The 57671-nt window shown below is 41.2% G+C and carries 51 protein-coding genes and 1 tRNA gene (2 of these 52 running past the window's edge); 31 read left to right on the top strand and 21 right to left on the bottom strand.

Annotated elements, in window-relative coordinates; translation table 11 throughout:
- The 7 genes from gltB to D0T51_RS00680 form a co-directional block, all read right to left on the bottom strand.
- Positions 1–1141 carry the start of a glutamate synthase large subunit gene (gltB, locus tag D0T51_RS00710; RefSeq protein WP_163723897.1) on the bottom strand. It extends 3425 nt beyond the left edge of the window, so only the first 1141 of its 4566 coding nucleotides appear in the window; it begins with the start codon at positions 1139–1141; its stop codon lies off the left edge, out of view.
- A 40-nt stretch (positions 1142–1181) separates the two neighbouring features.
- Positions 1182–3371 carry a glutamine synthetase III gene (locus D0T51_RS00705; protein WP_163723895.1) on the bottom strand — a complete coding sequence of 730 codons (2190 nt, stop codon included), beginning with the start codon at positions 3369–3371 and terminating at the stop codon, positions 1182–1184.
- 104 nt (positions 3372–3475) lie between these two features.
- Positions 3476–4510, bottom strand: a complete 1035-nt coding sequence (gene asnA, locus D0T51_RS00700; RefSeq protein ID WP_163723893.1) for an aspartate--ammonia ligase — start codon at positions 4508–4510, stop codon at positions 3476–3478.
- A gap of 157 nt (positions 4511–4667) precedes the next feature.
- Complete coding sequence (gene amt, locus D0T51_RS00695) at positions 4668–6032, bottom strand: ammonium transporter (protein WP_163723891.1); 1365 nt, start codon at positions 6030–6032, stop codon at positions 4668–4670.
- Between the two features lie 32 nt (positions 6033–6064).
- Positions 6065–6421: a P-II family nitrogen regulator gene (locus D0T51_RS00690; protein WP_163723889.1), complete on the bottom strand. Its 357-nt coding sequence runs from the start codon at positions 6419–6421 to the stop codon at positions 6065–6067.
- Positions 6422–6445: 24 nt separating this feature from the next.
- Entirely contained in the window at positions 6446–7150 is a 705-nt protein-coding gene (locus D0T51_RS00685) for a TorF family putative porin (RefSeq protein ID WP_203583288.1), read from the bottom strand.
- 764 nt (positions 7151–7914) lie between these two features.
- A complete protein-coding gene (locus D0T51_RS00680; protein ID WP_163724605.1) occupies positions 7915–9852 on the bottom strand; it encodes an ABC-F family ATP-binding cassette domain-containing protein in 1938 nt (645 codons plus the stop codon).
- Positions 9853–9994: 142 nt separating this feature from the next.
- Between D0T51_RS00680 and D0T51_RS00675 the strand changes: the two genes are divergently transcribed.
- Positions 9995–11641, top strand: a complete 1647-nt coding sequence (locus D0T51_RS00675; protein WP_163723887.1) for a diphosphate--fructose-6-phosphate 1-phosphotransferase — start codon at positions 9995–9997, stop codon at positions 11639–11641.
- A gap of 79 nt (positions 11642–11720) precedes the next feature.
- Here D0T51_RS00675 and D0T51_RS00670 read toward each other — a convergent pair whose 3' ends face one another.
- Positions 11721–12374 (bottom strand): DUF1080 domain-containing protein, encoded by a 654-nt coding sequence (locus D0T51_RS00670; RefSeq protein ID WP_163723885.1) that lies wholly within the window; start codon positions 12372–12374, stop codon positions 11721–11723.
- A gap of 14 nt (positions 12375–12388) precedes the next feature.
- Positions 12389–14074, bottom strand: coding sequence for an energy-dependent translational throttle protein EttA (ettA, locus tag D0T51_RS00665; protein WP_163723883.1), 1686 nt, complete (start codon positions 14072–14074; stop codon positions 12389–12391).
- 282 nt (positions 14075–14356) lie between these two features.
- On the opposite strand from ettA, the gene D0T51_RS00660 reads away from it, so the two are divergent.
- Positions 14357–14429: transfer RNA gene (locus tag D0T51_RS00660), tRNA-Lys, on the top strand.
- Between the two features lie 154 nt (positions 14430–14583).
- Positions 14584–15354, top strand: coding sequence for an acetylglutamate kinase (argB, locus tag D0T51_RS00655; RefSeq protein ID WP_163723881.1), 771 nt, complete (start codon positions 14584–14586; stop codon positions 15352–15354).
- 50 nt (positions 15355–15404) lie between these two features.
- Here argB and D0T51_RS00650 read toward each other — a convergent pair whose 3' ends face one another.
- Positions 15405–16139, bottom strand: a complete 735-nt coding sequence (locus tag D0T51_RS00650) for a 1-acyl-sn-glycerol-3-phosphate acyltransferase (RefSeq protein ID WP_163723879.1) — start codon at positions 16137–16139, stop codon at positions 15405–15407.
- Between the two features lie 157 nt (positions 16140–16296).
- On the opposite strand from D0T51_RS00650, the gene dnaB reads away from it, so the two are divergent.
- Both dnaB and D0T51_RS12395 read left to right on the top strand, forming a co-directional pair.
- The gene (gene dnaB, locus D0T51_RS00645) at positions 16297–17814 is read left to right on the top strand and encodes a replicative DNA helicase (RefSeq protein ID WP_163724601.1); all 1518 of its coding nucleotides are present in this window, start codon (positions 16297–16299) and stop codon (positions 17812–17814) included.
- 11 nt (positions 17815–17825) lie between these two features.
- Positions 17826–18761, top strand: coding sequence for a DMT family transporter (locus D0T51_RS12395; protein ID WP_280778443.1), 936 nt, complete (start codon positions 17826–17828; stop codon positions 18759–18761).
- A gap of 327 nt (positions 18762–19088) precedes the next feature.
- Here the strand turns inward: D0T51_RS12395 and D0T51_RS00635 are convergent, their stop codons facing one another.
- Complete coding sequence (locus D0T51_RS00635) at positions 19089–20342, bottom strand: DUF5103 domain-containing protein (RefSeq protein ID WP_163723877.1); 1254 nt, start codon at positions 20340–20342, stop codon at positions 19089–19091.
- 133 nt (positions 20343–20475) lie between these two features.
- Between D0T51_RS00635 and D0T51_RS00630 the strand changes: the two genes are divergently transcribed.
- From D0T51_RS00630 to D0T51_RS00600, 7 genes are all read left to right on the top strand, one after another.
- Entirely contained in the window at positions 20476–21834 is a 1359-nt protein-coding gene (locus D0T51_RS00630; RefSeq protein WP_163723875.1) for a Na(+)-translocating NADH-quinone reductase subunit A, read from the top strand.
- A gap of 21 nt (positions 21835–21855) precedes the next feature.
- Positions 21856–23058, top strand: a complete 1203-nt coding sequence (locus tag D0T51_RS00625; protein ID WP_163723873.1) for an NADH:ubiquinone reductase (Na(+)-transporting) subunit B — start codon at positions 21856–21858, stop codon at positions 23056–23058.
- Positions 23059–23076: 18 nt separating this feature from the next.
- Positions 23077–23760, top strand: a complete 684-nt coding sequence (nqrC, locus tag D0T51_RS00620; RefSeq protein ID WP_163723871.1) for an NADH:ubiquinone reductase (Na(+)-transporting) subunit C — start codon at positions 23077–23079, stop codon at positions 23758–23760.
- Between the two features lie 4 nt (positions 23761–23764).
- Entirely contained in the window at positions 23765–24394 is a 630-nt protein-coding gene (locus D0T51_RS00615; protein WP_163723870.1) for an NADH:ubiquinone reductase (Na(+)-transporting) subunit D, read from the top strand.
- 26 nt (positions 24395–24420) lie between these two features.
- The gene (gene nqrE / locus D0T51_RS00610; protein WP_163723868.1) at positions 24421–25038 is read left to right on the top strand and encodes an NADH:ubiquinone reductase (Na(+)-transporting) subunit E; all 618 of its coding nucleotides are present in this window, start codon (positions 24421–24423) and stop codon (positions 25036–25038) included.
- 28 nt (positions 25039–25066) lie between these two features.
- Positions 25067–26326 carry an NADH:ubiquinone reductase (Na(+)-transporting) subunit F gene (nqrF, locus tag D0T51_RS00605; protein WP_163723866.1) on the top strand — a complete coding sequence of 420 codons (1260 nt, stop codon included), beginning with the start codon at positions 25067–25069 and terminating at the stop codon, positions 26324–26326.
- A gap of 218 nt (positions 26327–26544) precedes the next feature.
- Positions 26545–26742, top strand: coding sequence for a hypothetical protein (locus D0T51_RS00600; RefSeq protein ID WP_163723864.1), 198 nt, complete (start codon positions 26545–26547; stop codon positions 26740–26742).
- Positions 26743–26800: 58 nt separating this feature from the next.
- On the opposite strand, the gene D0T51_RS00595 is transcribed toward D0T51_RS00600, so the two are convergent.
- Complete coding sequence (locus tag D0T51_RS00595; RefSeq protein WP_163723862.1) at positions 26801–27256, bottom strand: type I restriction enzyme HsdR N-terminal domain-containing protein; 456 nt, start codon at positions 27254–27256, stop codon at positions 26801–26803.
- An 80-nt stretch (positions 27257–27336) separates the two neighbouring features.
- Here D0T51_RS00595 and D0T51_RS00590 point away from each other — a divergent pair, with 80 nt between their 5' ends.
- The 5 genes from D0T51_RS00590 to D0T51_RS00570 all read left to right on the top strand — a co-directional run bounded on the left by D0T51_RS00590 (position 27337) and on the right by D0T51_RS00570 (position 32179).
- Positions 27337–28113 (top strand): AMP nucleosidase, encoded by a 777-nt coding sequence (locus D0T51_RS00590; protein WP_163723860.1) that lies wholly within the window; start codon positions 27337–27339, stop codon positions 28111–28113.
- Between the two features lie 21 nt (positions 28114–28134).
- Complete coding sequence (holA, locus tag D0T51_RS00585) at positions 28135–29157, top strand: DNA polymerase III subunit delta (protein WP_163723857.1); 1023 nt, start codon at positions 28135–28137, stop codon at positions 29155–29157.
- Positions 29158–29991: 834 nt separating this feature from the next.
- Positions 29992–30444 carry a helix-turn-helix transcriptional regulator gene (locus D0T51_RS00580; RefSeq protein WP_163723855.1) on the top strand — a complete coding sequence of 151 codons (453 nt, stop codon included), beginning with the start codon at positions 29992–29994 and terminating at the stop codon, positions 30442–30444.
- Positions 30445–30494: 50 nt separating this feature from the next.
- A complete protein-coding gene (locus tag D0T51_RS00575) occupies positions 30495–31280 on the top strand; it encodes a dihydroorotate dehydrogenase electron transfer subunit (protein ID WP_163723853.1) in 786 nt (261 codons plus the stop codon).
- Positions 31268–32179: a dihydroorotate dehydrogenase gene (locus D0T51_RS00570; protein ID WP_163723851.1), complete on the top strand. Its 912-nt coding sequence runs from the start codon at positions 31268–31270 to the stop codon at positions 32177–32179. The genes D0T51_RS00575 and D0T51_RS00570 overlap by 13 nt, the downstream gene beginning before the upstream one ends.
- A 17-nt stretch (positions 32180–32196) precedes the next feature.
- Here D0T51_RS00570 and D0T51_RS00565 read toward each other — a convergent pair whose 3' ends face one another.
- Positions 32197–32961 (bottom strand): exodeoxyribonuclease III, encoded by a 765-nt coding sequence (locus D0T51_RS00565; protein ID WP_163724595.1) that lies wholly within the window; start codon positions 32959–32961, stop codon positions 32197–32199.
- A gap of 243 nt (positions 32962–33204) precedes the next feature.
- Here D0T51_RS00565 and D0T51_RS00560 point away from each other — a divergent pair, with 243 nt between their 5' ends.
- Positions 33205–33909 carry an MgtC/SapB family protein gene (locus D0T51_RS00560; RefSeq protein ID WP_163723849.1) on the top strand — a complete coding sequence of 235 codons (705 nt, stop codon included), beginning with the start codon at positions 33205–33207 and terminating at the stop codon, positions 33907–33909.
- Positions 33910–33912: 3 nt separating this feature from the next.
- Here the strand turns inward: D0T51_RS00560 and D0T51_RS00555 are convergent, their stop codons facing one another.
- Genes D0T51_RS00555 through serB form a run of 3 tightly spaced genes read right to left on the bottom strand, consistent with a single transcriptional unit; the run spans position 33913 to position 35942 of the window.
- Positions 33913–34383, bottom strand: coding sequence for a C-GCAxxG-C-C family protein (locus tag D0T51_RS00555; RefSeq protein ID WP_163723847.1), 471 nt, complete (start codon positions 34381–34383; stop codon positions 33913–33915).
- Positions 34384–34388: 5 nt separating this feature from the next.
- Positions 34389–34691, bottom strand: a complete 303-nt coding sequence (locus D0T51_RS00550; protein WP_163723845.1) for a Dabb family protein — start codon at positions 34689–34691, stop codon at positions 34389–34391.
- A gap of 18 nt (positions 34692–34709) precedes the next feature.
- Complete coding sequence (serB, locus tag D0T51_RS00545; RefSeq protein ID WP_163723842.1) at positions 34710–35942, bottom strand: phosphoserine phosphatase SerB; 1233 nt, start codon at positions 35940–35942, stop codon at positions 34710–34712.
- A gap of 149 nt (positions 35943–36091) precedes the next feature.
- Between serB and D0T51_RS00540 the strand changes: the two genes are divergently transcribed.
- Both D0T51_RS00540 and D0T51_RS00535 read left to right on the top strand, forming a co-directional pair.
- Complete coding sequence (locus tag D0T51_RS00540; protein WP_163723840.1) at positions 36092–36616, top strand: hypothetical protein; 525 nt, start codon at positions 36092–36094, stop codon at positions 36614–36616.
- 303 nt (positions 36617–36919) lie between these two features.
- On the top strand, positions 36920–37423 hold the full coding sequence (locus tag D0T51_RS00535) for a thioredoxin-like domain-containing protein (protein ID WP_163723838.1): 504 nt from the start codon (positions 36920–36922) through the stop codon (positions 37421–37423).
- Positions 37424–37987: 564 nt separating this feature from the next.
- Here the strand turns inward: D0T51_RS00535 and D0T51_RS00530 are convergent.
- From D0T51_RS00530 to rlmD, 4 genes are all read right to left on the bottom strand, one after another.
- Positions 37988–39145, bottom strand: a complete 1158-nt coding sequence (locus D0T51_RS00530; protein ID WP_163723836.1) for a T9SS type A sorting domain-containing protein — start codon at positions 39143–39145, stop codon at positions 37988–37990.
- Between the two features lie 466 nt (positions 39146–39611).
- The gene (locus D0T51_RS00525) at positions 39612–40985 is read right to left on the bottom strand and encodes an aminopeptidase P family protein (RefSeq protein WP_163723834.1); all 1374 of its coding nucleotides are present in this window, start codon (positions 40983–40985) and stop codon (positions 39612–39614) included.
- A 115-nt stretch (positions 40986–41100) separates the two neighbouring features.
- The gene (locus D0T51_RS00520) at positions 41101–42486 is read right to left on the bottom strand and encodes a transglycosylase SLT domain-containing protein (protein WP_163723832.1); all 1386 of its coding nucleotides are present in this window, start codon (positions 42484–42486) and stop codon (positions 41101–41103) included.
- A 7-nt stretch (positions 42487–42493) separates the two neighbouring features.
- Positions 42494–43909, bottom strand: a complete 1416-nt coding sequence (gene rlmD, locus D0T51_RS00515; RefSeq protein ID WP_163723830.1) for a 23S rRNA (uracil(1939)-C(5))-methyltransferase RlmD — start codon at positions 43907–43909, stop codon at positions 42494–42496.
- Between the two features lie 197 nt (positions 43910–44106).
- Here rlmD and ppdK point away from each other — a divergent pair, with 197 nt between their 5' ends.
- From ppdK to D0T51_RS00465, 10 genes are all read left to right on the top strand, one after another.
- Entirely contained in the window at positions 44107–46827 is a 2721-nt protein-coding gene (gene ppdK, locus D0T51_RS00510) for a pyruvate, phosphate dikinase (RefSeq protein WP_163723828.1), read from the top strand.
- Positions 46828–47097: 270 nt separating this feature from the next.
- Positions 47098–47481 (top strand): LytTR family DNA-binding domain-containing protein, encoded by a 384-nt coding sequence (locus tag D0T51_RS00505; protein ID WP_163723826.1) that lies wholly within the window; start codon positions 47098–47100, stop codon positions 47479–47481.
- A 2-nt stretch (positions 47482–47483) separates the two neighbouring features.
- Complete coding sequence (locus tag D0T51_RS00500; RefSeq protein ID WP_163723824.1) at positions 47484–48134, top strand: FHA domain-containing protein; 651 nt, start codon at positions 47484–47486, stop codon at positions 48132–48134.
- A 130-nt stretch (positions 48135–48264) separates the two neighbouring features.
- Complete coding sequence (locus tag D0T51_RS00495; protein ID WP_163723822.1) at positions 48265–48513, top strand: hypothetical protein; 249 nt, start codon at positions 48265–48267, stop codon at positions 48511–48513.
- Complete coding sequence (locus D0T51_RS00490; protein ID WP_163723821.1) at positions 48510–49025, top strand: FHA domain-containing protein; 516 nt, start codon at positions 48510–48512, stop codon at positions 49023–49025. The genes D0T51_RS00495 and D0T51_RS00490 overlap by 4 nt, the downstream gene beginning before the upstream one ends.
- A gap of 15 nt (positions 49026–49040) precedes the next feature.
- Complete coding sequence (locus D0T51_RS00485; protein ID WP_163723819.1) at positions 49041–49844, top strand: PP2C family serine/threonine-protein phosphatase; 804 nt, start codon at positions 49041–49043, stop codon at positions 49842–49844.
- A gap of 41 nt (positions 49845–49885) precedes the next feature.
- Positions 49886–51730 carry a serine/threonine-protein kinase gene (locus D0T51_RS00480; protein ID WP_163723817.1) on the top strand — a complete coding sequence of 615 codons (1845 nt, stop codon included), beginning with the start codon at positions 49886–49888 and terminating at the stop codon, positions 51728–51730.
- A 46-nt stretch (positions 51731–51776) separates the two neighbouring features.
- Positions 51777–52700: a hypothetical protein gene (locus tag D0T51_RS00475; RefSeq protein ID WP_163723815.1), complete on the top strand. Its 924-nt coding sequence runs from the start codon at positions 51777–51779 to the stop codon at positions 52698–52700.
- Between the two features lie 12 nt (positions 52701–52712).
- The gene (locus tag D0T51_RS00470; RefSeq protein ID WP_163723813.1) at positions 52713–54911 is read left to right on the top strand and encodes a kelch repeat-containing protein; all 2199 of its coding nucleotides are present in this window, start codon (positions 52713–52715) and stop codon (positions 54909–54911) included.
- Between the two features lie 5 nt (positions 54912–54916).
- Positions 54917–55813 (top strand): serine O-acetyltransferase, encoded by an 897-nt coding sequence (locus tag D0T51_RS00465; RefSeq protein WP_163723811.1) that lies wholly within the window; start codon positions 54917–54919, stop codon positions 55811–55813.
- On the opposite strand, the gene dinB is transcribed toward D0T51_RS00465, so the two are convergent.
- Entirely contained in the window at positions 55803–56879 is a 1077-nt protein-coding gene (dinB, locus tag D0T51_RS00460) for a DNA polymerase IV (protein WP_163724592.1), read from the bottom strand. The two genes, D0T51_RS00465 and dinB, sit on opposite strands and share 11 nt — an antisense overlap.
- Positions 56880–57096: 217 nt before the next feature.
- Between dinB and D0T51_RS00455 the strand changes: the two genes are divergently transcribed.
- Positions 57097–57671: the beginning of a phosphoethanolamine transferase gene (locus D0T51_RS00455; RefSeq protein ID WP_163723809.1), read on the top strand. 1144 nt of this gene lie beyond the right edge of the window; 575 of the gene's 1719 nt are visible here — the first part of the coding sequence; it begins with the start codon at positions 57097–57099; its stop codon lies beyond the right edge, outside the window.

The following is a 57671-nucleotide window of genomic DNA, read 5'->3' as shown; positions in this document are numbered from 1 at the left end:
CGAGCATACCACCGGCATACCGTCCGTCGGTAAACAACAGCGTAGCCGGACCATCCCATGGCTCCATGATGATACTATGGTATTCATAAAACGCTTTGAGTTCGGGTGAAATCGGATTCTTATCGTTCCAGCTTTCGGGCACCAGCATAGCCAGAGCGTGCGGAAGTGTTTTGCCCGACATCATCAGAAACTCCAACACATTATCCAACGAAGCACTGTCGCTCATGCCCGATTGGACAATCGGGCATGAGAATTGAAAGTTGAAAGTTGAAAGTTGAAAATTAGAAGTTGAATCTTTTTCTTTTTCATTTTCAACTTTCCATTTCCCATTTTCCATTCGAAAGTCTCCCAGGAGACTTTCGCGCGCCTCCATCCAATACCGGTTACCGCGAATAGTATTGATTTCACCGTTATGTCCTAATAGGCGGAAGGGCTGTGCCAAATCCCAGGTCGGAAAGGTATTCGTGCTGAAACGTGAATGTACCAATGCCAATCCGCTCGTGAAATAGGGATTGCTCAGATCCGGGAAATACTCACGCAACTGAGTCGATGTGAGCATACCTTTGTACACAATCCGACTGGTAGAGAGGCTGACGATATAGAAACTCCGTTTGTCCTGTAAGGCAGATTGCAGAATGTTTTTCTCAATCTTTTTACGGGCGACATACAGCCTTTGCTCCAAATGATCGCCCGAAAGATCCTGATCGACCACAAAGATCTGCCTGATCAGTGGCTCGTTTGCACGGGATATCTCGCCCAGAATATCACTATTGACAGGCAGATCACGTACAGCCAGTAAATCCAAACCTTCCTGCGTCAATACATTCTTCAGCGTATCCATGCAGAGCTTGGCTTGTTCTTCATCCTGAGGAAGAAAAACCAAACCGGTTCCGTATTTTCCTCTCTCGGGAACAGGTATCCCCTGCAATAGAATAAACTCGTGCGGAATCTGAAGCATAATGCCTGCCCCATCGCCCGTCTTATTGTCTGCACTCTCAGCTCCACGATGGAGCATATTTTCCAGTACTTGCAAACTCTTTTCAACTATATCATGCGATTTATTTCCGTGTATATCAATTACCAGTCCGACACCGCAGGCATCGTGTTCGAACTCGGGATTGTATAAGTTGTTTTGTTTCATTTTCTATAAAATAAATTGAGCGACATTTTTATTTCTATTGTCATCGAATGAACAATAACTCCCTGTATTTCGGTAAGGTCCACATTTCATTGTCTACCGTCAGTTCGAGTTTATCGATATGATAGCGGATTTCATCAAAGTAAGGCGCTATTTTCTCGCAATAGACCAAGGCCTTTTCGCGTTCGTCTTCTATCTTATTGGCTTGCTTACGGGCTTCCACCATCTCATCGACCTTCTTCTTAATAAAGTTCAGGTGATCGGCAATATCTTCGATAATCAATAAATCTTGCGAAGCAATCTTTGCCGCCTTCTCCTTATCATATAAAGCAAATATCTTGGAAACATTATCCAAGAGCAGACCTTGGTAGCGGGTGGCAACGGGAATGATGTGGTTCAGTGCCAAATCACCCAGTACACGGGCTTCGATCTGAATCTTTTTGGTATATTGCTCCCACTTCACTTCGTTACGGGCATGTAATTCCCGCTCATTCAAGACGCCTGTCTTGGTGAAAAGGTCGATCGTTTGCGAGGTAGTATAGGCATCGTAAATAACAGGCACCCGTGTTTCGCAGTCTAATCCGCGCTTTGCCGCTTCGACTTTCCATTCGTCACTGTATCCATTGCCATCGAAACGAATCGCTTTCGAGTCCCGGATATACATCCGAATCATCTGGAAGACGGCTTCTTCTTCTGATTTACCGGAAGCGATCAAGGCATCGGTTTCCGCTTTGAACTGTTTCAACTGTCCGGCAACAGCCGTATTTAATGCAAGCATGGCAGCGGCACAGTTGGCTGATGAACCCACGGCACGGAACTCGAAACGGTTGCCGGTAAAGGCAAACGGCGAAGTACGGTTACGGTCGGTATTATCGACCATAATCTCCGGAATATAATTCAATGACAAACGCTTACCTGTCTTTTCGCTGAGTTCAATATCTTTGATGCCCTTGCTCGATTCTATTTCGTCGAGTAAAGCCGAGATCTGTGAACCCATAAAGACGGAGATGATAGCAGGCGGTGCCTCGTTAGCTCCCAGACGGTGCGCATTGGTAGCCGATGAGATGCTGGCTTTCAATAAAGCATTATTCTTATAAACTGCCATTAATACATTGGCAACAAAGGTGATAAATTGCAGGTTCTCCTTCGCGTTTTTACCTGCTCCCAAGAGGTTAATGCCCGTATCGGTACCCAATGACCAGTTGTTGTGCTTGCCCGAACCGTTTATCCCCTTAAACGGTTTTTCGTGGAGAAGCACCTTGAAGTTGTGGCGTTCGGCAACGATATCCATGGTAGACATCAATAAGAGGTTGTGATCGACCGCCAGATTACATTCTTCAAAGATCGGTGCTACTTCAAACTGATTGGGAGCTACTTCGTTGTGGCGGGTCTTTACGGGAATGCTCAACTTATAACATTCGTATTCCAGATCACGCATAAAGGCGCATACTCGTGTCGGTATGGAACCGAAATAATGGTCTTCCAACTGTTGGTTTTTTGCACTTTCATGTCCCATCAGCGTACGACCTGTAAGCGCCAAATCAGGACGGGCATTATATAAGGATCTATCTACCAGGAAATACTCCTGTTCCCAGCCCAGATAGGAAAAGACCTTTTTAACGTTTTTGTCGAAGTAACGACATACATCGGTTGCCGCCTTATCCACAGCGGCGATCGATTTGAGCAGAGGTGTCTTGTAGTCCAGCGCTTCACCCGTATAGGAGATAAAAATGGTAGGAATACAAAGTGTATCTTTTACGATAAAAGCAGGAGAAGAAGGATCCCAAGCGGTGTACCCGCGCGCTTCAAACGTATTGCGGATACCGCCGGAAGGGAAGCTCGAAGCATCCGGTTCCTGTTGTGCCAATAGTTTCCCCGAGAATTCCTCAATCACTCCACCCTGTCCGTCGAAGTCAATAAAGGCATCATGCTTTTCAGCCGTACCATCGGTCAAGGGATGAAACCAGTGAGTATAATGTGTTGCCCCCATTTCCATCGCCCACATACGCATACCGGCAGCTACATGGTTGGCCACTTGTCTGTCCAGCGGTTCGCCTTTGTCAATAGCGCCTAATACTAATTTCAAAGTCTCTTTCGACAGGTATTTACGCATGTTATTTCTGTCGAATACATACTTACCGAAGTATTCGGAAGCCTTAGGAGCCGGCGCCGATACATCTACCGCTTCCCGTCCGGAAGCTTGTTTTACTGCACTAAATCTTAAATTTGCCATAGCTTATAGAGTTGAAAATTGAAAATGAAGGTTGAGAGTGAATCCATTTTGCTCTGCGCTCCGCTAAGCGATTTGTAATTCAATTTTCAACTTTCAACTTTCAATTATTTAAGTATAATATTATTTACCAAACACTCGTTTATCATTTCCTCCGGCCAGATGCTGGCTTGCACTTCACCGATATGGGCGCAATGCAATAGGAACATGCAGAGGCGCGACTGCCCGATTCCTCCGCCTATAGACAAAGGGATCTTATCTTCCAACAGGCTTTTATGGAATTGCAATTCCTTACGCTCTTCGCAACCTCTTATCCGGAGTTGTAACAACAGCGCGGTTTTATCGACACGTATACCCATAGAAGAGATCTCGAAAGCCTGCTCCAAGATTGGGTTCCAAACAATGATATCACCGTTCAAGCCTTTATAGCCATCCCGGGTCGATGTGCTCCAGTCGTCGTAGTCGGGTGAGCGTCCATCGTGGATCTTTCCGTCGGGAAGCTCTCCACCGATACCAATCAGGAAGATGGCTCCGTATTTTTCAGCAACCTTGTTTTCACGTTCTTTTGGCGAAAGGGAGGGATATTCCTTTTGTAGATCTTCCGTATGGATAAAAACGATATCCTCAGGCAGTGTAGGTTTTATATTTGGATATTGCCGGGATACATATTGCTCTGTGTTCTTAAGTGCCTGATAAATCTTTTTGACCATCCCTTTCAGGAAATCCAGGTTCCGGTCGGAAGCAGTAATGGTGCGCTCCCAATCCCATTGGTCGACATAGAGTGAATGGAGGTTATCCAGTTCTTCATCAGCACGGATAGCGTTCATATCCGTATAAAGCCCTTTGCCCGGCTCAATGCCGTAAGCTCCGAGTTTCATGCGTTTCCATTTCGCCAATGAATGAACGATTTCCGCCTTCTTACCTCCGACAGCCGGAATCTCGAATGAAACAGGGCGTTCTACCCCGTTGAGGTTATCATTAATACCTGTCCCTGCAAGGACAAATAAGGGTGCCGTCACTCGTCTCAGGTCTAATACTTGCGACAGTTCATCCTGAAACTTACCTTTTATCGCTTTTATTGCTTGTTCCATTTCCTCCGGAACCAGAGTAGGCTTGTAGCCTTTGGGAATTATCGTCTTCATAATTATATAAGTTGAAAGTTGAAAATGATTAGTTAATTGAAAAGTGAAAATTGAAAAGTGAAAGTTGAAAGTGAAGGTTGAGAGTGAATCCATTTTGCTCTGCGCTCCGCTAAGCGATTTGCAATTCAACTTTCAACTTTCCATTTTCAATTAGTTATTAGTTGTAGGCTGTTTCACCATGTTCGTATATATCCAAGCCTTCTTCTTCCACGCGTTTAGAAACACGAAGTCCGAAGAGTTTATCCAATGACTTGAAAATGATGAAGCCCATTCCGAGTGCCCATACTCCGACAACGGCAGCTCCGAAGGCCTGTGCCCCGAGGAAGCTCCAACCCTGTCCATAGAACAATCCTTCGCTGGTGGAGAATAGTCCGGTCATCAGTGTTCCGAAGACACCGCAAACACCATGTACGGTGGATGCACCGACAGGATCGTCGATCTTGAGAATACGGTCGATAAACTCTACGGAGAACACCATCAGGATACCGGCGAGGATACCAATGATTAAAGCACCTACGGGAGAAACCATATCACATCCGGCTGTGATAGCCACCAGTCCGGCTAATATACCATTCAGCGTCAGTGATAAAGAAGGCTTTTTGTAGCGCCACCAGGCTGTTATAAGAGAGGCAAATCCACCTCCGCAGGCTGCTAAGTTGGTTGTCAGAAATACATGTGAGATAGCTATACGGTTTTCTTCTCCTGAGGCGGCTAATTGGGAGCCGGGGTTAAAACCGAACCATCCGAACCAGAGAATGAAAACACCCAGTGCACCAATCGTTAAGTTATGTCCCGGAATAGCTTTCGACTTCCCATCTTTTCCATACTTACCCATACGCGGGCCGACAATCCAGGCTCCGACCAAGGCTATCCAGCCACCGACGGAATGGACAATGGTTGATCCGGCAAAATCATGGAAGGTTGTTCCGAAGAGGTTCATCATGAAACTGCCTTCCTCGCCGTTCATCAGCCAGCCGCCTCCCCAGGTCCAGTGTCCTGAGACCGGATAAATCAATACACTGATGCAAACGGTGTAAATTAGGTACATGTGGAATTTAGTCCGTTCGGCCATGGCTCCCGAAACAATGGTAGCGGCAGTGGCGCAGAACACGGTTTGGAAAATCAGGAATCCTTCGACAGGCAGTTCCATTTCCAGGAAATCTATTTGAAAGAAATTCGGCGTACCGGCAAAAGCACCGGTTCCAAACATCAATCCAAACCCTACGGCAAAGAACAGAATCGATCCCAAGGTGAAATCGACAAAGTTCTTCATCAGAATGTTCGCCGTACTCTTCATACGGGTAAAACCGGCTTCAACCAAGGCAAAGCCCGGCTGCATAAAAAACACGAGCATGGCAGCCAACAACATCCACACTGTATCGAGTGATAAGGCAAGATCAGCAATGCTGTCGAATGTTGCAGCTCCTTCTACAGTTGTAGATTCAGCCACCGTTTCGGTAGTCTGTGCGAATGCCGCGAAGACCGAAAAAAGTAAAATGGATATAAATAGTATTCGTTTCATGTTTTGTTGTCTTTTATATGTTAATGGCTCTATTATTCTTCATGCTCGGCATTGTACAGAGCAATATCACCTTGTTCCCCTGTTCGGATGCGCACTGCATTTTCTACCGGAATGACAAAGATTCGTCCGTCCCCAATTTCACCGGTCTGCGCAGCTTCCTGTATAGCATCTATCGTCTTTTGTACATTTTTATCACGAACGATAATACTTATCAAAATTCGTTCAATACAGCTGGTGTCGTAAATGACACCACGGTAAATACGTCCCTGCCGGGCTTTCCCGACACCTCTTACATCGTAGTAAGAGAACCATTCGATGTTGATGGAGTCTAACGCTTCTTTCACGTCATCGAATTTAGTTTTGCGAATAATTGCTTCAATCTTTTTCATCTTTTTGCCTTTTTTAATGAATACTTAAAAACTAAGTCCAAATACGAGAAATATATCCTCTGCTTCCGGATTTGCCAGGACTTGTGCGAATACGGGTAATGAGAACCCGTCCGTAATACGGATTTCTTTTGAAGCTTTCAGTCCGATGTTGACAACAGCAAATCCGTCCGCATACATCCCTTCCCAGGGAGTAAGTCCGATTTCAGCTTCCAGGCCAACCCCTTTTATACGAAATGGATAGCCCGCTGATACATACGTAGAATAGGCTCTTTTGCCGTCCGCTTTGTAGTAGTCCTCACCAGCAAACATCGTGTTCCAGGAAAGAGAGAGCGGAAACTTTTCCACGGGCAATGAGTAGCTTAAGGAAGCTTCGAAGTGGTGTGCCGTTTTGTGTGCATCGTAGGTGAAGTATTTGTAGGCACTTTCACCGGCCCACCAGTAATCGGTGATGGCTACGGATAAGCCACCAAGCTCATACCCAAGAGTAAAATCGACTTCTTTAGCTGTTCCGGAGAAAGGAACGCTACCCCATGCGGATAAGGAGAATCCTCCAACCGTCAGACCCATGGAAGGTTGGATAGCGGCACTTGTCTGATAGGCTCCACGCCATACATACGAGCTGACTAAATCGGCTCCCAGGTCGAAAGAGACTTTACTTTCTTTTTCTTCTTGCGCTTGCATGCAAACGGGAAGAAGAAATAAACAGGCGATAAAATATATTCGTTTCATTTTGATTATTCTTTTGAATGTTAAATACTTAAACGATTGTTTTTGTATTAGGGAAAGGCTGTACCTCTCCCTGTCCGGTAAGGATTGCCCTTCCGGCTTGTATGGATGAAATGACATTCCGCGTTATTTCAATCCGCTGCTCTTTTTATAGATTTCCCCTTATCGGGGATTTTGTATGCGAGGATATAAATAGAAGTAGATCATCATAATGTTGTGAATTTGAGTTTTTGTCCACTTTGCTGGATATTTACCTTCTTTTTTAAACAATGGATATAAAATGATCGTTTCTGATATCTATTGCTTTCGTAAATCTCTTTTTTTTGTTGTTTTAATGTTAAAAAGAAACTTACAACACTGCAAAGGTTGTCATATTATTCTTATTTCGCAATATTTACAAGATAAAAGATAGTTTCTGATTCCTGCTCCCGTTGAAGAGATAGTAATTTGTTTGAATTTGTGTGTTTTTGATAATAATATTTATCTTAATTGAGTATTAAACTATTAAAATGATACTATCCTTTGTTATGAAGTGAATTTGTAAAAGTGTAATATGGTGTTTTGTGAGCAATGTGTTCCTGTTTGTGGATGTTTTGGTTTCAAATTGAATGTATTGATTCCGCGTTTTTTGTGTCAAATAGGGGAGGGGATTCTATTGCCGATGGGCATCGACAATATTGACGATGCGCTTCAGCAATATTGCCGATCAGCTTCGGCAATACTGTCGATGCCCATCGGCAATAATATACTCCCTTTTGTTTGGGAGTTTAATTTGTCTGATTTTCTAACTCTATCGTGAGCTCTGTCCAGTTGTCCATGGTATCTGCCAGTTGTTTTTTCAGGGCAGCGTATTCGGTATACAATGAAACATCAGAGGAACCTTCCGGTGTGGCCAGTTGGCTTTCGAGGGTGGAGATGGATTCTTCCAGGCTGGTTATTTTAGTTTCTGCCTCAGTAATGGCCTTTTCTAATTTTTTTAGGATACGGCTTTGTTCTTTACGGGCTTCGTAAGACAATTTATTCGTAGAGGGCTGCATGCCGTTTTCTTCCGTATGGGACGAAGCGGATGGGGTAGATCGTTCCAATTCACGCAGGTTATCCATTTTTTTACGTTCCAGAAAGGCATAGATACCTCCCAGATGTTCGATTACCCGCTGGTTGCCGAATTCGTATACTTTGTCTACCAATCCATCGAGGAACTCACGGTCGTGAGAAACAAGAATGACTGTTCCGTCAAACTCCCGGAGAGCTTCTTTCAATACATCTTTCGAGCGCATATCCAGGTGGTTGGTCGGTTCGTCGAGGATCAATAGGTTGACAGGTTCCAACAAAAGGCGGATCATGGCCAACCGGCTGCGTTCCCCTCCGGAAAGCACCTTCACTTTTTTATCAGAGGCTTCGCCACCAAACATGAATGCACCGAGTATATCCCGTATTTTGGTACGGATATCCCCTTGGGCGACGTAATCGATCGTCTCGAATACGGTCATGTTTTCATCCAATAGCTGTGCCTGGTTTTGCGCGAAGTAACCGATTTTCACGTTGTGTCCCAACTGCAACTTACCGGTATAATCGATTTCATCCATGATACACTTGACCAATGTCGATTTACCTTCTCCGTTTTTTCCGACGAAAGCCACTTTGTCTCCCCGGTTGATGGTGAAGGTGACATGATTGAAGATCAGGTGGTTTCCATAACTTTTTGCTACCTCTTCCATTATTACCGGGTAAGAGCCCGAGCGGGGAGCCGGAGGAAATTTGAGGCTGAGCATAGCCGTGTCGACATCGTCAACCTCGATACGTTCAACTTTATCCAGTTGTTTGATACGTGACTGCACCTGTACGGCTTTTGTCGCTTTGTAACGAAACCTTTCAATGAAAGCTTCCGTATCGGCCAGCTTTTTTTGTTGATTTTCATAGGCACGCAGTTGTTGTTCGCGGCGTTCCTGGCGAAGTACGACATATTGGGAATAGCTGACTTTGTAATCATATATATTACCTAATTCGATTTCAATCGTTCGCAAGGTCGTATTATCAATGAATGCCCGGTCGTGTGAAACAAGTATGACTGCATTGGCACGGGTGGCAATGAAGTTTTCCAGCCATTGTATGGATTCTATATCCAAATGGTTCGTCGGCTCATCCAACAAAAGAATATCGGGTTGACGCAGTAATAATTTGGCCAGCTCGATACGCATACGCCATCCTCCACTGAATTCAGAGGTCGGACGTTCGAAATCATTTCGTGAAAAGCCCAATCCCAGTAAAGTACGCTCCAGTTCGGCCTGAAAGTTGTTTCCTCCCATGAGTAGAAAATGTTCGTTCAGGTGAGTCACGCGATCGATAATTTTCTGATAGGTCTCGGATTCATAATCCGTGCGTTCGCTTAATTGTAGGTTCAAGGCCTCTATCTCCTTTTCCATCTCACGGATATGCATGAAAGCAAGTTCGGCTTCTTCGCGTACGGTGTGGCTGTCTGTCAACTTCATTTGTTGAGGAAGATAGCCGATCGTTACATCTTTGGGTAGGCTGACTGTTCCGGAGGTGGGTTGCTGTATGCCTGCAAATATTTTCAACAGGGTCGACTTGCCTGCCCCGTTTTTACCGACCAGGGCAATGCGGTCTTTTTTATTTACCACAAAGGATACATCGTCAAACAATGTAAATCCTCCAAAATCAACTGTTAGCTTTTCAACTGAGACCATTCTTTCTATACTTTGTGCGGGCGCAAAGATATAAAAGAAGAGGGAGAATTCATCTATCTCCTTTTCAGATTGAAAAAAAATAGCGATATTTGCACCGCTTTTAATAGCGTATATGCTCATTCTCAAAAACAAATACAAGAATATGACAAAGAGTGCTTTACAAATTGCAAGAGCAGCTTACCAACCCAAGGTTCCAGTTGCATTAAAAGGTGCCGTAAAAGCGGTAGACGGTGAATATACCCAATCAGTAGCCGATCAGGAAGAGATCAAAGAGTTGTTTCCTAACACATACGGAATGCCTATCATTACTTTTGAAAAGAGCAGCGCTCCTGAAAAGCTTCCTGCTGTCAACGTAGGGGTGATTCTTTCCGGAGGACAGGCTCCTGGCGGACACAATGTTATTGCCGGTTTGTTCGATGGTATCAAAGCTGTAAATGATAATTCCCGCTTGTATGGTTTTATCTTAGGACCTGGTGGGTTGATCGACCATAAATACAAAGAATTGACATCCGATATTATTGACGAGTATCGCAATACGGGTGGTTTCGATATGATCGGTTCGGGTCGTACTAAACTGGAAACAACGGAACAGTTTGATAAAGGATTGGAAATTCTGAAGAAATTGAATATCACAGCCTTGGTGATTATCGGTGGGGACGACTCTAATACAAATGCCTGTGTACTGGCTGAATACTATAAAGCGATTGATGCCGGTGTGCAGGTTATCGGCTGTCCGAAAACGATTGACGGAGACTTGAAGAACGAACAGATCGAGACTTCTTTTGGTTTCGACACGGCTTGTAAAGTATATTCAGAGGTGATCGGAAATATAGAGAGAGACTGTAACTCAGCGCAGAAATACTGGCACTTTATTAAGTTGATGGGACGTTCGGCTTCGCATATTGCTTTGGAATGTGCTTTGCAGACGCAACCGAATATCTGTATTGTTTCAGAAGAGGTAGAAGCAAAGAATATGTCTTTGGATGATATCGTGACTTATATTGCTTCTGTTGTTGCCAAACGTGCAGAGAAAGGTAATAACTTTGGAACGGTATTGATTCCGGAAGGATTGATCGAGTTTGTTCCTGCTATGAAACGCCTGATTGCCGAGTTGAATGATTACCTGGCTAAACATGACGGTGAGTTCAAGATGATCAAGAAAAGCGAACAACGGGCTTATATTATCAGCAAACTGACAAAAGACAACTCAGACCTGTATGCCAGTCTGCCTGAGGGAGTGGCCCGTCAGTTGACATTGGATCGCGACCCGCACGGTAATGTACAGGTATCCTTGATCGAAACAGAAAAATTGCTTTCTGAAATGGTTGGAAAGAAATTGGATGAATGGAAGAAAGAAGGTAAGTATGTAGGTAAATTCTCTGCATTGCATCATTTCTTCGGTTACGAAGGACGTTGCGCCGCTCCATCTAATTATGATGCCGACTATTGTTATTCATTGGGTTATACAGCTTCTTGTCTGATCGCTTCGGGTAAGACAGGTTATATGTCATCCGTACGTAATACGACAGCTCCTGCTGAAAAATGGATTGCCGGAGGTATTCCGGTTACCATGATGATGAATATGGAACGTCGTCACGGAGAAATGAAACCGGTGATCCAGAAAGCTTTGGTGAAACTTGATGGAGCTCCATTTAAGACCTTCGCTAAGAACCGTGACAGTTGGGCAGAAACAACCAGTTATGTGTATCCGGGCCCTATCCAATATTTCGGTCCGACAGAAGTATGTGATGCTCCAACAAAAACATTGCAGTTGGAACAAGCCAAATAATTACATCGTATAGATACGATACAAAAAGAGAGTGTCCTTCGGGCACTCTCTTTTCTTTTTCTTGTATATCAAGACGTAATCACATTTTCGTCACTGTCACGTTGCGAAATAGGATGTCTTTCCCTTCACTCTGTAAACCGATATGTCCTGATTTGACTTTGTTGGTTCCCGTGTTTTGGTATACTCCGTTGATAAATACGGTGATGGTACCGTCTTTGACAAAGATGTTTGCCGAATTCCATTCTCCTGCTTCTTTTTCACTGGAAGGATTCGCTTTGGCAACAACAGGGAATGCCGGACGTTTCGTGCCGGGTCTTTGGTGAAACTCGAACAGATCAGAGCCTCCTAAAAGAACAAAGTCTCCGGCTTTACCGGCGGCCAACTGACATTCTATACCATTGGGGAATGGATTGCCGTCTCTTACTTCTTCTATCAACAGAAAGATACCGCTATTAGTTGCCTCTTTGGGGTAACACCATTCTACGTGTAATTTATAATTGGCATACTTTTCTTTCGTATACATATAACCGAAAGGGTTGCCGGTAATATGTATCACTCCGTCTTTTATAGAAAAAACCTGATCGGCAGATACCGCGTTTTTGTCTACAACAAAGTTCCAGTTTGATAAGTCTTTACCGTTAAATAGTTTTTCAACCTTTTGACCGTTAGCCTCCGTCAGGGAGCCTAGGAGTGCAGCGATTAGTACTGCGAATGAGAAGATCCTTTTTTTCATGGCAGGGGGGATTATTAGTTTATTAATTTGCGGTATCGAACCCTTTTGGGTTCTTCATAGCCCGATTGTTTGCGTTTGTATTCTTCGTATTCGGAATAGGTTCCTTCGTAATAGACAACATTCGAATCTCCTTCGAAAGAGAGTATGTGGGTACATATACGGTCCAGGAACCAACGGTCGTGGGAAATCACAACGGCACAACCGGCGAAGTTCTCCAAGCCTTCTTCCAAAGCCCGTAAGGTATTTACGTCAATGTCATTGGTAGGCTCATCTAAGAGTAATACATTGCCTCCGGCTTTGAGTGTCAAGGCTAAATGCAAACGATTTTTCTCTCCGCCAGACAATACATTACACGCCTTTTCCTGATCTGCTCCGTTGAAGTTGAATTTAGAAAGATAAGCACGGGCATTTACTTCTTTATCTCCTACACGAATCAACTCTTGTCCGCCGGATATCACCTGATAAACGGTTTTGTTCGGATCGATATCTTTATGGGTCTGGTCGGCATAGGCAACACTCACGGTTTCACCCACGTCAAAGCTTCCTTTATCTATACTTTCCATCTCCATAATCATCTTAAACAGGGTTGTTTTACCGGCACCGTTCGGACCGATCACACCCACAATACCATTGGGAGGAAGCATAAAGTTCAGATCGTCAAAGAGTAACTTTTCGCCAAAAGCTTTCGCTACATGTTGTGCCTCTATTACTTTATTGCCTAAACGCGGACCGTTGGGGATGAAAAGTTCCAGTTTGGCTTCCCGTTCCACCTGATCCTCATTCAGTAATTTCTCATAGGAGTTCAAACGGGCTTTACCTTTGGCTTGCCGAGCTTTGGGAGCCATATTGATCCATTCTAATTCCCGTTCCAATGTCTTACGACGCTTGCTGACTTGTTTCTCTTCTTGAGCCATGCGTTTGGTTTTCTGGTCTAACCAAGAGGAATAATTGCCTTTCCAGGGTATTCCTTCCCCACGATCCAGCTCCAATATCCAACCTGCTACATGGTCGAGGAAATAACGGTCGTGCGTGATGCAGATCACCGTTCCGGCATATTGTTGCAGATGTTGTTCCAACCAATCAATGGATTCGGCATCCAAATGGTTCGTCGGTTCATCAAGTAATAAGACATCGGGTTGTTGAAGCAGCAGTCTACAAAGAGCAACCCGGCGGCGCTCTCCTCCGGATAATGTGTCAACCTGTTGATCTTCAGGAGGACAACGAAGTGCATCCATGGCGCGCTCCAAGCGACTATCCAGGTTCCAGGCATCGGTCGCATCAATTTTATCTTGTAATACAGCCTGGCGGGTGATTAATGCATCCATTTTATCCGGATCTTCTAATACCTCCGGATCACCAAACTTTTCATTTACTTCTTCATATTCTTTTAAGGTGTCAACAATCTCTTGTACGCCTTCTTGTACAATCTCTTTTACTGTTTTACCTGCTTCCAATTGCGGATCTTGTTCCAGATAACCAACGGAATATCCCGGAGAGAAAACTACTTCTCCCTGATATTCTTTCTCTATGCCTGCAATAATCTTCAGAAGTGTTGATTTACCAGAGCCGTTTAACCCGATAATGCCAATCTTAGCACCATAAAAGAAAGATAAGTAGATATTTTTTAAAACTTGCTTTTGAGGAGGGAATACCTTACTTACCCCTACCATTGAAAAAATAACTTTTTTATCGTCTGCCATATTTAGTAGTATATGATTGATTTATTTGAGCTTTGCCCGCAAAGATAACCACAAGGAAAGATTTCACCCAATCTGTAACCTACAAAATCTCAATAAAGTGGCAGTTTCTATCCTCTTTTTGATATTAAAATTCAAATGCGAATAAGTATCCGTCCATTTCTTGACTTTCCACAGCCTCTTTTATATAAATCATAAACTTTAAAAGAATAAAAACATCAATTTGTTTGCATGGTAAAAATTATTCCGCTACCTTTGCACCCGTATTTTAAAAATACACAGGCAGATTTGCTAGCTCAGCCGGTAGAGCACATCCCTTTTAAGGATGGGGTCCTGGGTTCGAACCCCAGGCAAATCACTTAAAGAAGGCATTCCATAAAGGATGCCTTTTTTTATATCTATACTACGCATAACCCAATATTATGGATCACCCCAAATTCTTTCCCTCCTTTTTTGTAATAATCTCATTTCTAAAAAATCACTACCTTTGCTCGATAAATAGAAGTTTATAGATGAAAGAAAAGCTTACACTGGTAAAGGTTGGAGGAAAGATTGTGGAAGAAGAGGAGACTCTTCGGCAACTGCTTTGTGATTTCTCAACGATTGAAGGATATAAAGTTTTGGTGCATGGTGGCGGACGTTCTGCTACCAAACTGGCTGCCCGGTTGGGAATAGAGAGTCAAATGGTAGACGGACGACGTGTGACGGATGAAGAAACGCTGAAAGTCGTCACGATGGTGTACGGAGGCTTGGTAAATAAAAATATTGTAGCCGGTTTACAGGCTTTAAATATAAATGCCTTAGGATTAACAGGTGCAGATATGAACCTGATGCGTTCGGTGAAACGTCCGGTAACCACAGTCGATTACGGTTATGTAGGGGATGTGAAAGAGGTTAATGCCGACTTATTGGCTGCATTGATCGGCCAGGGTATTGTACCCGTATTGGCTCCTCTTACCCACGATAAAGAAGGGCATATGTTGAATACCAATGCAGACACGATAGCCGGTGAGGCAGCCAAAGCTTTAGCCAAACATTTTGAAGTTACCTTGATGTTTTGCTTTGAGAAGAAAGGGGTTCTATTGAATGAAACGGATGAAGACAGTGTCATTCCGGAGATCGACCGTACCGCCTTTAAGCAATATGTAGAACAAGGCATTATCCAGGGCGGGATGATACCGAAATTAGAAAATGCCTATCAGGCTATTGATGCCGGTGTAAAGGAGGTTATTATCACCCAAGCCTCCGATATTCATAAAGAAGGAGGTACCAAAGTACATTGATTCCTATATCCTTTGTCAGGGAGTTTGAAAAAAGGGTAAGAAGAAATTGCTTACCCAATCACTCTTTCTACAATAGTCTTTTCTGTCTTTTCAAAAGCTTCCACAAAAGGCATATCTTTGACAGCAAAAGGTTTATGTATTGTAAATATCAGTTTGTTACCTATCCCCAACGGAAAAGAACCCCAGCGCACCATTTTCCAAGAGTTGTTGATCGTCACAGGAACGATATAAGCAGAAGGAGCATATTTACAAAGCACTTTCAGTCCATTCTCGGCAAAACGTTTGGGTTTGCCAGTTTTGCTTCTCGTACCTTCGGGAAATATAACGGCAGAACGTTTATTCTCTTCAATATAGAGACTCAAATCCCGGATAGCCGACAAGGCTTGTTTGGGATCTTTCCTGTCGATAACAACAGAGCCACCGTGTTTCAAGTTGTATGAAATACTCGGTATACCTTTTGCCAATTCAATTTTACTGATAAACTTGGGATGCACTTTGCGCATAAACCAGATGATGGCAGGAATATCATACAAACTTTGGTGATTCGCTGCTATAATAAGGGGTACACCTTCGGGTAAATATTCTTTGTTTTCTATCTTATAGGATGTTCCCAAAACATAGGTGTTGGCTACTAAGAAGAAATTCAAGAGGTCAACACTTTTCTTATGCGCCTTATATCCGAAAAGGTTAAAACAAATCCATTGTATCGGATGAAATAGAAGTAATGTGCTGTAAAACAGTACATAATAAAGAGTAGACAAAGGAATTGATAGGAGTTTTAGCATAGGACTATTTATCTGATTGCAGGCAAAAGTACTAAAAAAAGACATGCTGTACCACTATTCAAACAGCCCTGTTCATTTCTTCTTGATAACTTTCGATCATGCCTTTTCCTCTATCGACTATTTTATTGTACTTTTGGTGTCCCGTAAATACTACAATATGGCTGAAAGAACAAAGAACACTGGAAAAGGAAAGCAAAAACCCGTAATTATACCCGAAATGGGACGTCTGCAACCGCAGGCACGTGAGTTGGAAGAGGCTGTGCTAGGTGCATTGATGTTGGAGAAAGATGCTTATTCCCAAGTCAGTGAGTTACTCAAACCGGAATGCTTCTATGACAAAGCGCATGAAATGATTTATGGAGCCATCCTGGACCTGGCTGTCAGTCAGCAGCCGGTGGATATGCTGACGGTTATAGAGCAATTGAAAAAAAGAGGAGAACTGGACTTGGTTGGTGGCCCCTTCTATATATCACAGTTGACCTCAAAGGTTGCCAGTTCGGCGCACATTGAATACCATGCCCGTATAATTGCCCAGAAATACCTGGCCCGGGAGCTTATCGGTTTTACAGCCATGGTACAAGGCAAAGCCTTCGATGAATCCATCGACGTAGAAGACCTGATGCAGGAAGCAGAAGGCAAATTGTTTGAAATCTCTCAGCGTAATGTAAAGAAAGACGTTACCCAGATCAATCCGGTTATTGGGGAAGCACTTGAGATGCTTCAAAAAGCCTATAACCAAAAAGAAGGCTTAAGTGGCGTGCGCACAGGCTTTGACGGGCTGGATAAGATCACTTCCGGGTGGCAGAATTCCGACCTTATTATTATTGCGGCCCGTCCTGCGATGGGAAAAACGGCATTCGTTCTTTCTATGGCGAAGAATATGGCTGTCAATCATAATTCCCCTGTGGCTGTTTTTTCTCTTGAAATGAGTAATGTACAGTTGGTAAACCGTTTGATTGTGAATGTGTGTGAGTTGCCAGGGGATAAGATCAAAAGCGGACGTTTGGAACGTTATGAGTGGGAGCAGTTGGATTTTAAATTGAAAGAATTATATGATGCCCCTATATTTGTGGACGATACACCGAGTTTGTCTGTGTTTGAGTTGCGCACCAAGGCACGTCGTTTGGTACGTGAGCATGGGATCAAATGTATTATAATTGACTACCTTCAGTTGATGAATGCCAGTGGTATGGGCTTTGGTAGCCGTGAGCAGGAGGTGAGTATGATTTCCCGTTCATTGAAAGGATTGGCAAAGGAATTGAATATTCCTATAATCGCCTTGTCACAGTTGAACCGTGGGGTGGAGAACCGTCAGGGAAGCGAAGGCAAACGTCCCCAGTTGGCCGACTTGCGTGAGTCCGGTGCGATTGAGCAGGATGCGGATATGGTTTGTTTCATTCACCGTCCGGAATATTATAAGATATTTGAAGATGAACGAGGAAACTCCTTGAAAGGCATGGCGGAGATCATCATTGCCAAGCATCGTAACGGGGCTACGGGGGATGTGCTTTTGCGTTTCAAAAACGAGTTTGCCAAGTTTATGAATGTAGACGAGGATATTCCTGTGCGCGAGTTTTCTTCCGGCATGAATGCCGCTGAGGGCATGCCACCTATTCCTCCCAATGGAGGTGTCGACTTCCTGAGTGCCGGTGGAAACAATGAGATGCCTTTTTAATAAATAGAACAGTGTATACAGGTGAAATTATTTCTCTGGGAGTTGCTTTCTCTTGGACAATAACCGCTATTTGTTTTGAGTATGCCGGACGACGTATGGGTAGTTTGTCCTTGAATATCATTCGCCTTGCAATGGCTGTCGGCATGTTGGGTTTAACCCTTCTCTTTTTTACCGGTACGTTTTTCCCGATGCATGCCGGAGGGGAAGCCTGGTTTTGGTTGGCCATATCCGGTTTTATCGGTTATGTGTTGGGGGATTATTGTCTTTTTAATTCTTATTTATTAATCGGTTCGCGTTGGGGGCAACTCTTTATGACTTTGGCTCCTCCCTCTGCTGCTATTGCCGGTTATTTTATTCTTGGTGAACATCTGAAAATGAACGCATGGATAGGAATGGCGGTCACTCTGTCGGGTATCGCTCTTTCTATTTTTGGCAAGGGAGCAGGCATATCGCCTAAAATAACCCTTAAACTCCCTGTGAAAGGGATATTGTTCGGCATAGGCGCTGGAATCGGGCAGGGGGTAGGTCTTGTGTTTAGCAAATTGGGTATGGATTATTATATGCAATCTGTTGATTTGCAGGATGAAGTGGCGGTTCGTCTCGTACCTTTTGCCTCTACCCAGATACGCGCCATTGTCGGTTTGGTCGGTTTTTTAGTTCTGCTCTTTGTAACCCGACAGGGCAAAAGATTTATATATTCATTGAGTGACCGGAAAGCTATGGTTTCGGCTACGGGAGGAACCATCTTCGGTCCTTTTCTGGGAGTTTCTTTTTCTTTGATGGCGGTTCAATATACAGAGGCTGGTATTGCTTCCACGCTTATGGCTCTTACACCTATTTTTATCCTGGCTCCTTCGTATTTCTTTTTCAAGCAAAAAATTACTCTCCAGGAAATAGCAGGAGCAATAATCAGTGTATCCGGGGTCTCTCTTTTCTTTTTCTCTTGATAATTAAGGATTTAATAATGGGTGGTATCCGGTATACGCCGCCGGTTATTTTGGCTTTTCCCGGATTCATTGCGGGATAATTTTAGTGTTGATAGCTATCGTCACTACTAACGATAGCTATCATCAGTAGTAACGATAGTTATCATCAGTACTGACGATAGCTATCAACACTAAAATATTCCGTATGAAAATTCAATAAACAGCCTGTTTTTTGAATAAAAATCGGTGTAGAAAGAGGGCATCATGCGTTCGGAAACGAGCGTGTACAGACCTTTGAAGTGGAAATCGGATCATCAAGAAAAAGGAGATGCCCGCAGGATTGTCTAGTTATTGTAATTTCAGGGTAGAAATACCGATCAGACGATCGTAACGTTCCCCCATGGGGCGGTAATAAACATAGATACTGTATTCGTTTTCTGTCTCATAGTAGTCGCCTTCCAACAAAGCCGTTTCTCCCCGGCTTTCTCCCCGGGGTACAAAAAGGTATTGATAGTTATAATGTCCTTGTTTGAGTAGAACGGATTTTTCATATTGACCGGCTTGGTGATTGTATTCCATTTTACTTTTCTCATCCTGCACATTATGAAACAATTCTCCGGATAGATAAACATCCCCATCGGTGTAATAATCAGACACTAAAGTAAAGTGCACAATCTGATAGTCCGCTTCCGTATCCGGGTCGTTGCATTTATTGCAATGAATAAGGAAACGTCCGTCCTGGTCCTGATCGTATTGATAGGAGCGATGGCTGCGGGGGATATCCGGGTATAAGGTGACATGGTAATACGGATTATGGAAGGAGATGTTTTCCACATGCATGCCATTGTAAGCCGTACTCAGAAACTCCGTCCGGCGGTATTCATTGCCGGCTTTAAAGATTAATTCGCGTATATGGGAATAATTCAACTCCGTATTGGATATCTGCATGGGCATAAAGCCGGTTATGGCATTGTCTCTGCGGTTGTTTTGATATACCCATATCTTTAAGTCGGTTTGCGGATGGGGGATCTGAAAGTTGCGTGTGTTTATACGAAAGCTAACCTGTTGATGGGATTGGTTGGTATCGATATTCGTATTGCTACTGACCGAACTGGCAATCACTATTTTGGGTTCGACAACAGAAAAGCAAGCAGTAAGTACGGTTTCTTCCGGGTTATCTTCGTTGTAGACGCGCACGGCATAATTACCGGATACTTTCAATTGTATATCTTCATTGGGTATGTATAGTTTATAGTTGCTGTAAGCGATCGTTGTTCCCATGGAATTGGCATACGATTCGATAGGAAGTCCCTGAAAACCATTTACATATTCGATGGGAGAGAGGGTGGATTGTTTCCAGTCGGCATCACAATGAATAAGGCTATAGGCATAATGTTGGTATCCGGAAGTCATTGCATCGAAATTTATTTCTATCTGTTTTCCGCCTTGCATGGCAATAATCGGATTCGATAGACTTTCACCGGCCACTTTCACCTGCAGTGTTTTGATCAGATCATGGTGAATATTCGTTTGGTAAATAACTTGTGCACTGAGTGAAAAAGCCATGAAAATGAAGAGAGTTATTATCTTTAGTTGTCTCATTTGAATCCGTCTTTCGTTTGTTCTGCAAAATTATGGAATTATTTCTTTAATAATTTCCTTTCTTCTGTTATTAAGCATAAAAAAATATGTAACTTCGCGGCAAATTACCAAAAATAACAATGTAAGTTATATCATGGCAAATGTGATTAAGATTAAAAAAGGTTTAGACATTAATCTGAAGGGAAAAGCTTCGGATGTACTGTTAACCGGGAAATCGAGTGCGACATATGCTATCGTGCCCGATTCTTATAACGGTATTTATCCTAAAGTTGTTGCCCGAGTAGGAGATAAAGTCAAAGCCGGTTCTGTCCTGATGATTGATAAGAACCGCCCGGAGATCAAGTTTGTTTCACCCGTAAGCGGTGAAGTGATTGCCGTAAACCGTGGAGAGAAGCGCAAAGTGCTTAGTATTGTTGTGCAGCCGGATGCGTCTATCGAGTACGAAGATTTTGGCAAAAAAAGTGTAACTTCCCTGCAAGCGGAAGAGGTAAAAACGACTATCCTTGCGGGTGGTTTATGGCCGTATATCAAGCAGCGTCCGTATGACAGGGTGGCTTCACCTACGGATTCTCCGCGGGATATATTTGTGTCAGCGTTTTATTCGGCACCTTTAGCTCCTCATTTTGATTTTATTCTTCAAGGAGAAGAGGCTAATTTCCAGACAGGTTTGGATGCCTTGGCGAAACTTACATCCGGAAAAGTGTATGTAGGGGTACGTCCCGGTTCTTCGGTGAAACCCACTGGAGTGGAGGTCCTTGAAATTGAAGGTCCGCACCCTGCTGCTAATGTAGGTGTACAGATTAATCACATCCGACCTGTGAATAAAGGCGAAGTTGTTTGGACGGTAAACCCACAGGATGTTATCTTGATAGGTCGCCTGTTTAATAAAGGCGTTGCAGACTTCACCCGCATGGTGGCTATCACCGGTGCCGAAGTATCGGAACAGGGATATAGAAAAGTTATTGCCGGTTGTACCCTGCGTAGCCTGGTGGAAGGAAATATGCTTTCTTCCAACGGTGCAGACAAACACGTACGTATCATCAGTGGAAATGTACTGAGCGGTACGCAAGTGGGATTGGATGATTATCTGATGGCCTATGATAATCAGGTGACTGTCATACCGGAAGGAGATGATGTGAATGAACTCTTCGGTTGGGTGATGCCTGGTTTGGATAAATTCAGTACAAGCCATACGTATTTCTCCTGGTTGTTGGGTAAAAAGAAAGAGTACAATATTGATGCCCGTATCCGGGGAGGTAAACGTGCCATGATTATGTCTAATGAATACGATAAAGTATTCCCGATGGACATTCTGCCCGAATACCTACTGAAAGCTATTATCACATTCGATATCGATAAAATGGAGAATCTAGGTATTTACGAGGTGGCTCCGGAAGATTTTGCACTTTGCGAATTTGTGGATACATCGAAGATTGAAATACAAAAGATCGTCCGTAACGGTTTGGATCTGCTTTACAAAGAAATGAATTAATAACTAAAAAATTAGAATACATTGAAAGCGTTAAGGAATTATCTCGACAAGATTAAGCCCAACTTTGAGGAAGGCGGAAAGCTGGCGATGTTCCGTTCTGTATTCGAAGGCTTCGAAACATTTTTATTTGTACCGAATGCTACTTCGAAATCAGGCGTACATATTCATGACAGTGTAGATTCAAAGCGTACGATGACCATTGTGATCTTTGCTTTGTTACCGGCTTTACTTTTCGGTATGTACAATACCGGCTACCAGCATAATCTGGCGATTGGTACGGATCCAGGATTCTGGATGACTTTTATTTACGGTTTTCTGGCAGTATTGCCAAAGATTATCGTTTCGTATGTAGTAGGGTTGGGCATCGAATTTGCTGTCGCCCAGGTGAAAAAAGAAGAGATCCAGGAAGGATTTCTGGTTTCAGGTATCCTGATCCCTATGATTGTTCCCATCGATACCCCTCTGTGGATGATTGCGGTGGCAACTGCATTTGCTGTTGTTTTTGCCAAAGAAGTGTTTGGCGGAACAGGGTATAATGTATTTAATGTGGCTTTGGTGACACGTGCGTTCTTGTTCTTTGCTTATCCGGCGGCAATGTCGGGCGACCAGGTGTTCGTACGTACAACTGACACTTTTGGTTTAGGCGCAGGAACAGTGGTCGATGGTTTTTCGGGAGCTACTCCCTTGGGACAGATCGCTATTGCTTCTAAAGATATGATCGGTTCGTTTCAAAGTGTAGATGTGTTGGGTAACCCGCTTACTACATGGGATATGTTTCTGGGATTAATCCCGGGATCCATTGGGGAAACATCCGTATTGGCTATTTTGATCGGTGCGGTGATTTTGCTCTTTACAGGCGTGGCCAGTTGGAAAACGATGTTTTCCGTATTTGTTGGTGGAGCTGTATCTGTATTGATTTTCAATATGGTAGGAACAACTGTATCCATGAGTGTTTCTCCCGTAGATCATCTCTTCCTGGGTGGATTTGCTTTCGGAGCAGTCTTTATGGCTACCGACCCGGTTACATCGGCACGTACCGAAACCGGCAAATATATTTATGGATTCCTCGTGGGGGCTATGGCAATTATTATCCGTGCCTTGAATCCGGGTTATCCCGAAGGTATGATGCTTGCTATCCTGTTGATGAATACGTTTGCTCCGTTGATCGACTACTATGTAGTAGAAGGTAATATTAACCGTCGCTTGAAGAGAGCTATCAAATAATTTTAGAATAAGACGATTATGAATAGAGATAGTAATGTATATACCGTAATCTATGCTTCTGTAATGGTTGTTCTTGTGGCTGTCGTATTGGCATTTACCTCACAGTCATTGAAAGAATACCAAAAGAAGAATGAAGATAACGATAAAAGACAACAGATTCTTCGCTCCATAAATGTAGAAGCTACAGCCGATGAAGCGGAAATGAAATACAATGAACTGATTAAAGAATCTTTCCTTGTTGATGCGAAAGGACAAAAAGTGGAAGGAGAAGCATTTTCAGCGGATGTAGTGAAAGCTTTTGCCGAAAATAAATATCCTGTGTTTGTAGCGAATGTAGATGGTCAAACCAAATATATCATGGCCTTGCAAGGTACCGGTCTTTGGGGACCTCTTTGGGGATATATCGCGTTAAACGATGATAAAAACACCGTTTTCGGAGCGAACTTCAGCCACGCAGGGGAAACTCCTGGTTTGGGAGCAGAAATAACGACTCCCTCTTTCTATAAACAATTTCCGGGAAAGAAGATTTTTAATAATGGTACATTTAAATCCATAGCTGTGGTTAAACCCGGCAAGAGTGCAATCGGACAGGACTATGTCGATGGGATTTCCGGAGGTACGATTACCAGTCAGGGTGTTGACCAGATGATTTTAAACAGCTTGGAAGGATATGTTCAGTTTCTAACCTCACAAAATCAGTAACAAAATGGGATTATTATCAAATAAGAATAAAGAAGTACTGGTTGGCCCGTTGAGTAAGAACAACCCGGTAATCGTTCAGATGTTGGGCATTTGTTCGGCGTTGGCTGTAACATCCAAGTTGGAACCTTCTATTGTAATGGGACTTTCGGTAACAGCCGTTGTGGCTTTTGCCAATGTGATCATCTCTCTGATCCGTAATACAATACCTAACCGTATCCGTATCATTGTGCAATTGGTGGTCGTAGCAGCATTGGTAACTATTATCAGTGAAGTATTGAAGGCTTTTGCCTATGATGTAAACAAGCAATTATCCGTATTTGTGGGGTTGATTATTACAAACTGTATCCTGATGGGACGTCTGGAGGCCTTTGCCTTGGGTAACGGACCTTGGGAATCATTCCTGGACGGTATTGGTAATGGATTGGGATACGGAATAATCCTGGTTATTGTCGGGTTCTTCCGTGAACTCTTAGGCTCGGGCACTTTGCTTGGTTTCCAGGTAATCCCTGAGGCTGTCTATGACTTTGGATATGTAAACAACGGGTTGATGATCCTGCCACCTATGGCGCTGATCGTCGTTGCGGTCATTATTTGGGTTCACCGTTCGAAAAATAGAGAACTCCAGGAAAATTAATGCTAAATCAGTAAAGAATTATTAGAATGGAAGAATTATTAAGCACATTCGTACGGTCGATTTTTGTTGAAAACATGATTTTCGCATACTATCTGGGTATGTGTTCTTATCTGGCTGTTTCCAAAAATGTAAAGACCGCTTTAGGATTGGGATTGGCGGTGACATTCATCCTTGTATGTACGTTGCCGATAAACTATATGCTTGAAAACTATGTATTGAAAGAAGGTGCACTCAGTTGGTTGGGTGCTGAATATGCAAGTGTTGATCTTAGCTTCTTGTCGTTGATCATCTTTATTGCTGTTATTGCTTCTTTTGTGCAATTGGTAGAGATGGTGGTGGAGAAATTTGCTCCTGCTCTGTATGCTTCTTTGGGTATCTTTTTGCCGCTTATAGCTGTGAACTGTGCCATTTTAGGAGGATCTTTGTTTATGCAACAAAAAGCATTTGCCAATGCAGGTGTTGCTACTGTGTATGGATTGGGATCGGGTATCGGTTGGTTGTTGGCCATTATTGGTATGGCGGCTATCCGGGAGAAGTTGGCTTATTCCGATATCCCTAAACCATTGAAAGGTTTGGGTATTACATTCATCATTACCGGTTTGATGGGTATTGGATTTATGTGCTTCTCGGGTCTTAAAATATAAGTATTAACGCATAAACAATAATATAAAGATGATTCTATTAATGGAAGGCGGATTGACAATAATGGCCGGAGCAGTGATATTCCTTGTGATTACACTGATTCTGGTGGGTGCCTTGTTGTTCGCTAAAGCAAAGCTGATACCATCTGGAAATGTAAAGGTGGTAGTGAATGGCGAAAAAGAATTTGAAGTACCGATGGGAGGAACTGTTATTGGAGCTCTTCAAGGTCAAGGTATTTTCTTGTCATCTGCCTGTGGAGGTAGCGGTAGTTGTGGACAATGCCGTTGTCAGATACCGGAAGGAGGAGGCAATATTCTTCCTACTGAAGTAGGCTTTTTCTCCCGGAAAGAGATCAAAGATAACTGGCGTCTGGGATGTCAGACAAAGATCAAAGAAGATATAAAGATACAAGTACCGGAAGAAGTCTTTGGAGTGAAAGAGTGGGAGTGTACAGTGGTGTCGAATCATAATGTGGCTTCTTTCATCAAAGAATTTACGGTACGTTTACCGGAAGGGGAAGTGATGAACTTCAAACCTGGTAGTTACTCACAGATTAAGATACCTGCGTTTGATCTGAAGTTCACGGAGTTTGATGTGGACGATCGTTTCAAACCGGAATGGGATAAGTTCAAAATGTGGGATCTGGCTTGTAAGAATGAAGAAGAAACGATCCGGGCTTATTCGATGGCTAATTATCCGGCAGAAGGAAATATCATTACGTTGAACGTACGTATCGCTACTCCTCCGTTTGATCGGAATGCAGGAGGCTGGATGGCAGTGAATCCGGGTATCGGCTCTTCTTATATCTTCAACCTGAAACCGGGGGATAAGGTGAAAATGTCTGGTCCTTATGGTGACTTCCATATCCTGGATACCAAACGTGAAATGTTATACATCGGTGGAGGTGCAGGTATGGCTCCTTTGCGTGCGCATCTGTTACACTTATTTAATACGCTGAAAACAACAGATCGTACGGTATCTTACTGGTATGGTGCCCGTTCAAAGAATGAAATCTTCTATGAAGAAGACTTCCGGGCAATTGAAAAAGAATTCCCGAACTTTAAGTTCAATATAGCCTTGTCGGAACCACGTCCGGAAGATAACTGGACAGGGTATGTAGGCTTTATCCACCAGGTGATTCATGATCACTATCTGAAAGATCATGAAGCTCCCGAAGATATTGAATATTACATGTGTGGTCCCGGCCCGATGGCAAAAGCCGTTGAAGGTATGTTGGATAGCTTGGGTGTTCCTCGTGAAATGTTACATTTTGACGATTTCGGAGCATAAAACTCTTATTTATATATGGAGAACGGAGAAAGTGATACACTTTCTCCGTTTTTTTATATTTCCGGAATTGATCTTATCCCGGATTCCCCTTTTTTATCCTGTCATAAATGCCTGCTGAGTCAGAAGAATAGTAAAAAAAGTGGTATTATATATAATAAGATGCAGCATTTAACGTTTTAACTACATCTAAGCTTATGTATTAATCAAATATAGTTGACATGAAGCCTTTGATTTTATCTTTTTTTCTGGTTATTCTGGCCTATTCACTTTTCTTTGACAAAGAAGAAAAGCAAAAGGTGAATGAACCGTATCCTGCAGTTATTCAGTCTATACATATGAATACGGAAGATTCTATCCAACCGGTGGATACATTGGTGTTTTTGGCCGACAAATATCGGGTGGATATAAACTTGTAAGAATGTAAGAGACCTTGACTATCTTATTTACTCATCAGGCTCAGAGAGCTACACTTCTTTATTTTTCTAACTCTTTATAATCCGGAATATATTGTAGGAAAGAATAGGATTGGGTAAGATAATCTATTTGGCAACAAAAATGATTAAACCCATTGCTGACTATCAGGTATTTTACTTGTAACACCATATTGTATCGGACAATCTGGTCAAACACCTTATCTGTGATTTCAATGTCCGGTGCTTTATACTCTATGATAACCAATGGAGTGAGGAAGCGATCGTAGGCAATGGTATCACATCGTTTATTCGTGTTATGCAATTTTATGGCAACTTCATTGGCTAAAAGTTCTTTGGGAAATCCCTTTTCTGTCATTAGATAGTTCACAAAATGTTGACGTACCCACTCTTCCGGAGTGAGCGCTACATATTTGTTTCTGACAAGATCCAGTATGTATTTTTTCCCTTTCTTTTCGGTAACTTTCGTGGGATATGTTGGTAGGTTTAACAAGAGCATTTGTTATATTTGTTGTTTCATACAGGACGCATCGGATCCGCAGAGTCGGCCGATGAAATGCACATCAAAGGTAGTGATTTATGAAAACAAAACAAGATATTGTCGAAAATTGGTTGCCTCGTTATACGGAGCGTAAGTTAGAAGATTTTACGAAGTATATCTTATTGACCAATTTCACGAAATATGTAGAGATTTTTGCGGATCATTTCAATGTACCCATATTCGGCTTGAAATCGTCAATGCCTAATGCTTCTGCCAAGGGGATAACCATTATTAATTTTGGGATGGGAAGTGCGAATGCCGCCACTATCATGGATTTACTTTCTGCCGTTATGCCTAAAGCGGTGCTTTTTCTGGGTAAATGCGGAGGCATAAAGAGGGTGAATGCCTTGGGAGACTATGTGTTGCCTATTGCCGCCATTCGTGGAGAAGGCACGTCGAATGAATATTTACCACCGGAAGTTCCTTCTTTACCTGCTTTTTCTATGCTTCGCGCTATATCATCGGCTATCCGCGATTGTGGGAAAGATTATTGGACAGGCACTATATATACAACCAACCGTCGTGTGTGGGAATACGACAGCCATTTTAAGGAGTATTTGCAGAAAACACATGCCACGGGGGTGGATATGGAAACTGCGACCTTGTTTACAGCCGGATTTGCCAATAAAATACCAACCGGAGCTTTATTGATGATTTCGGATAAACCCTTGGAGGAAGATGGGGTTAAGACGGAAGAAAGTGATAGAAAAGTAACGCAACAATTTGTCGGAGAGCATGTTATTTTGGGTATAGAGACCTTGAAACAGATTATCGATGAAAAGAAAACGATCCAGCATATTCGGTTTAGTTGGTAATGATTAGATTGTAAAAACACAATGGCGAAAACGGAATATACTTTTGAAGGGATTTGTCGTGATATACAGGCCCGAAAATTTCAACCTGTTTACGTACTGATGGGAGAAGAGCCTTTCTTTATGGATAGGATCACAGACTTACTCTTGGAACAGGTTTTGGATGAATCGGAAAAAGACTTCAACCTGACTGTTTTATATGGGGCTGATACGGATGCGGCTACCATCATTAATGCAGCCCGCCGTTTTCCTATGATGTCTGAAAGACAGCTTGTGGTTGTCCGTGAAGCACAGTTGGTGCGTGATATTGAGTTATTGGCTAACTATGTAAAGAAACCACTGGAATCGACTGTTTTGGTTATTAACTATAAATATAAAACCTTAGACAGACGTAAACTCTTGGCTTCAGCTACTGCAGCTACAGGTGTTTTGTTTGAATCGAAAAAGATACCGGATTATAAGATGCCGGCTTTCATCACTTCTTTTATGCAACAACAGGCTATCGGTATTGATAGTAAATCAACGCAGATGCTGGCTGATTTTTTGGGGAATGATATCAGTCGGTTGAATAAAGAACTTGAAAAATTAGTGATCCTATTACCGGAAAATGGTCCTAAACGTATTACGCCGGAAATGATCGAAGAGAACATCGGTATCAGTAAAGAGTTTAATAATTTTGAGTTATTAAAGGCTTTAGCAACCAAAGATGTTTTGAAAGCCAATCGCATTGCTCAGTATTTTGAAAAAAATCCCAAGAGTAACCCTATACAAGTTACGCTTCCTGTCTTGTTCAATTATTTTTCAAACCTCTTGATCTGTTATTATTCAAAGGATAGATCGGAGAATGGAATTATGCAGGCTTTAGGTTTTCGAAATTCTTTTCAGGTAAAAGATTATATGATCGGCATGCGTAATTACAATGCTATGAAAGTGTTTAATCTGATTAGTGATATCCGAACAACAGATGCACGCTCCAAAGGAGTGGGGAATCCTTCAGCCAGTGATGCCGATATCTTAAAAGAACTCCTTTATAAGATTATGCACTGATCTTTTCTTTTGAGAAGGCTATTTAATCTCGTTTTTTCTAGAATAATAAGAAAGGAGAGTCTGAAAATGCGACTTTCCTTTTTGTTTTTCAGATACTTATCCTGTTTTTTACTGCCTGTAGATTGCTCTATTTGATTTTCTCCCTACAATTACTCACAAATAGGGTAAGGATTGAGGGTTTGTCGGTTTGTGTAAAAAAATCTCTTTTCATCTCTTCTTTATACTCTTTTTTCAAAGAGTCATTTTGTCACTTATGATTTATTGTAATATATTTTAACTGATACTTATGTATACAATATCCAAGTATAAATGAGAATCATAATAATAAGTATACAAAGATATGATTGGATACAATTGTATAATACTTGAAGCACATAGTTATGAATATATCTGTATACAGATACAATGCTAACACATATATACATATACTTTTATTGAAACCTGTAACTTAAAAGTTAAATTCCGGATATTCAGTAAAATAATGAATGATATTAAACTATTACATTAGAAAAAGGCGGTGTACTACTGCTTTATTTTGTAACACTCCTGTTATAAGCCTGTTTTATCTGTACATTCTATTTGAATATCAAATAGTTTGTCCTAATTTGTAAAGTTTTTATTTGCCATAAATAAATCAATTTCCGCAGAGTGATACATTTGTGACGTCTCATTTGTATACAACTAGGATTACAATTGTTTTGTTTAAGTTTATAAAAAGATATTGCGCAAATGGAAACATATATATATATTTGTAACAAAATAGAAAAGTTTCAGATTTCTATAGATTGCAGACAAAATGGCATACAAACAGAAGAAATATAACAATAAAAGCAGATGAAAGATCGGATCATTAAGGTTATGGAGAGAGAAGGAATGACTTCTTCCAAGTTTGCAGAGGCTATAGGTATTCAAAGAGCAGCTATGTCTCATATAATATCGGGAAGGAATAATCCTAGTTTGGATGTTATATCGAAGATACTTCAACGTTTCCCTAAAATAGACTCGGATTGGTTGCTTTTTGGAAAAGGGGAAATGATAAGAGGCAAAAGAGGCATTGAAGAGTTGGATTTATTCTCTACTGCTGCTCTATTTTCGGAAGAAAGTACGTCTGTCCCTGAATATCGCAAGGAAAATGAATTAAACCCACCCCCTAATTGGACGAAACAAGCAAATACAGAGCAAGTTATAATCAAGGAAAAGCCTCCTAAGAAAATCACGAAAATAATGGTTATTTATTCAGATGATAGCCTGGAGACCTTTATACCGGAGAAAAGCAAGAAAGAATAATATAAATACCGGCTTAATGCTGTATCTTTGTACGGAAATAGCAATTTTGTATGAAGAAGTATATTTTAGATATGAAAGTGACGGAAAACAACCGTCTTCATCCCAATTACTGTCTATTAAAATTAACTACCGATGAGCTTTTACCGGAAATGCTTCCCGGTCAATTTGTCGAAGTTCGTGTAGATAACTCCCCTACGACATTTCTTCGTAGGCCGATCTCTATAAACTTTGTAGATCGGAATAAGAATGAATTATGGTTGCTTGTTCAGCTTATCGGAGACGGGACAAGAAAAATGGCGACTTATCGTCCGGGAGAAACAGTTAATGTTATGCTTCCATTAGGTAACGGTTTTACCATGCCGGATAAACAATCCAATAAAAAGAAATTCTTGTTAGTAGGTGGTGGTGTAGGTACAGCTCCATTGCTTTATATGGGTTGGTGTCTGAAAAAAGAAGGCTTTGAGCCTTATTTTTTATTGGGTGCCCGTTCGGAAGCTGATCTCATGCAGTTGGATGCGTTTAAGCAGTTAGGAGCTGTTTTTATTACTACCGAAGATGGTTCTACCGGAGAATCAGGATATGTAACGAATCATTCTGTACTAAAAAATGAATCTTTTGACTTTATATATACATGCGGTCCCAAACCGATGATGGTTGCCGTGGCAAGATTTGCGGCTGCGAATTCGATCGCTTGTGAAGTCTCATTAGAAAATACGATGGCCTGTGGTATAGGTGCTTGTCTATGTTGTGTGGAAAAGACGAAAGAAAATCACAATGTATGCGTATGTACCGAGGGGCCTGTCTTTAATATTGATAAATTATCATGGCTAAATTAAATGTAAATATAGGAGATCTTCACCTGAAAAATCCGGTGATGACAGCTTCCGGTACTTTTGGATATGGTACGGAGTACGCTGATTTTATTGATATAGAGCGATTAGGGGGTATTTTCGTCAAAGGAACGACCCATGAGTTACGAGAAGGAAATAACTATCCCAGAATGGCTGAAACGCCTTCGGGTATGTTGAATGCTGTTGGTCTTCAAAACAAAGGGGCTGATTACTTTATAGAACATATTTATCCGGAAATCAAAGATTTGGATACAAATATGATTGTAAACGTAAGTGGTTCTTCCGTAGATAGTTATGTGGCTTGTGCTGAAAAGATTGCCGGTTTGCAGAATATTCCTGCTATTGAATTGAATATATCTTGCCCCAATGTGAAACAAGGAGGGATGGCTTTTGGCGTGACATGTGCCGGAGCTTCGGAAGTGGTACGGGCTGTTCGTAAGGTATATCCTAAAACGTTGATTGTTAAATTATCACCGAATGTTACGGATATCACGGAAATAGCCCGTGCAGTAGAAGCGGAAGGGGCTGATTCAGTATCTCTTATCAACACCTTATTGGGAATGGCCATTGATGTGGAAAAACGAAAACCAGTTTTATCAACCGTCACCGGAGGCCTTTCTGGTCCTTGTGTGAAGCCGGTAGCTCTGCGTATGGTATGGCAAACATTTAAGGCTGTTCAAATACCTATCATCGGTTTAGGAGGCATTGCTTCCTGGCAGGATGCTGTAGAATTTCTCTTGGCAGGGGCTACAGCTATACAGATCGGTACCTACAATTTTGTAGATCCGACTATTTCCATCCAGGTGATTGATGGTTTGAATGCGTATTGTGACCGACATGGATTTCAATCTGTCGATCAATTGGTGGGAGCCCTCGATTGTTAGTCTGAGGGCTTCTTTCTTTAGGGTTTCAGCGTCAATACTGCCGGGCAATGATCGGAATGTACAATCTCATTTAAGATATAGGCATTTTCAATCATTGACAGCAGGTTTTCGCTAGCCATACAATAGTCCAATCTCCACCCTTTATTGTTTTTCCTAGCATTAAAGCGGTAACTCCACCAGGTATATTCTTTTTTCTCCGGATTTAATAGGCGGAAAGTATCTATAAATCCTGCAGATAAAAAGCGAGTCATCCATTCCCGTTCTTCAGGAAGGAATCCGCTGTTTTTGGCATTGCGTATCGGATCGTGGATATCTATTGCTTCATGACATATATTATAATCACCGCACAAAATGAGTTTAGGTCTTGTTTTTTGAAGTGCTAATACATAGGTTTGGAATGCCTCCAGCCACTCCATCTTGAAACTTTGTCTTTCTTCTCCACTGGTACCGGAAGGATGATACACACTGATGATGGATATATCCCCATAGTCTGCGCGTATGAAGCGTCCTTCCTGATCATATTTTTCAATCCCCATCCCATATTCAACATGATCCGGTTCGCGCCGGCTAAGGATAGCAACTCCGCTATATCCTTTTTTCTGTGCACAGAACAGATAACTTTTATAGCCAATCTCTTCAAATACTTCAGAAGGAAACTGATCCGGTTGTAATTTGGTTTCTTGCAAACACAATACATCCGGAAGTTCTTCCTTTAACCAGGTAGGGAATTCTTTACCAATTGCAGCACGCAGGCCATTGACATTGTAGGTTATTATTTTCATCATTTGTTTTATTAGTATCAAGCATTATATGAAAATCAAAGGTACCATTTTTTTATGTAATTGTAAATTTATTTGTTTCACATGAATGTATATTCCCATCTGTTGATAGGAATACCACCTATATTTCTTCTGATTTTCAGGTTATTTCTTATATTTATAGAATATAGGATGCGCCTTGGCATAATTCAAATGAGTTTGGCTCTGCGCTCGGCTTTTACTATATTTGCAAATAAAACAAGTGTTATGTTGGAAGAGTTGATAATTATATTGGAAAGTACAGAAATTACTCTTTATACTGCTGCCGTACGATTAGGTATTAGCTTTATATTGGGCGCTATAATCGGGGTGGAAAGGCAACTGCGTAGAAGAGATGCGGGAATGCGTACATTTTCTTTGATATGTATGGGTTCTACCGCAGCCATGCTTATTTCTATCTGGATTCCTCAGATATATCCGAATTTTTTGAATGGGGATCCGGGGCGTATTGCTGCACAAGTATTGACCGGAATCGGCTTTTTGGGTGCTGGGGCTATTATCCAGAGCAAAGGGAGTGTACAAGGCCTGACAACAGCGGCATGCATTTGGGTAATTGCAGTCATTGGACTAGCTGTTGGCTCCGGGATGTATGGTGCCGCTATCATAACCACTTTTGCCGCTTTGTTTGTTTTGCTTTCTATGGAAAAGCTGGAAAAACGTATGTTTCTTGATGGGGTCAATAAAATTTTGGTGATAACATGCTCTACTTCCGCTCCCGAATTAAAGAAGATACGCAAGATCGTGGAAGATAAAAATATCTATATAGTCAGTTTTTCTTATGAAAATGATTACGAAAAACAGCAGTCTGTTATTACATACAAAGTAAATGTAAAACAAAAATCAGCTTATAGTGTACTATTCTCTGAAATACAAAGCTTGGGTTATGTTACTCAAATTCGGCTATTAGCTTGATCCTTAGTCCAACTCGCCTGATAACATTTTATTGGTAATATCAGCAGCATCTGCAACAAGCCGTGTGCAAGGCCTACTGGAATAATATGCCGGTGTACGGGCTTCCGGTGTAGCCTTGTTTACTTCCGGTTTTCTTTTCAGGATATTTTTACAAATAATCGTTTCGTGTTTTTCCTTGAACAGATCAGCCATTTTTTGTACCATGGCATAATTACGGGTACGAGCATTCAGGTCGGTGGTATCAGGTACAGGGTATTTGAAGCCTGCCAGCATTGCCATTGCACTAACAGTTCCACACACCTCACGCATACGTCCTAAGCCCCCTCCAAAAGAAACACTCATCATACTGCCGGTTTTTTGATCTATGTCAAAGAGGTCACAATAGGCAAGAAATATAGCCTGGGCACAATTATATCCGGATTCAAAATTCTCTACTGCCTGTTTTATCCGGGCTTCTGGATCAAATTCTTTCATGTTGTTTAAAATTCATAATCGACACAAGCCCTATCTGCTTTTACGGGGGCTATAATTTCTTTGGATACAGCGACATGTGCCGGATGCGTAGCATAGGTTTTAACATCGGCCAATGTATCCAATTCGGTTGTGAGGATAAGATCCCATGTTTCTTCAGGGTTCATATTGAAGTCGACTTGAATAAATCGTAAACAATCGATTGTATCGATCAATGCTTCCAGATTTTCTTTTATTTCCTGCATTTTCATTTGTTTCTCAATAGAGCTGTTGAACTCTGTGAGCTTGAACATTACAATGTGTCTGATCATAAGTAAAATGTTATTTTATTAATATATATTCTCATCTTCAAGATAGGAGTCTTTATACCCCAAAAAATATAATATACCATCCAATCCAATGGTTGAAATGGATTGCTTAGCTGTTTCTTTTACCTTGGGTTTGGCGTGGAAGGCGATCCCTAAACCGGCTATACTGATCATGGGAAGGTCATTGGCACCGTCACCAACAGCCACCGTCTGGCGGATATCCACTTTTTCAACTTGTGCTATCAGACGTAGTAATTCGGCTTTTCTTTTTCCATCTACTATATCTCCTACATAGTTGCCAGTCAGTTTTCCGTCTACCACTTCCAGTTCGTTGGCGTATACATAGTCGATATTGTATTTCTTTTTCAGGTAGTTACCGAAATAAGAAAATCCTCCGGAGAGAATAGCTATCTTAAATCCTACTTTTTTCAATACCGACATCAGGCGGTCTACGCCTTCGGTTATAGGCAGATTCTCAGCAATCTCTTGCATGACAGAGACATCCAGACCTTTCAATAAGCTACAGCGTTGCCGGAAGCTCTCCGCAAAATCAATCTCACCACGCATCGCTGCTTCGGTGATTTTTTTGACTTCTTCTCCCACACCGGCACGTATGGCTAATTCATCGATCACTTCGGTGTCAATCAATGTCGAATCCATATCGAAACAAATAAGCCGGCGCATGCGTCGGAACATACTCTCTTCCTGAAAAGAAATATCCATTTCCTGTTCAGCAGAAAGACGCATAAATTCGGCCTTCATCTTTTCTTTGTTTAGCGGGGTACCCCTTACGGAGAATTCAACACTGGCTTTGGGAGAGCGTTCGCTCTCTTCCAGGGCTATACGGCCGGTTAAGCGTTTGATATCATCTATATTCATCCCTTGTTCAGCGACAATGCGTGAAACACCGGCAATTTGTTTGGCCGTAAGTTTGCGCCCTAAAATAGTAATGATATACCGGTTTTTACCTTGCATACTTACCCATAGATTATAATCTTTTTCCGAAATAGGGCTGAAGCGAATAGCCACATCTAATTCATAACTCTTGAAAAGAAGTTCTTTTAGTATGTTTCCCGAATTACCTGCAGTGCATTGAAACATAATACCTAACGATAAATGGCTATGAATATCTGCTTGTCCGATATCTAAAATGACAGCATTGTTTTTGGCTAAGATTTCTGTTAAGGTGGCAGTTACGCCTGGTCGGTCGGTTCCATTTATATTTATTAGTATAATTTCGTCTTTTGCTTCCATCTTATGTTAAATTTTCCACAAAGGTATATAACTTGTATTTAAAATGTAGAAAATAATAAACAAATTTATATATTTGCTTTATACGACCTTGATTATTGTTTAATAAGAACCTGGAACCTTAATAAGTCCTGACGGGCAGGCAGATAACTATGCGAATACAATTTGAAATTAAAGAAAAATTGCCTGATATTGTCACAGAAATACTGTGTTCTGATAAATGGCTGTCATTGGTTCTTGAAGAAAAAGAACACTTTAAACGTATATCTATTAAAGATCCTTATTTTGAATCAGAAGCTTTGGTGGAAATTTGGAAATATGAAGTGCATATTAAAACGGCCTGGTCTAATTTTACGTACCGTATATATCAGCAGGGAGGAACGGTATGGTGTGAATATACCGGCGCTTATCGTGGGTTATTGGAACAGAAGTTGTTACCGAGGTTGACTCCTAAAGAGAATTTCCTGAATGCCGAAGTGTCTAACAGTGTTTTACTGGATAAAGGAAAAGAGACCCTATTCAAGTACAGCACCGAAAGCCGGAAGTTGAAGAGTCCTGCATTAGGCGATGAGCGGAAAAAGAAAGAGGCGGACTTTGTTCCTAAAAAACATCCCCAGGTGGTTTATGACGAATTTATCAAAGTAGGGGTTCCTTTGCCGCCTCCTTTGGAAGAATAAGGGGGAGGCTTCTCCTTATTTTTTATGTTTTAAAACAGGTTAATTTTTATTTCTTTTATGAGATGAAAATATAAAAAAGCTTGAAAATCAACATATAATTATAGAAGGCTTTGGATGTTGGGGTATTTTCTTCTTATATTTGCAGCCGTTTAACAGGAGAAAGAAGTCCTTAGAGAAGGACGACGTTCTTGCTGTATTTCCTGAAAATCAGGAGTCAGAGAATAAGATGAAGTTTGAAATAATGGAATGTATTTCATTTCGATTTTCTTTTTTTCTGATCAAGTCTAACGTAAATATGACATTATGAGAGTAAGAACTTATGTTCTCATTGCTTCGATTGCCATGTTATTCATGTCTTTCGGATCAAAAGAAGCGAGACCTGTAAAGGGGTTAAACCCTGGAGATATCGCTCCGAGAATAAAGTCTTTAGGAAACGAAAAGAGTTTTAGTTTCCAAAAACATTCAGGGCATTACATTTTGTTGAACTTTTGGGCAGCTTATGATGCCGAGTCACGCGCCCGTAATGTGCAATTAATGAATGAGATTAACCAATTCGGCTCGAATGAAATTGTGGTTTATTCTGTTTCTTTTGATGAGAAAAAATCGGTTTTTTCGGAAACAATCAAAAATGATGGATTAGATGAAACAACACAGTTTCATGAAGAATTAGGGAAAGTGTCAGAGGTGTATAAGGAGTATCGTTTAAAGAAAGGATTCGGTAGCTATCTTATTGATGACCAGGGTGTAATTGTTGCTTCTAATCTTTTACCCGGCAAACTGACAGAAGTATTGAATCGATTAAATTAAAATTTACATGACACAAAAGCCTGCTTTTATATAAAGCGGGCTTTTTTTATGCCTAATAGCGGCTATTCTCAGTCAAATTAGATGAGTAAAGGAATTGCTGACGATCGTCAGCACAATTGCTGATAATTATCAGCACAATTGCCGACGATTATCGGCAATTGTGCCGACATATGTCAGCAATTTTATTTTCAGTGAATGAAGCATTCGATTATTCGTTTTTTTTGTTCATACCCGCATGTCTTTCTAGGAAATACGGGGCAGAAAGGAAATGTTTATCGAAATGATAGGAATACCTATGTGTTTGTATGTAAAGTCAGTGAAAATATACGCCAGAAAAGGGACATAAGGGGAAAGGAAAATTGTAACCTTCTTTTTATTTATAAGAGTATTACTGAATAGGTGGTAAACCTATCACGTATAATAGGGATTTACTGTTATTGAAACAGGGAGGGATTGAAAATTATCAGTCATGGAACTATTAGAAGCGTTTTAAGGGCTCTTTCAAAAAAAAGTCTGTTTTTGAAAAAAAACAGACTTTTGAGTCATTTGGGGTTGTATTGAAGTTTAGGTGCGTATTTTGAATGTTTTATTTGCTATCCTGACAACATAGACAGTATGTGGGCTGACAATGTATGATTCAGAATTGTTGATTATTTCTTTTTTCACTAATTTTCCATCCATAGTGTATATGACTATGGATAGATTGTCATAGTTCGGGTTTTCGATATGAATTGTACCAGCCGTGGTGTATACTCTCACATCGTCGAGATGGATATTTTCATTAGATACCATATTTAATCTTGCCGAATTTTTCACAGTCCAGCCTATATCTTCAAAAATAGCCAAGGCGTAATCACCAAAGAACCTTGTACTTATACCAAAAGAGGTGCCAGGGATTAATAATCTACCGTTTTCATCATTGGTATAAATTCTGTCGAAGTGACAAATACTTGCTGATGTAAAATTTTCCGGTGCATGTAGTTTCAAGGGTTCTCCGTTATTCATTTTCAGAATATTGGGTCCTATATAATACAAACTATTATTGGTTAATGATTTAGAAGTCTTGTCACTTAGCTGATGTCCGTTACTATCTACAATGTATTTATCGTAAATATAAGGTTTGGTCTCTTTTTTCTTTGTCTGATAGCTGCTGATACCAAAACCATGGGCCAATTCATGCAGGGTTACGGTTATAAGGTCTTGCTGGTTGTATCTGGGTGTTTCGTGTTTAGAAAAACACCAATCTTTTGTGGAGTTAAACGCCATAGTGATGTTGTTGCCGGCGTATCTAGTTCCACCCATCAATTGGTTGATCAATTCCTGAGGGTATTTGTACCGGTTGTCCAGGTTGTTTACGTTTTGAATGTGTGTAACGTCTACAAAGCTGCTGTATGCTTCAGCAATGGTATTGTAAGCAGCCAGGTCGGCGGACCATATAGCAGAGACAGACATTTTATTGGTTAGAACAAGTGATTGTTCTACAATATTGAACGCTTCAATAACAGCCTCTTTTGCCGGAGCAGGCCAATCTTGTAAATTATAACTGTAGGGGATCATGCCTTGGTCTCTGGTATCAAAGAAGGTAATTTCTATTTTTCCGGAATGAATGGTTATGATTTCTTTAGCAAAACTCGGTTGAAAAAAAAGAAGACCTATCAGTGTAAGGATAAGAAAAGCTTTTTTCTTTCCTCTGTTTATTGATTTGTTTGTTTTATCTTCCATGATGTTTGTGTTTTATATTATTTATATTTCGACGTCTGTATATACAAAACACATAGGGTGTTAAATGGTTTATTATTAGCGGTTAATGAAAGTTAACCATAAACAAAAGAGGTGTAAAAATATCTTCTGTTTGGATGGATTGAGCTATTTGGTTAATGAGTTTGCTCTTGATTTTAGTGTTTAAGCGATTGATTTATAGATAAATATGTGTATTTTGACTTTTCTTTGCATATAATATAAAGGCCTTTCTGTATCCATACTTGATAGGTGTTAAAAGTATCATCCTTTCACATGGTTTAAAATGATAGATGTTTGCTTTTTTTGCTTTTTGAAAATCCGGATGTAGGAAATGAGAAGAAGGAATAATGAATAATACTGTCTTTATAAATGAAAAGGTTGAATAAGAAGGGTGGTTTTTATTCACCCTTTCTTATTCAACCTTTGGTTGTTTATTATAAAAAGATAATTAGCGTAAGGACTCTACTTCTTCCGTACGAATAGGTATTTTTTTACCTAAAAGGCGGGCGCCTTTCTCTGTTATCAGATAATCTTCTTCGTTGCGGATACCACTGAAATCTTTATAGGTAGCCACTTTTTCATAATTAATAAATTCAGAGAATTTATTTTCTTTTCTCCATAAGTCAATCAGTTCAGGGATGAAATATATACCTGGTTCAATGGTTAATACAAAGCCAGGTTCCAGGTTGCGCCCCAGACGAAGCGATTTTCGTCCGAACTGTGTGCTTTTTGCTCGGCCATTATAGCCTACATATACTTCTCCTAGGTTTTCCATATCATGAACATCAAGGCCCATCATATGTCCTAACCCACAAGGCATAAACAGTGCGGCAGCTCCGGCCTTTACTGCTTCTTGAGGGTCTCCTTTGACAAAGCCAAACTCTTTCAAGCCTTCCATGATGACAGTCAAGGATTTGTCGTATACATCCTCAAACAGAACACCCGGGCGAAGAGCAGCTACAGCGGCTTCGTGAGCAGCTACAGAGATGTCGTATATATCTTTCTGGCGGGACGTAAAGGTGGAGTCAGCGGGAATAGTCGAAGACATATCACCTGCGTATCCCATTTCAGTTTCAGCCCCTGCATCCAATAAGAGCATGTCGCCGCTCTTTATCATATTTCCATGATAATGATTGTGTAATGTCTGTCCATTGATGGTGGCAATGATAGGGAAAGACAGCTGATAATCATTTGCATAAGCGACTTCAGCCACGGCTGCTGCCACTTCGCTTTCACGAATACCCGGGCGTACCATACGCATAGCTGTCAGGTGCATATCGGCTGTAACAATACAAGCTTTTTCTATTTCAGCAATTTCTTCTTCGCTTTTATAGTTGCGTTGATTTACTACTCCATAGATAAAAGGAACAGATGGCTTTTCTGTTCCTGGATAAATGCCCAACCAATTTTGTAATTTTAGTTGATGTTCGGCACGATAAGTAGGCAGATAGTGGATTGCCTGCTTTTTTTGCTGGGCCTCTTTCAGGTAGGTTTCAATTTCTTTGAAAGGACGTACCTCTGTGAGACCTGCCCGTTCGCTCTTTTCTTTCAAGGTGGGTTGTGTTCCCATCCATACGATAGCATCGATCGTGAGTTCATCTCCAAAAATAATTTCCCGGTTGTTATCAATATCAATGATAGCGGATAGTCCGGCATAGGGCAAGCCGAAAAAATAGAGGAAAGTAGAGTCCTGGCGGAAATGATATGTATTATCCGCATAATTCATTCCGGATTCATCATTACCTATAAAAAGTAAAAGTCCGGACCCCATTGTTTGTTTTAGTTTAGCCCTGCGGGCCATGTAAGTTTCTTTCGCAAACATATTGTGTCTTTTTGGTTTAATGCAACCAAAGGTAGGTATTTCTTGTGAACAGGCAATTGTTCGTTGCTTTTTATTCTTTATACAGGCATGATTGGAAGAGGGTGAAGGAGAGAGGTTAATTGGAAGTTTTTGATTTGTAGTAGGCGTATCGCTTCATGACTTCATGGACATAGTTGAATGTCTCTGTTCCACGCAGGTATCCATGTTTGCAGACCGGGTCATTGTAATATTCCGGGTCTCTTTTTAACCGAACATACTCGTTGACATTATCCTCCCATACTGTTGGGTCTTTTCCGTATTTTTCAGCAAGGCGCTGGGCATCATAAATATGTCCGATACCGGCATTGTAAGAAGCCAGGGTTAGTTTTATAAGTTCGGTTGCGTCTTCTACTTCGGAAAAACCTTGTCGGAAACGGCGCAAGCACTCGACACCGGTACGAACTCCTATTTCCGGATTTTTTAGTTCATGTGGAGTTACCCCCAAAGCCCTTGCAGTTCCGGGCATAATCCCCATCAGCCCTTCTGCACCAGCCCAGGAGACGGCATTCGGATTGAAATGAGATTCCTGGTAGGCTATGGAGGCTAATAGTTGCCAGTCCCAACCTAAAAGAGGGGCATATTTTTTGAACAAAGCATCATAAGGGGATATGTGTCCATTTTCTATTGGGGGAATTGTGGATTCGATAGGTTGTTTGCTTAGTTCGAAATAACGTTTAACCACAGCTTTGTAGCTTTGTTTACCTTTTCTATCGGAAGCCCAGTTATCAATTGCTGCTGCCAATTCCGGACTATTCTTTCTTACAATCCAGGAAGATCGTTGAACGAAGCTGACAGGCAGGCTTACATGGATATTCCAATAATAGGTTTTGTTCAGCCGTGCTGTATTGTCGTCGCTTATGGTATAAGGTATTTCACCTAAAGAGACCATCTCTATCAGGTCCTCTGTTGTTACCGTATCCTTCTGGATATATTTGATATGAATACCTCCCCCCAGTTCTTCGTTTAGGTTGTTCAAACGCTGGGCATAACGGGTGGATGCATTAACATACACCTCTTTATCAATTAGTTGAGTTACATCCTTTATGATTTTATCCCCCCGATTTGCCCGTTGAATCAATACCTGGGAAGAGAGGGTTTCTATCCCACAGAAAAGAACATCCTGTTTGGATAAACTGGTGTTATGCATGGGGTAGGCGACTACGTCGGCTTCTCCGGCAAGCAGCATTTCAATCAGGCGATTGCTGTTTTCTGCTACTTTGATATTCAGTTTTAAGCCCTGGCTGTTTGCGAAGTCCTTTATCAGGTCGTATTCGTATCCCATCTCACTCATCTTGTATTGAAAATAAGAGGTAGAACTGTAAAGGGTTACTGCTGTTATCTCTCCTGAATCTCTCAGTTGAGTCAGATCCCTGGAAACATATCCTTCTTTCTCTTTCCTATTGCCATAACAGGCGGTTAGAAAGAAGAGGAAAAAGAAGAGGGATACGAATGGTTTATACATGTATGTATCAGGATCTTTTTTCTAATAAGACTACGTTTTCTACATGATGTGTGTGAGGGAACATATCGACAGGCTGTACCTTTTTTACGGCATATTGTTCGTCTAATAATTGCAAGTCACGCGCCTGTGTGGCTGGATTGCAACTGACATATACAATGCGTTTCGGTTGGGCAAAAAGAAGAGTGTTGATTACATCTTCATGCATACCTGCACGGGGAGGATCGGTAATGATCACATCCGGCCGGCCGTGTGATGAGATAAACTCTTGCGTCAGTATGTCTTTCATATCTCCGGCAAAGAACAAAGTGTTTTCGATATGGTTCAAGGCCGAATTAACTTTGGCGTCTTCTATCGCTTCTGGAACATATTCGATTCCGATCACTTTCTGGGCTTTACCGGCTACGAAGTTGGCAATTGTGCCTGTTCCCGTATACAGGTCGTATACCAGTTCGTTACCAGTTAGTCCTGCAAAATCCCGGGTTATTTTGTATAGGTTGTACGCCTGTTCGCTGTTTGTTTGGTAAAAAGATTTGGGACCGATCTTAAAGGAGAGCCCTTCCATCTTTTCAATGATGTGATCTTTTCCATCAAAAAGAATAATATCCTGGTCTGTAATGGTATCATTGCATTTGCCATTGATAACATATTGCAGAGAGGTGATTTCCGGAAATTCTTCTTTCAGATGAGAAAGAAGAGCCTCACGGCGTTCTTTATCCTCTTGGTAGAAAACTACCACTACCATGAGATCGCCTGTGGAAGTTGTACGAATCATTAAGGTGCGCATAAAACCTTCCTGGTTGCGCAGGTCAAAGAATGGATATCCTTCCTGTGTCAGGCAAAAGTGTTTGATGGAGAGGCGGATCCGGTTGGAAATATCATCCTGAAGCCAACATTTATTAATATCCAGTACCTTGTCAAACATTCCGGGAATATGAAAGCCCACTCCGCTCATCTGATCGAAAGTGGCTCCGGACTTAATCTGTTCTTCTGTCAGCCATTTTTTATTTGAGAAAGTATATTCCAGCTTATTGCGGTAAAAAGTGGTCCGTTCGGAACCGACGATAGGTAGGACTTCCTCCATTTCTATTTTTCCGATCCGGGTCAGATTGTCTAATACTTGTTTCTGTTTATACATCAACTGTTCGTCATAAGGCAGGTGCTGCCATTTGCAGCCACCACATATCCCAAAGTGCTCGCAGAAGGGTTCGGTGCGTGTAGGGGAGTAGGCATGAAAGTAAACGGCTTTACCTTCCGCGTAACTGTTTTTTTTACGTGTCAGCTGAATATCTACAATGTCACCAGGAGCTACATAGGGAACAAATATGACCTTTTCTTCTACTTTTGCAATAGCCTTTCCTTCGGCGGCTACACCTGTGATTGTAACCTTTTCTAATAAGGGTAATTGCTTCTTTTTTCTTGCCAAAGCTTTTGTGTTTAAAAATTTCGCCACACAAATGTACATATTTACTTGATACCAATACCTATATATAGCTATAAAACACAAAATTTATTTCAGACCAATTCTCTATCACTATGCGTAAATGACATATATTTGTACCATTGCAATCTAGACATAGCAAAATAGGAAATTGTAACCAAATAACACTATTGTATATTATTATGGAGAAAAAGAGAGTTTACACCTTTGGTAATGGAGAAGCCGAAGGAAAAGCAGAAATGAAGAATCTGCTGGGTGGCAAGGGAGCAAACCTTGCCGAGATGAATTTAATTGGCGTTCCGGTTCCTCCGGGATTTACAATCACAACCGAAGTCTGTACCGAGTACTATGAATTGGGAAGAGATAAGGTTGTGGAATTGTTAAAAGCTGATGTAGAAAAAGCAATAGCCAATGTGGAACAACTGATGAACTCCAAGTTCGGTGATATAGAAAACCCTTTGTTAGTTTCTGTACGTTCCGGTGCGCGTGCTTCTATGCCGGGTATGATGGATACGATCCTGAACCTGGGATTGAATGACGAAGTCGTAGAAGGAATGACCCGGAAAACAGGAAATGCTCGTTTTGCCTGGGATTCTTATCGCCGTTTTGTACAAATGTACGGAGATGTTGTTTTAGGAATGAAGCCTACGAATAAAGAAGATATAGATCCGTTTGAAGCCATTATCGAAGAAGTGAAAGAAGAAAAAGGCGTTCAACTGGATAACCAACTGGAAGTAGATGACTTAAAGAACCTGGTGTGTAAGTTCAAAGCCGCCGTGAAAGAACAAACCGGCAGGGATTTTCCGACAGATGCTTATGAGCAATTATGGGGAGCTGTATGCTCTGTTTTTGATTCATGGATGAACGACCGTGCAATCTTGTACCGTAAAATGGAGGGTATCCCGGCGGAATGGGGTACTGCTGTAAACGTACAGGCGATGGTATTCGGTAATATGGGAGATACTTCAGCCACAGGGGTTTGTTTCTCTCGGGACGCCGGTAATGGAGAAGATGTTTTTAATGGAGAATACCTGATCAATGCACAAGGAGAAGATGTGGTTGCCGGTATCCGTACCCCTCAGCAAATTACCCGATATGGTTCTCAGCAATGGGCTGAATTGGCCAATGTGTCAGAAGAAGAGCGAAGAACGAAATATCCTTCCATGGAAGAAGCTATGCCGGAAATCTATAAAGAATTAGATGCTATCCAAACAAAATTAGAGAATCACTACCGGGATATGCAAGATATGGAGTTTACCGTGCAGGAGGGAAAACTATGGTTCCTGCAAACGCGTAATGGTAAACGTACAGGTGCCGCCATGGTCAAAATAGCTATGGATCTGTTGCGTCAGGGTATGATCGATGAGAAAACGACTTTGTTACGTATAGAGCCGAATAAACTGGATGAATTGCTTCACCCGGTATTTGACAAAGAGGCCTTGAAGAGTGCCAAGGTATTGGCGAAAGGTTTACCGGCTTCTCCTGGTGCGGCTACCGGGCAGATCGTTTTCTTTGCTGAAGATGCTTCCGACTGGTATAAAGCCGGTAAAAAGGTGGTAATGGTACGTATTGAAACATCACCGGAGGATTTGGCAGGTATGGCAGTGGCGGAAGGTATTCTTACTGCCCGTGGAGGAATGACTTCACATGCGGCTGTTGTTGCCCGGGGTATGGGTAAATGTTGCGTTTCCGGTGCAGGAAGTTTAAATATTGATTATAAAAATAAGACGATAGAAGTAGACGGTAAAATCTTTAAAGAAGGAGATTTCATCTCTCTCAACGGTACTACAGGTGAAGTCTATGATGGAAAGATAAAGACAATGGAGGCGGAAGTGACCGGTGACTTCAACGAGTTGATGACGCTGACCGAGAAGTATGCCAAAATGATGGTACGTACCAATGCGGATACGCCTAAAGATGCTGCTGTAGCTCGTAAGTTTGGTGCTTGCGGCATCGGGCTTTGCCGTACGGAGCATATGTTTTTTGAAGGAGAAAAAATCGTTGCCATGCGCGAAATGATCCTGGCAGATAGTACGGAAGACCGTAAGAAGGCTTTGGAGAGACTGTTGCCTTATCAGAAAGAAGACTTTAAAGGTATATTCAAAGCCATGGACGGATGTCCGGTGACTGTTCGTTTACTAGACCCCCCCCTGCATGAGTTCGTGCCTCATGATGAAAAAGGGCAACAGGAAATGTCTAAAGCGATGGGATTGCCGATGGAAATTATTCGTCAACGAGTGGAAGCGCTTTGTGAATCCAACCCGATGTTAGGACACCGTGGATGCCGCTTAGGAAATACCTATCCCGAAATCACAGAGATGCAGACAAAAGCTATTTTGGGAGCTGCCTTGGAATTGAAAAAAGAAGGAGTCACAGCCATTCCGGAGATCATGGTTCCTTTGACTGGTATTCTGTATGAGTTCCTGGAGCAGGAAAAGATTATCCGTCGTACAGCGGATGAGTTGTTTGCAGAAAAGGGAGAAAAGATTGCTTATAAGATTGGTACAATGATTGAAATTCCGCGTGCAGCTTTGACGGCTGATCGCATTGCCTCTTCTGCCGAGTTCTTCTCTTTTGGAACAAACGATTTGACACAGATGACATTTGGGTATTCTCGGGACGATATCGCTTCTTTCTTGCCTATCTATTTGGAAAAGAAAATTCTGAAGTTTGATCCATTCCAGGTATTGGATCAAAACGGAGTAGGGCAGTTGGTTCGTATGGCAACAGATAAAGGCCGTGCAGTACGTCCGGACTTGAAGTGTGGTATTTGCGGGGAACACGGTGGGGAGCCATCCTCTGTGAAGTTCTGCCACAAGGTCGGATTGAATTATGTATCTTGTTCTCCTTTCCGTGTGCCTATTGCGCGCGTAGCGGCAGCACAAGCGGCTATTGAAAACTAAGAATAGAGGTAATAAATAAGGAAGGGGTGTCCAAATACTCAAATTGGGCAGCCCTTCTTTTTTATTTAAGCTGTTACACCCCCAGGAAAAGTGGAACACTTTGTTTCTTGTGCATAAATATCTATCTGAATTCAAAATATATACTGGATAAATCCGTTAAATACTCAAGGGTACCAAGAAGGCTGTTTCTTCTTTTCTTTGCTGTATTGAAGAAAAAGACTAATTTTGTCGTTTGTTGTAGTTTGATGAAAGAATAATAAGCGAAACAGTATGGAGCGATACTTGATTATTAAGACTAGAGATGAATTATTACGCATAAAGATAGGACAGATTCTATATTTTGAAGCAGACAGAAATTATACCAAATTACTCTTATCAAATGGAATCCAATTTACATTTGCAATCAATATAGGAAAGATCGAAGAGATGCTGGAGCGACAGGTGGCGGGTTGTAATACCATTTTAATGCGTGTCGGTAAAAGTCACATCATTAATAAAAATCATATTTTACAAATCAATTTACCTAAACAGCGGCTTCTCCTTTTATCTAATGAAGGGAAACCCCGTGAATTGATCATTTCTAAAGATCCGTTGAAGGTCTTAAAAGAGGCTTTGGAAAAAGAGATGGGCAAACCGGAAGATAAGAAGGATTGAGAATGATAAAGATAGGAAAAGCAAACGACAATGATTATACGATTGATGCCCAATATGTGAGCCGGTATCATGCCTCTTTGGTACGTCAACCGGATGGTGTTTGGCTTTTGGAAGATTTGGGATCAACCAATGGAACTTTTGTCAATGAGCAACAGGTAGTTAAAAAAAGGGTTGCTCTGACAGATCAGCTTCGGTTTGGGGATTCGCAAACGGTTAGCCTATCTGATATATTAAGGTTTAACAATAATTACAGCGAGGAGTTTGCCGCCCTAAAAGAAGTGTATGACAACTATGTTGCGGCGAAGGTGAGAATACAATCATCCAATCAGTTTAAAATCAGATTATTTCAGTCGCTTCCTTTTGCTTTACCAGGCATTATAGGTGTCTTTATTGGTTTTTTGGGGAAAGGTAGCCCTTTGCTTTTTATTGTTAGTTTGTTGCTTGTTATCTGTGCCCCGACAATCGGTATTTTCCTGGGAGCCAAACAATCTGCTAAAGTGCCCCAGCAGTTACAAGATATAGCCAACCAGTTTAAAATAGATTATGTTTGTCCGAAATGCGGTAATTTTTTAGGAGAAATACCCTGGGAGTCGTTGAAGAACCGCAAGCAATGCCCTGTCTCTTCCTGTAAGGCTAAATGGGTAAATGAATAAATCGGTTTTGTAACCTAAAGTAAGCCTTTTGTACAATAAACCCAACCGTTTGATTATAAGATAAAATTCTCTATTTCTTAATCAATTACTTTTTCTACATTTGCTTCGGATTTATTAGATTCAAATAATTATGCAAGAGCAAGAATATACATTCGTGACTATAGACAGTGATGATGCTGTTTGGACTGATGCAGTAATTGTGGACATAGACAATGAAGATGCTTTCTTATCGGATGCAATCGTTGTGGATGAAAGTTTGGATGGATCAGACTTTATCACGATGTCAGATGATACTGTTATGTTGTCTGATTCCGATATGTGGGATATATCATCTTCAGATATGACTTTCGACGGAGTTGACGACATTATCATTCTATGATTTCAGTAAGATGTCCGCATTGCCATGTCGGGTTGAAGGTTGACGAGGGAAAATTACCCCCCGGTATTCAATCATTCAAATGCCCTAAGTGCAAAAAAGCAATACCCATTTCACTTGTATTTGCAAATAAATCGGCTGCTTCCGGTTCTTCAGAAACAACGCTTATTCAGCCACTGAAGACGAGTATGGGCACGCTGACTGTTTTGCCGGATGAAAATACACGTGAACAGATATTTCCTCTGTATGAGGGAGTTACTCTTATTGGTCGTCAGTCTGCCGCTTCCAATGCTACCATAAGCATTGTCACTGCAGATAAATCGATGAGCAGAGAGCATATTCGCATTGAAGTAAAAAAAGAAGCCAAAGGCGGATATAAACATTATCTTTCAGATAATAATAGCAAAAATCATACGTTATATAATAGCAGTTTCTTAGAAAAAGGAGAAGTTGTTGTATTGAATAATAATGACGAAATCATTATTGGTCGTACAGTGCTTCGCTTTAATGAATAAATCTAAACTTCTGTTATGAATATAACAATTGGAAAGCCTTGCGCTATCAGCGACATAGGGGGAAGATTGAATAATGAAGATTCAATTTATCCACAACCAGAGACAGTTGCATCCAATCAGAAATTATTTATTGTATGTGATGGTGTCGGAGGTGCTGAAAAGGGAGAAATTGCCAGTTCTCTGGCCTGCGACTCTATTCAAACTTATTTTTCTACTTTTCTGGAAGGGGAACCTACCCGCGAATTTATACATAAAGCCATACAATACACTGAAGCCCGTTTTGATGATTATATCCGCAGAAACCCGGAGGCTAAGGGGATGGCAACAACGTTAACTCTATTGTATATCGGGACTTCAGGTGTTACGCTTGCCCATGTGGGAGACAGTCGTGTGTATCAATTCCGCAAAGGAGAGATCCTGTATCAGACAGAAGATCATTCCTTGGTGAATTCCTTATTGAAAATAGGTAAAATATCACCGGAGGAAGCGATTAATCATCCCCAAAAGAATGTGATTATACGTGCTATACAAGGGAGAGAACATGCGACAGAAGCGGACGTTATCTTGTTGAGAGATATACAGGCTGGAGATTCCTTTTTTATGTGTACAGACGGGGTGTTGGAAAACCTTACTAATGAAACACTTTCATTTATTTTTTCAACTACTAAAGCGCCGGATTGTATTAAAGATAAATTGGTAGAGACATGCAATGGCAGAACGCGTGATAATTATTCTTTTTATATTGTTCCTATTCATCAGGTACAGGATAATGTTGGCCTGAGACAAATTATTCTTTCTTTTCTTTATTCTTTAGCATAATTAATGTACTTTTGGCAAACAAAAAGATTACATTTGTAGTTATGAATTTGCCTAATGGACATCTTCTTCAAAACGGAAAGTATCGTCTTACTCATATAGTTGGTCAGGGAGGCTTTGGTATAACTTACAAAGGTGTTTGGTATACAGAAGTTAAAGGATCTTTGGGGACTGTTAAAACGGAAGTTCCGATAGCAATTAAAGAATATTTTTTTAAAGATTATTGCTATCGCGAACAGAGTTCGTATGCAGTAAAGGTTCATTCGGAAACCGGCAAAAATCTTTTTCATAAATTCAAAGAAAAACTGATTAAAGAGGCCCGGATATTGTCAGATGTTCATCATCCTCATATAGTCAATGTGTTGGAGGTCTTCGAAGAAAATAACACTGCTTATATTGCGATGGAATATATTGCCGGTTTATCATTAAAAGAAATGATGGAGCGGGAAGGAATTTTACCTGAAAAAAAGGTCCTGAAGTATGTTCATCAAGTAGGAGAAGCCCTTCAGTTTGTACATGAAAACAACATTCTTCATCTCGATATCAAACCCAGTAATATACTGATTGACAGGAATGATAACGCACGCCTGATAGACTTTGGCGTAAGCAAACGCTACGATGAAGAATTGCAGGAGACAAGTACGACTATACTTACCCTGTCAAAAGGTTTTGCCTCTATAGAGCAATATGATAACGAGGGAACTCAGAACTTTTCACCTTATCCGGATATCTATTCGCTAGGGGCTACTATGTACAATTTATTAACATCGAAGATCCCTACCGAATCTATTTTGCGGGCTACTCGTTCATTATCCAAACCGATCGAATTGAACCCGGCTATAAGCGAGAAGACAGAGCGGGCGATCGTTAAAGCAATGGAAATAATACCGGCAGATCGTTTCAGCGATATCCGGGAAATGTTGGAAGCATTAGATAAGCCACCCCAGGAAGAGTTAAAAGAACCGGTTCATGCACCGAACCCCCAACTTTTACCCAACACAGGAGGGGAGGATACGACTCTTTTGTATAATCCGGTGAATCGGACTGCATTGTCCAATGATACAGATGAACAAACGATATTGAATCATCAGGAAGAGAACCGACCGAAAGAGAGAAAGCGGAAACGGCTGTATATCACGTTGCTTTTTATGACAATCGCCTTGGTTGCTTCAGCAATAACTTATATTTTTTATACCAGCAAACCCGTAGTGGTCGATCCTATTGTTCGTACGACTCCGCCGAATAATACAACAGATCCCGTCACCTCTTCTTCTTTACAGGAAGAAAACAAGGAGGATATAGAAGAAGAAAAAGAAGAACATCTTACAATAGATGAACCGAAAAAGGAGGTTGAAAATCATAAAAATCAATCTGTTATCAACGAATCAACAACTTCTCTGATGAAGCCTGATACCCAGAAAGAACCGGTTTCGACTACAGTCCAAGAAACTCCCACTCCGGTTATTGAAATAAATCAACCGACAGAAGAAGAGATAGATGCCACATATAAAATATGGATTACATCTGCTAAGGAGAAAAAGGAGAAAGAGGATTATAAAGGAGCGATAACCGACCTGAATAGAGCAAAGGAACTAAAACTAACAGAAGAAGTCTTTGATCTAATCAATGAAGTAAAAGAAGAAGCCAAAGAAAAAGAAATTGCCGATCGGAAAGCATTGTATGAAGAGAAAGAAGGTATTTCTTTTGGTGAACTTACTATTGTGCGGAAAAAAGTAAACCGACTATATGGAGCTATTGATAATGAAGGAATAGAACGTATTCCTTGTGAATATCCCTACAATGAGAAATCAGGGGATAACCGTGCCTTTATTCGGGAAAACGGAGATGTAGATATTTATAACAACAGAGGAAGAAAAGTAAAGGAGTGAAAATCGAATCTTTATTGAACTAATTATGAGAATACTTGGCTTATTGATGATATATATATTGTTACCTTTTTGTCTGTTCGCACAGGAATATGCCGAATATAACAGGAAGGGACGCGAAGCAATGGAGCGTAAAGATTATAGTGATGCCCGCATGTGGTTTGGTGAAGGGGTTGAATATTGCGATATGTATAGTATAGAGCAGTTGACTTCCATCTGGATGATGCAAGAGACAATGCGTCCTTCCATGCAAAATCTGATGAAAAGATGTTTCACTTGTTTACTCAACCAAGCACAGAAAAATGACACAACAGCTATTCATCAAGTAATCAATTATTATACGCAAGGCATAGGTGTAGAGAAAGATACAAATGAAGCTGCTATCTGGACTGATAAGTTGAATACGGTGAATACGCTGATCGGACAATCAGGGTTGAATATAGAAAAGAAGAGAAGAGAGAAAATGAAATTCCTTCTGGGGTATACCTTTTCGACGGAAGCTCCCATTGGACTTACCTTGGGTGGTATCCATGGGAACGTGGGGTGGTATATTCGGGCAAAGTCGAATTTCTCTTCTATGGATTATACGAATGAATGCCGTACGGTAAATGCCAAAAGTGAAATAACCCATCTTGAAAAAGACAAATCCTATCAGGCCGACAGAGCGAAATCCAATAAAACCAAGAGTCTGATTGGAACAGCCGGTATTATTTTCAAAACAAATGCTTGGCTGTATCTATCTGTTGGAGGAGGATATGGTGAAAGAACCTTATTTTCTCCTTTTATTGTTACCGACAACAATACAAGCCTGACAGAAAATATCTGGTGTAAGAATCTAGATGCTTCTTATAAAGGAGCTGTAATAGAAACAGATGCGATGTTTAGATTCAATAAATTTTTCTTTAGCGTTGGATGTCATACGATGAATTTCAAATACGTGGATATTAATGCTGGGCTTGGTATAATATTTTAAAGAGAAACGAACATGAAACGTATATATATATTCCTGTATTCCATCCTACTGATTGTCGGCTTAGTAGTTAGCTGTGCCGAAGATCCGCAAATGGCAGATAATATCATAGGCGCGGAAAAACCGACAGTAACCACCAAAGAAGAATTTACAGGCCGAACAGCTACATCTGTTACGGTTTATGGCTCGGTGGAGAAAGAAAATGGTTCTATTGTTACTGAGAAAGGTTTTAAATGGCATATAAAAGGACAAAGCTCTTCGGATAAAGATTTTCTTCCGGTAGGAACGGGCAAAGGTGACTTTCAGGGGGAAATAACCGGTTTGAAAGATTCGACGGAATATATTATATATGCCTATGCTACCAATTCGGTGGGAACCTCACTTGGAGATGGATTATCTGTCACGACGATTTCCGGTTTACCTATTGTCTTTACTTTAGAGATTCCTGCGGACTCGGTGAAGGCAGAATCGGTACAGGTCGGAGGAAAGGTGACCAAACAAGGGGAAGGGGAAATACTCCAGCGGGGAGTTTATTATTCCGAGCAATCTTTATTGGGCGCAACAAACCCTAAAGATTCTGTAATAAGTAATATGCAAACAGACTCATTTGTTTGTGTAATTCCCGGACTTAAAATGAATACACAATATTATGTGCAAGCCTTTGTCAGAAATAAATTCGGGGTGGCTACCGGTCTTCAAAAAGTGATAAAAACAACTGATGGTTTACCCAGGGTAGGTAATTTAAAAGAAATAAAAATTGACTTTCTGTATGCTGAGTTTGAAGCTGAATTGCTTAAAGAAGGAGATACTCCGGTAAAGGCACGTGGTTTCTGTGTGGGATTGAATGAAATGCCTACCTTGGAAAATGGAGCAGATACAGTTCATTTGAATAATGAAGAAAGTATATTTTCCGGAAAGTTAATGAACCTGAGCTCGGATGAAGAGTATTATGTACGTGCTTTTGCAGAAAATTCATACGGTATTGGATACAGTGAAGAGGTTCAGTCTTTTATGTTATTAAATCATTTACCTTCGGTGGCAACGAATCCTATCAAACGGGCAGATTCTGAAAAAGGTTTGTTTCATGTCTCTGGAGAAGTGAAGAATGAAGGACTCTATAAAGTGGTTGAGTCAGGTGTTTGTATCTCTTATACAACAAGTAACCCGACAATAAATGACAGTTACAGTGATACGATCCGGATCTCTTCCGGCAAAGGCAGTTTTGAAACAACAGTATATAAGATAAAAGGAAATAAAACCTATTATGTGAGGGCGTATGCCATCAATGAAAACAATAAGGTCGCTTATGGTTCTACCGTAACTCATACAACACCTGCTATATTCACGCAGGCAGATCCTTTCCCTTCGGATGCGCCTTTATTAAAGCCAGGAACGGGAGCTTTTACTTCCATCTCTAATCAAGGATTTTTCTTAGGAGGAGATTCGGGAGAGGAGCCGACAGATAAATTCTGGTTGTTTGACTCCAGGGGATGGAACAATCAAAAGAAATGTCCGATCAAACGAAGCTGGATCGCTACTTCTTCCGTCAATGTGATGATGTATATTTTCGGAGGATTGAATGAAAACAAGATAGCAACCAATGATTTCTATTCTTATAATTCTAACCTGAACACATGGGATGAAGTATCTGTCAGTGGACAGAAGCCGGATCCCTTATTCTATAGTCTCAGCTGTTCAAAAGGAACGAATTTCGTCTATTTGATTGGAGGATTGAGAAAAGATCCGGTAAGCCATGTGGATACCATTATTAAAGATGTTTGGGAATATTCGATCGATCACCGGACATGGACCTTGAAGCCGTCTTTCCCGGAAGGGCAATATGGAGGAATTGCTTTTACTGTTGATAATGTGATATATGCGGGACTTGGAAAAAACACTTTCCCTTCTCCAACAACCCATAATTCCTGGTTCTCATCTGCAGATGGAGCAAACACTTGGAAAACAGAAGAAGGACCTCTTTTACAAGGCGCATTTGCATCAGCAGGCGTTGTGTATTATAAAACCATATATATTGTAACAAATACAGGGTATATATGGAAGTTTGATCCGCAAACGAAAAAGTGGGAGAGTAAATCGCAATTGATCCATTCGATGAAGGATATTCATTGCATGTTTGTTATTGGGGATCATATCTATATAGGATTGGGAGAGAATAAAACATTATTGAAATACGATCCTGTATGGGATAATTGAGAGGTATGAGCCGGGCAGATATCTTGGAACAAATAAAGAAGAATGTGGAGAAACTTTCTGTTTCTGATGCACATTATGCCTATATACCTTTACATCAGAAGCCATCTCCTTCTGTTGCTTCATTGGAAGAGATTATGCATGTATTGCGTCTGGTGATCTTTCCCGGTTTTTTTGGTACGGAGCAGGAAGCTCAAACGGAATCTATCCGGTATTATACAGGCGTTTATCTTGAAAAGATATATGATTTATTGCAGGAGCAAATTTATTATGGCTTATGTTTCGAAGCGGAAGCCTGTTGTGACTCCAAACAAAGGGCTTCGGATATAGCTATCGCTTTTGTAAACAAAATACCCCATATTAAGTATTTACTTTCTACCGATGTGAAGGCTATGCTGGATACCGACCCAGCAGCCAATAGTGCCAGTGAGGTGATTTTTTCTTATCCTGCGATATCAGCTATTTTACATCAACGGGTAGCACATGAATTGTTATTGCTGGGTGTGCCGGTGATCCCCCGTATTATTACGGAAATAGCTCATTCAAAGACGGGTATCGACATTCATCCGGGAGCGCAAATCGGTGAATATTTCAGTATCGATCATGGTACCGGTCTGGTGATAGGGGGAACCACAATAATAGGAAATCATGTTTGTTTGTATCAAGGGGTTACCTTGGGAGCAAAGAGCTTTACATTCGATGAAGAAGGCCTGCCTGTAGATGTTCCCCGACATCCTATTATTGAAGATAATGTAACGATATACTCCAATGCGTCTGTACTGGGGCGCATAACGATTGGGCACGATTCGGTCATTGGTGGTAATATTTGGTTAACCCATGATGTACCCCCTTATTCAAAAGTACTACAAACACGGGCGATTGAGGATAAAACCTTCAGGGTTTGAAATTAAATGTCAATTGGATAGGTAAAGAATGAATAAGTGCTTCGGCATTACTTATATAAATGCCCATTAAACGGATTTTCTTTTCATGGGTATCCACTTGTGTTAACATTTCTTTGGTGATGGCCCAAAGGACCTGGAAGTTATCGATACGTTGTTGCAGGGTTCTGCTTCGACTAATTATTTCGAAGTCGGTATATTTTATTTTTAAAGTAATGGTTCGCCCATAAAAATGTTTGGCATCCATTCGTTCCCATACTTTCCGAGCTATATGGTAGAGTTCAATAGTCAGTCGGGTAGAAGTCTCTAAATCCGTTTCAAATGTATTTTCTGCACCTATCGACTTGCGTACGCGGTTAGGGACCACCTCCCGGTTATCTATTGCACGGGCATTGTTGTAATACATATGTCCAGCTTTACCGAAAAGCCTAGTTAGTCGTTCTTCACTGACTCTTTTCAGGTCAGCCCCTGTATGAATACCTAATTTATGCATTTTAATAGCAGTCACTTTGCCTATTCCAAAGAAAGACTCAATAGGTAATCTTTCAACAAAAAGCTCCGCATCTTGAGGTTCAATAACAAATAAACCATCCGGTTTATTATAATCAGAGGCGATCTTGGCCAGAAATTTATTGTATGAGACACCGGCAGAGGCAATCAGTCCCGTTACTTCTTTGATACGTGTTTTTATTTCTTTGGCAATCAAGGTCGCGGAAGGATTCTTTGGGTGATTCCGGGTAATATCCAAAAAAGCTTCATCCAATGAGAGCGGTTCTACCAAGTCGGTGTATGTATGAAATATCTCCATAATTTGCCGGGATACATCCTTATACACATCAAAACGAGGCGGGATAAAAATCAATTGGGGACATTTTTTCAATGCTGTAGTAGAAGGCATGGCTGACCGTACCCCGTATTTACGGGCTTCGTAACTGGCAGCAGCAACAACCCCTCGTGTTTCTCCATGCCCAACGGCAATCGGTTTACCACGATATTCCGGATGATCCCTTTGTTCGATAGAAGCATAAAAGGCATCCATGTCGATATGTATGATTTTGCGCACAGGAATACGAAGGTAACAGTTTTTACCAATAACATTGTTGGAAGTTTATCTGATTTTTGGAGCAAACACAAAAGAAATTCCAGTGACTGAACATCTTTTATGTATATCGATTGTGTCTTTTTGCCAATAACTTCTAATTTTGCACGTTTAGTCAATGAAACGAAAGGGGTAGAAGCCTAAATCACCCAGATCAGGCCAAATGGCTATAACAAGTGTTAGATAAATGAGGTATTTTGTGAATTTATGGAAATGGATATCCCGACAAGAGCATCTGTATTTTTTGTTTGCTCTTTCATTTGTTATTCCTAACCTGTTCTTTTTAGTAACGGAGCCAATGTCGATCCTCGTTGGTCTGGCTTCTCTCTTTTTACCTTTGGCCTGTTGGTTAGCGGTATTACTTCTTGTAAAGAAACCGGGGATTGTCGTTTGGTGTTTATTCCCTAAAGTGATTTTGGATGGCGGGCAATTGGTTTTGCTTTATCTCTTTGGTGAATCGGTTATTGCCGTCGATATGTTTCTGAATCTAACCAGTTCGAATGCATCGGAAGCGAGTGAATTATTAGCGAATATTCTATTGGTTATTGTCTTTGTCTTTTTTTCTTATACATTGCCTACCTTATGGCTTGCGACCCATTCTGTCCGTATGAAAGACAAATTATCCCCCTCTTTCCGCAAAAAATGGATAAAGAGAAGTGCAGGCATCTTCTTTGTTGGTGTATTGCTTTGTTTTTTTACACCTCTACAGGATCAACAGATTCGTTTAAAGAAAGATATTTATCCGCTAAATGCGCTATATAA

Source organism: Parabacteroides sp. 52 (assembly GCF_010500925.1).
Taxonomy (GTDB): domain Bacteria; phylum Bacteroidota; class Bacteroidia; order Bacteroidales; family Tannerellaceae; genus QVMG01.
The sequence above is the reverse complement of the archived record's forward strand: the minus strand, read 5'-3'. Positions and strand labels throughout refer to the sequence as shown.

Coding starts and splice junctions, on each gene's coding strand:
- D0T51_RS00675 (WP_163723887.1), top strand. CDS start 9,995: ATGACAAAGAGTGCTTTACAAATTGCAAGAGCAGCTTACCAACCCAAG.
- D0T51_RS00595 (WP_163723862.1), bottom strand. CDS start 27,256: ATGCTCTTGTTAAACCTACCAACATATCCCACGAAAGTTACCGAAAAG.
- D0T51_RS00555 (WP_163723847.1), bottom strand. CDS start 34,383: ATGAAAGAATTTGATCCAGAAGCCCGGATAAAACAGGCAGTAGAGAAT.
- D0T51_RS00465 (WP_163723811.1), top strand. CDS start 54,917: ATGAGCCGGGCAGATATCTTGGAACAAATAAAGAAGAATGTGGAGAAA.
- D0T51_RS00690 (WP_163723889.1), bottom strand. CDS start 6,421: ATGAAAAAGATTGAAGCAATTATTCGCAAAACTAAATTCGATGACGTG.
- D0T51_RS00600 (WP_163723864.1), top strand. CDS start 26,545: ATGAAGCCTTTGATTTTATCTTTTTTTCTGGTTATTCTGGCCTATTCA.
- D0T51_RS00475 (WP_163723815.1), top strand. CDS start 51,777: ATGATATATATATTGTTACCTTTTTGTCTGTTCGCACAGGAATATGCC.
- asnA (WP_163723893.1), bottom strand. CDS start 4,510: ATGAAGACGATAATTCCCAAAGGCTACAAGCCTACTCTGGTTCCGGAG.
- D0T51_RS00680 (WP_163724605.1), bottom strand. CDS start 9,852: ATGGTCTCAGTTGAAAAGCTAACAGTTGATTTTGGAGGATTTACATTG.
- D0T51_RS00485 (WP_163723819.1), top strand. CDS start 49,041: ATGAATATAACAATTGGAAAGCCTTGCGCTATCAGCGACATAGGGGGA.
- D0T51_RS00650 (WP_163723879.1), bottom strand. CDS start 16,139: ATGCTAAAACTCCTATCAATTCCTTTGTCTACTCTTTATTATGTACTG.
- D0T51_RS00520 (WP_163723832.1), bottom strand. CDS start 42,486: ATGTATAAACCATTCGTATCCCTCTTCTTTTTCCTCTTCTTTCTAACC.
- D0T51_RS00540 (WP_163723840.1), top strand. CDS start 36,092: ATGCGAATACAATTTGAAATTAAAGAAAAATTGCCTGATATTGTCACA.
- D0T51_RS00705 (WP_163723895.1), bottom strand. CDS start 3,371: ATGGCAAATTTAAGATTTAGTGCAGTAAAACAAGCTTCCGGACGGGAA.
- D0T51_RS00670 (WP_163723885.1), bottom strand. CDS start 12,374: ATGAAAAAAAGGATCTTCTCATTCGCAGTACTAATCGCTGCACTCCTA.
- amt (WP_163723891.1), bottom strand. CDS start 6,032: ATGAAACGAATACTATTTATATCCATTTTACTTTTTTCGGTCTTCGCG.
- nqrF (WP_163723866.1), top strand. CDS start 25,067: ATGATTCTATTAATGGAAGGCGGATTGACAATAATGGCCGGAGCAGTG.
- D0T51_RS00480 (WP_163723817.1), top strand. CDS start 49,886: ATGAATTTGCCTAATGGACATCTTCTTCAAAACGGAAAGTATCGTCTT.
- D0T51_RS00630 (WP_163723875.1), top strand. CDS start 20,476: ATGGCAAATGTGATTAAGATTAAAAAAGGTTTAGACATTAATCTGAAG.
- D0T51_RS00590 (WP_163723860.1), top strand. CDS start 27,337: ATGAAAACAAAACAAGATATTGTCGAAAATTGGTTGCCTCGTTATACG.
- D0T51_RS00500 (WP_163723824.1), top strand. CDS start 47,484: ATGATAAAGATAGGAAAAGCAAACGACAATGATTATACGATTGATGCC.
- D0T51_RS00685 (WP_203583288.1), bottom strand. CDS start 7,150: ATGAAACGAATATATTTTATCGCCTGTTTATTTCTTCTTCCCGTTTGC.
- serB (WP_163723842.1), bottom strand. CDS start 35,942: ATGGAAGCAAAAGACGAAATTATACTAATAAATATAAATGGAACCGAC.
- D0T51_RS00530 (WP_163723836.1), bottom strand. CDS start 39,145: ATGGAAGATAAAACAAACAAATCAATAAACAGAGGAAAGAAAAAAGCT.
- argB (WP_163723881.1), top strand. CDS start 14,584: ATGAAAGAAAAGCTTACACTGGTAAAGGTTGGAGGAAAGATTGTGGAA.
- D0T51_RS00575 (WP_163723853.1), top strand. CDS start 30,495: ATGAAGAAGTATATTTTAGATATGAAAGTGACGGAAAACAACCGTCTT.
- D0T51_RS00565 (WP_163724595.1), bottom strand. CDS start 32,961: ATGAAAATAATAACCTACAATGTCAATGGCCTGCGTGCTGCAATTGGT.
- D0T51_RS00550 (WP_163723845.1), bottom strand. CDS start 34,691: ATGATCAGACACATTGTAATGTTCAAGCTCACAGAGTTCAACAGCTCT.
- ettA (WP_163723883.1), bottom strand. CDS start 14,074: ATGGCAGACGATAAAAAAGTTATTTTTTCAATGGTAGGGGTAAGTAAG.
- D0T51_RS00580 (WP_163723855.1), top strand. CDS start 29,992: ATGAAAGATCGGATCATTAAGGTTATGGAGAGAGAAGGAATGACTTCT.
- D0T51_RS00570 (WP_163723851.1), top strand. CDS start 31,268: ATGGCTAAATTAAATGTAAATATAGGAGATCTTCACCTGAAAAATCCG.
- holA (WP_163723857.1), top strand. CDS start 28,135: ATGGCGAAAACGGAATATACTTTTGAAGGGATTTGTCGTGATATACAG.
- D0T51_RS00525 (WP_163723834.1), bottom strand. CDS start 40,985: ATGTTTGCGAAAGAAACTTACATGGCCCGCAGGGCTAAACTAAAACAA.
- nqrC (WP_163723871.1), top strand. CDS start 23,077: ATGAATAGAGATAGTAATGTATATACCGTAATCTATGCTTCTGTAATG.
- D0T51_RS00490 (WP_163723821.1), top strand. CDS start 48,510: ATGATTTCAGTAAGATGTCCGCATTGCCATGTCGGGTTGAAGGTTGAC.
- D0T51_RS00505 (WP_163723826.1), top strand. CDS start 47,098: ATGGAGCGATACTTGATTATTAAGACTAGAGATGAATTATTACGCATA.
- D0T51_RS00470 (WP_163723813.1), top strand. CDS start 52,713: ATGAAACGTATATATATATTCCTGTATTCCATCCTACTGATTGTCGGC.
- D0T51_RS00535 (WP_163723838.1), top strand. CDS start 36,920: ATGAGAGTAAGAACTTATGTTCTCATTGCTTCGATTGCCATGTTATTC.
- D0T51_RS00635 (WP_163723877.1), bottom strand. CDS start 20,342: ATGAGACAACTAAAGATAATAACTCTCTTCATTTTCATGGCTTTTTCA.
- dnaB (WP_163724601.1), top strand. CDS start 16,297: ATGGCTGAAAGAACAAAGAACACTGGAAAAGGAAAGCAAAAACCCGTA.
- D0T51_RS00495 (WP_163723822.1), top strand. CDS start 48,265: ATGCAAGAGCAAGAATATACATTCGTGACTATAGACAGTGATGATGCT.
- D0T51_RS00615 (WP_163723870.1), top strand. CDS start 23,765: ATGGGATTATTATCAAATAAGAATAAAGAAGTACTGGTTGGCCCGTTG.
- nqrE (WP_163723868.1), top strand. CDS start 24,421: ATGGAAGAATTATTAAGCACATTCGTACGGTCGATTTTTGTTGAAAAC.
- ppdK (WP_163723828.1), top strand. CDS start 44,107: ATGGAGAAAAAGAGAGTTTACACCTTTGGTAATGGAGAAGCCGAAGGA.
- D0T51_RS00560 (WP_163723849.1), top strand. CDS start 33,205: ATGTTGGAAGAGTTGATAATTATATTGGAAAGTACAGAAATTACTCTT.